Raw genomic sequence first — 51,276 nt, 5'->3', positions numbered from 1 at the left:
GTCTACGCGCCGAACGCGCTGTACTGGCTGGGCGAGAGCTACTACGCCACCCGCAATTTCCCGATGGCCGAGACCCAGTTCCGTGAACTGCTCTCGCGCTATCCGACCCACGACAAGGCCGCAGGCGGCCTGCTCAAGGTCGGCCTCTCGCAGTATGGCGAGGGCAAGGTCGACCAGGCCCAGCAGACGCTGGAGGCCGTCGTGGCGCAGTACCCCGGCTCGGACGCCGCGCGCACCGCGCAGGACCGCCTGCAGTCGATCCGCCTCGGCAGGCAGATCCGCTGATCCGCTGACCGGGCGTACAATACGTGTCCTGTAGAGCCGAGCCCACGCTCGGCTGCTTTCGTTTCCGGCTCGGCAAACCCGCCCGGATCCGGCAGCGCCGGGCCATGCCCGACGGCTCGCATTACCGGCTGGGCCACACCCGACCGGCTGCTGTTGCAGCGCCGAGCCATGCTCGGCTGCTTTCGTTACCGGATGGGTTCACCCGCCCGGTTGCTGTTGTAGAGCCGAGCCATGCTCGGCTGCTTTCGTTACCGGCCACGGTAGCTCCCCCGCCACGTGTCCCTCCAAGAAGTACCCGCCATGACCGCCGTTACCCCGTCCAGCGCCGCCGCCACGCCCAGTGAGATCGTGCAGTCGCCCCTGCCACGCCTGAAGATCACCGAGATCTTCACCTCGCTGCAGGGCGAAGCCGATACCGCCGGCTGGCCGACCGTGTTCGTGCGCCTGACTGGCTGCCCGCTGCGCTGCCAGTACTGCGACACCGCCTATGCCTTCCACGGCGGCACCTGGTGGGATATCGACGACATCGTAGCCGAGGTGCTGGCCCAGGGCGTGCGCCACGTCTGCGTGACCGGTGGCGAGCCGCTGGCACAGAAGCGTTGCCTGGTGCTGCTGCAGAAGCTGTGCGACGCCGGCATGGACGTCTCGCTGGAAACCTCCGGCGCGCTGGACGTCAGCGCTGTGGACCCGCGCGTGTCGCGCGTGGTCGACATCAAGACGCCAGGCTCGGCCGAAGCCGCCCGCAACCGCCTGGAAAACCTGCCGCTGCTGACCGCACGCGACCAGATCAAGTTCGTCATCTGCAACCGTGAGGATTACGACTGGGCCAAGGCCATGGTCGCCGAGCACGGCCTGGTGAAGCGCTGCACCGTGTTCTTCTCGCCGAGCAAGGGCGAGATCACCGCGCGGCAGCTGGCCGACTGGATCGTCGAAGACCGGCTGCCGGTGCGCTTCCAGATGCAGTTGCATAAAATCCTGTGGAACGACGAGCCGGGTCGATGAGCCGGCGCAGCGTTCCCTGATGTAGCTCCGGCGCGGGACAGCGTGCTGGCTTTCCCCTCCCAACCGGACGTTTTTCCCATGAAGAAGGCAGTCGTGCTTCTCTCCGGCGGCATGGATTCAGCCGCCGTCATCGCCATGGCCCAGGAACAGGGCTTTGCCGTGCATGCCTTGAGCGTGCGCTATGGCCAGCGCCATACCTCCGAACTGGATGCCGCCGCCCGCGTGGCCAAGGCCCAGGGCGTGGTCACGCACAAGACCGTGGACGTGGACCTGCGCAGCATCGGCGGTTCGGCACTGACCGACGACATCGACGTGCCCGAGGCCGGCGGTTCCGGCATCCCGGTTACCTACGTGCCGGCACGCAACACCATCATGCTGTCGCTGGCCCTGGGCTGGGCCGAAGTGCTCGGCGCCAACGACATCTTCTGCGGCGTCAACGCCGTGGACTATTCCGGCTACCCGGACTGTCGCCCCGAGTTCGTGGCGGCGTTCCAGGCGCTGGCCAACCTGGCCACCAAGTCGGGCGTGGAGGGTGCGGGCATCAAGGTGCACGCACCGCTGCAGTTCCTCAGCAAGGGCCAGATCGTCAGCGAAGGCGTGCGCCTGGGCGTGGACTTCGGCCTGACCGTGTCCTGCTACAACGCCGACGCCAACGGCGCCGCCTGCGGCCACTGCGACGCCTGCCGCCTGCGCGCGCAGGGCTTCGCCGAGGCCGGCGTCGCCGACCCGACGCTGTACGCCTGACCATGCGGTAGAGCCGGCCGCTGGCCGGCATTCCCGTGGGTGCGAATCGCTCTCCCGGTGGGTGCGAACCGTTGGTTCGCACTCCTTGACCTACCGGGCCTGCAACCACCCCGACGCTTCAATAAACGCCCGCACCGCCTCCGGATCGGCATAATCCAGCTCGATCATCCGCGCGATACCCGCCTTCTCGTCCGACTGCCGGCGCATGTACTCCTGCGCGATGCGATAGCCGGCGTAGTAGCCCACATCACTGACACCGAATGGATTACGGGCGCTGTTGTAGAGCCAGTTGTCCAGGTCATCGCTGTCCATCGCGGCGATGAAGCGCGCGCGGATCCCCGCCTCGTGGGTTGCACCATAGTCGTAGAAGGGCAGCGCCGGCCGACGCCCGCTGATGCGTTCGGCCACGTACTCGGCCACGCCTTCGCGCACCGCGTACTGGGCCAGGTTGCCGGTGGTCTCGCGCTGCTGGGTATGCACGTATTCGTGCAGGTTGTTCTGCGCGTTGTTCGCACCGGGGCGGCTGTCGTAGAAGATCCGCAGGCGGTCGCGCATCGGCGCGGGCAGTTCGCTCACGTCCACGCGCTCATCGCCCAGCGCCATCTCCGCGCCGATCAACACCTTGTCGCCCAGCGTGGTGCCGCCGGTACGCAGCACACCGACCGCATAGGTAATGGTGGCCGGGCGCAGGGCAGGGTAGAGCGCGTGGAACGCGGCAAGATCCCGCTCCAGCGTGGCGCTGGCCTGCTGAGCGTTCGCAGTCAACGGCCGTACCGAGGTCCAGAAGCGTGGCCATGACTGCATGGCCTCGGCGTATTCGCGGGCGGTGTAATTGCGGACCTGCATCAGTGCATGCAGTCCCGGGCTGCCCGGATCGATGTAGCGCTGCTGCACCAGGACCACCTGTTGGGCTGCATCGGGTTCGGCGCGCACCGCATCGTAGGTGGCCCAGAAGCGGGCGATGTCGTCAGTGACGACCTGGGACGGGGCGGCCAGAGCGCTGCAGGGCAACAGCAGGGCGACGAGCAGGATGAAGGGCAGACGCATCCGAAGTTCCGCGGTGGGGATCGCTGATGGGATGCGTAGAGGGGCCGGAAGGTTTAAGTGGGCTGGCCCGATCGGGTAGTGCCGGCCGCTGGCCGGCAGTCTCGACACACCGTGGTTTCGCGCGACCCAGCAAAGTAGGGTAGAATGCGGACCCCGCCGAAAGGCCGGGGCAATGCAGCGGGCCGTTAGCTCAGTCGGTAGAGCAGAAGACTTTTAATCTTTTGGTCGATGGTTCGAATCCATCACGGCCCACCAATTGTGACAACAACTTAGGCGCCTTCAGGGCGCCTTTTTTGTGGGTCCGGAAAAATTGGCGGAAAAATTAGAGCGTCCCGCGCTCCACTACGCCAGCTGACAGCTGCATCAGTGATGGATAGTAGTGAGCGCTGCAAGAATCATGCCGAACATGACTGTCGATTCAGCTTGTTAAAATTGCGTTGTGTTAGCCTGTGTCTTCTCGGAATTTGTGTGATGCACATCACGCAATCAAATTCACGAAGGCATCTTCCATGTAGGTCTAGCTTCTGCTGCGTTGATTGCCCTTCACCAAACTGAGGCAGCACGCATGTCATCTCGACCAACCTCTCGTTCGGCGCTCTTCTTCGCGTTTGCAATCGCGCTCGCCGCCCCCGGTGCTTTCGCCGGGAATGCGCTCAATGGCGACACAGTAGACGTAGACCCAGCAACGCCGCTACAGGACTGGTACGTCGCGTACGATTCCACTCTGAATGTACTTCCTGGCGCGCAAACGGGCGCGGTCCTAGTCGAAACAAACTCCGTCGCCAACTTCGACCACGCAAGTGTGAACGCAAGTCCTTCCGCAAATTTTTTACTCGGGGCCGTGGTGGTCAGGGGTTCTTCGGGAGTTCGCTTGTTTTCGAGCAGCATTGTTCATGGCGGGTACAATGGCATTTATCTTTCTCTGGGCGGCGGCACCCTAGATCCTAGCTATGCAGAGCTCTTTGATAGCTCTGTGGTTGGGAAAAACTATGGCATCCTGGCGAATAGCGGCGCGCGTATTCTTCTGTCTAACTCAACCCTCAGCACTACTGAGCCCACCTATTCGTCAGCTGGGCTGCTTGCCAGCAACTCGGCTGGGATCATCGTTTCGAATGGTTCGGTTGTTGAAGGCAGCAAAGGGATTTCATTGGGCTTAGGTGGTAGCTCGGCGGGATTGCGCGGCGATGAAGCGCTGATCATCAATGCGTCGAAAGTGGTTGGCAGGACGGAAGCCGCACTAACCGCCTCGAGCAGCGGCGGAGGGGCGCCGGGTCAAATAATGGCAGTCAACATTTTTGTTGAGAACGGCTCCGAACTGGTTGCCGGGAACGGCATTCTGCTGCACGTAACGACCAGTATCGTTGACGGCGTTGCCAAGTCTCCATTTACGACAAACTTCACCGTTACAAACAGTGCGCTTCAAGGCAATGTTTGGGCGTCTCGCGACGGGCTGAGCTTCGGCAATGTGACGCTTGGAGGCGGAGGGAGCATCACTGGCGCATTCGACAACGTGGCAAACGCAACTGTGATGGACGGAGGGCATTGGCAACTTACCGGAGCGAGCGATGTTGCCAATCTGAACCTTCAAGCGGGTGGCACCGTAACCATGGGTGACGGTTCGCAGTTCAATAGCCTTACTGCAGGCTCGTTCGTTGGCAGCGGTGGGACACTCGCGTTCAACACTGTGCTGGCCGGAGATGCATCGGCCACGGATCACCTGCATGTGCTGGGAGACTCCAGTGGCCAGGCGTACGTAAAGGTTGCGAATGTAGGGGGAGCAGGAGCCAAGACGACCAACGGAATTGAGCTGATTCAGGTTGGGGGGCAATCGGGAGCTGTATTTCAGCTGGCCGGGCGTGCGGTTGGTGGCCCGTACGATTATTTCCTCACTAAAAATGACTCCAACGGGAACTGGTATCTCCGATCACAGGTGCCGACTCCGCCAGACCCCTGCGTGGTAGATCCCAGCCTTCCGCAATGTAATCCCGACCCGAATCCGAATCCGAATCCGAATCCGAATCCGAATCCGAATCCGAATCCGAACCCGAATCCGAATCCGAATCCCAACCCCAACCCGAATCCCAACCCGAATCCGAATCCAGAACTGGAGCCGGAGCCGGAGCTGGAGCCGCTGCTCCGTCCCGAACCGGGCGCGTACTTGGCCAACCTGCAGGCGGCGCAGACAATGTTCCGCCTGGGCTACCATGATCGCAATGCAGGCCAGAATGGTGGGCGGGCTTGGGCGCGTGTCGACGGCTCGCGCAACGGCTTCGACGCGATCAGCCGTCAGCTCGACATCCGTGGCAACAGCCAAAGCCTGAGTGTGGGTGCCGATGTGTGGCGTGATGATTCGGGTAGCAGCGTGGGTTTGATGCTGTCCAGCGGAAATGCGACCAGCACCTCTGTCAATGAACTGACTGGCTACTACGCCCGTGGCAAGGTGAAAGGTGAGGCGCTGGGTGTGTATGGCACGTGGCGTCGCGCAGGTATGAGTGATCCGTACGCGGGGTTCTACTTGGACGGTTCTGTGCAGCGTGCCCAGTTCCGCAATCGTGTGGACGGAGTCGGCTTGGCTCAGGAGCGCTACGACAGTCGCGCCTGGCAAGGCGCCGTGGAGGCCGGCTATGCCTTCCGCGCCGGCGGTCCCAGCAATGGTGGGGTGTATCTGGAGCCGCAGCTGCAGATTGGCTACAACCGCTGGGACAGCGGCAGCCATACCGAAGCCAACGGTACAGTGGTGACTACCGAGGATGCTGACGGTCTCTTCGGTCGAGTCGGTGTGCGTCTATCCAGTGTGACGCGCTGGGGCAACGGCGCCGCCGAGGTGCAGCCGTACGTCACGGCCCACTGGCTGCACACCCGCGCCGAATCACAGATCCGTATGGACGGTGAAGCCGTGGATGCGCGCATCCCACGTAGCCGTGGTGAGTTCGGCGCGGGTGCTTCGTTGAAATTCGCCAACGGACTGGGCGCGTGGGGCGGTCTATTGCTGCAGAAGGCAAGCGGATTCCATCAGACGAGCGCTCAGGTTGGTATTAGCTACAGTTGGTGACCTGCATCAAGCACTCCAGAGTGCTTTTGCGCGGGGATTCTTGATCTACTTCGTAGGTCGCTAGGCAAGCACGGCTGCAACTATGCAGCCGTGCTTGGACAAGGAGATTTCATGGAATGGGCACCGGTTAGTTTTGGGTTGGAAGCCGCTCCCAATCTGTGTGCACAGCCCGCAAGCGTGGTCTGCACGGATGATTGGAAATGGGTGATCCCTGTGTTGGCCTTGATCCTGGGCTTTGCGCTGAGATGGGTGCAGGAGAACCTCTCTGAAGGAAAGAGGCAGCAATCCCAGAGGCGCCTGCGGCAGGAATTGCGGCTAGATCACGTAAGGATGCAACGAAGTGATGCGGAAAGAGCCAATCTGCTTGCTCTTCAGCAAGCTGTAGCAAAGTACTATCTAAGCGCGTCCGAAGCGCATGGCGCAATGTTGGATGCCCTTGGTATCAATGGAGTTTGGGCCCGCGTTCGTATGGATCACGCAGTGAATGGCGCCATTCAATCAAGCAAGGCTGAAATGACTGTGCTGCAGTATCGAATTCACGCAGCCAAGGTTTGCATCCGGCTAGACGATCTGATCGATGAGGTGACAGCGGCATTGAAGGCCGAATCTCTTGAAGTCGCTGAGGAGAATTGGAAGCGAGCCGACATCTCATTTGCCAATGCCCAGCGCCTCATCGGGGCCGAAATCCGGCGGCTTGAAGATGATGCTGGCCAGCAGGCTGAACTGGATAGTGAGCAGAAGTAGGTTGCTCGCATGCGAGGCTGATTGTCCCGCATCCGCGCAGTCTGGTCTGCAGAGAACAGGCAGGTCAGCGCACCGGCGGTTGGCCCTCTAGCTCATGTCTCCCGGGATTGGCCCAGGCCCCCCACATTTCGACGGTGTATGGGTCAAATTCACCACTGCCTACGAACTGCATCAACAACGAAGGCGCCCTAGCGGCGCCTTCTTCGTTTCGTAGGGAGGTTCTTCGGAAGAATTAGGTGGTTCCGCAGTCAAGCGCGTTCCTCCTGCCGGGCGGTTGGACCACGGGCAGTTCATGGTCATATCGCTGCCGCATTTGTTCCGAAACGTGGCCGCCCGCAGCCTTGTTGTCACCATCTGTGATGCCCCGGTGCTTCAAGCCGTGCAGTGCGAAGCGCTCGGCCTTGGAAATCACCCCTACGCGAACCGCCTCGGTGATGAAGCGCTGCCATGCACTGTCGAGCGCAGACTTGGTGATCGGCTCGCCGCTGCGCTCCACCAGCAAGAACCTGTCGTTGGCGCGCAGGGGAACAGGGCGCACTCGGCCCTTTCGGTTCCAGATGCGGTGGCGCCGCGCCAGCAGCTGCTCCCATGCTTCGATCATCGCTGCGTCCCACTCCGTCACGTTGTCACGCGATCCTTTGCGGCGATTGCTATGCACCCCCTCGGCCTGGCGGTGCGCGTCGGTCAGCGTGCAGACCTCGATGCCGCGCAGGCGGACGCTGTAGGCCAGGATCATCACCGGGGCCAGGTAGTCGGGAAAGCTGCCCTTGGCGTTGGAAGGGAGCGCGCCGCGTTCCCGTGCGAAAGCCAGCACTGCGCGAAACGCTTCCTGCGACGGCATGCGCGCGTCGCCCCGTTCTTTCGCCTGGCGCACGCCTTTGGCCGGGTTGGTCTTGCAGTAGCCCATGCGTACACCCCACGACAAGGTCAGCCGCAGGAAGCGGTGCAGATGATTGGCCTTGCTGGGGTACGCAGGGAGGGCGGGCTGGGTGCGATTCGCCGGGCGGCCTACAGCAAAAGTCTCCACCAGCCGTTGTACAACCGGCGTTGTGATGCGGTCGACCTGGATAGATCCCAGCGACGTTCCATCCTTGCGGACGTAGGTGGCCAACACCTCCGCGTAGCCCTCGTAGTTCCTGCGGGTGCCGGCGGCGAGTCGTTTGAAATCGCTGGATTCGTGGTAGCGGTCGAAGAGAAAGCGAAGCGTGCCGCGCCCTGCACCTGTGCGCATCTCTTCCACGATGGCGTGCAGCTCCGACAGGCGGGCGCTGGCGTGGGCGACCGTACGCTTTACGCGCCGGCCGCCCTCCGCGTGGTCTTCGTAGATGAACCAGCGGCCGTCGTGCCAGTAGATCCCTTTCGGCAATGCTCCCTGCTCGATGTGCCTAGGTATGGCCGGATTGAACTTCCTTTTTCTGCCGCGTGTCATCAGATGTTGTCCTCTTCCCGTACTTCGTGCTGGAGCGGTTCGACCAGCCCCAGCGCGGCGTTCAGCGCGTCGAGGGTGGTCCAGATCCCGCCGTGGCGGTCGTACTTGTACCGGATACCCTGCCGTTCTGCCCAGCGCCGCACGGTCGCCGCACGGGGTGGGGGGCCGTGCGGGGTGCACAGCTCCTGCAGGATGTTGAATTGCACAATGCGGCTGCTCAAAGCTCGGACGCCTCCATCCACTCGCGCCGACGTAGCCACTGCCGGCGCATTTCTTCCCGTAAGGCTTCGGCTGCAGCGGCGCCACGTTTACCCGCAATGCGGGTAATCAGTTCGTCCACCCATCTGCCGCTGTTGTAGCCCTGCCTGATCCAGTGGCGGGCCTCGCAGGCCCGCCGGTGCTGCTCTGTGGCGTCATCCACACCCGGTGCTTCTGTCGCCCAGCCCCAGCCCCAGCTGGATCACGTTGTTGGTTGGGGAAGCTGCCGGTGTCGCGCGCCCGTACAGGCGGGTCCACTCCTGCAAGGCCAGGTGTGCGCTGGGGTGCTTGTGGGTGCGGCCGCATTGGCATTCGATGTAGTGGCCGCCGCCGGCATCGGCTCTGCGGCGGTCTTCCATCAGTCGTGCCGTATGCCCGGCCCTGCAGCTGGGCATCGGCCACGGCGCCGCGATCTGCCGTTGGGTCGTGAGGTACTTCATACGGTGGCCACCTCGCCGGCATCGAAGTCGTGGGCGGCCAGTGTCGCCAAAGCAGCGTCGACCTGTTGGCTCGCAGCGGCCAGTTCCGTTGCATAGACACTGTGAGGCGAGTGCACCAGGGAGCGATGACGCTTCACCGCAGCGATCACCGCAGCCGTCAGATCCTCCCGGCCAGAAAGCGGCTGGACTGCAGGCGAGGTGCGCGCGGTCAGCACGGCCGCCAGTGCCTGCTGGGCTTGATGCAGGCCAACGACACGCTCGTAGGGGGGGAGTTCCGCTGCGTACTCGGCCTGCTGCGTCAGGTGCTTCACCCAGTGGCGGGCGTTGGCCGGTGTCGTCTCGCACCGTGCGCATCGGCATGGCTTGCTCTCAGACATTGGCCACCTCCAGCGCTGCTGCAGCGATAGCCGCGGATGCGGCGGTGCTGGCAGGCCGAGGCAGCATGTTGGCGATGGCAAGGGGCACGCCGGCATGGTCGAGGAAGTCGGCCAGGTCGTGACCGATGGCGTCCTTCTCCATCGCCCACAGTACCGGGGCTGCGGCCAGCAGAAAGCTGCTGCGGGTCCGACGCGTCCAGCGCTGCTCGATGCAGCGGGGAGCCCCCATGGCGAGAATCGCGGTCACGACAATCTCATCGGGGGCAATGGCGAACTGCAGCACTGCCTTGCTGTCGGTGGCCGTGGTGAATTCTGGCCGCGTGGTAGCCTGCGCGGCGGGTCCGGTGTCGGCCCCCTGCGAACATGCGGCGGCTGGGGGTGACTCAGTTTGCTGATACATGGCTCTTCTCCGAGCGTCGTGGTGGGAAGGCCCAGCGGTGGCGTTGGCGCGCCACCGGCCGGACCCGTTCTTACAGGGTGTCCGCCAGGTCTACGGCTGGCAGCTGGTCGGCCCGGTGGGCATTGCCCAACACATGGCGCAGATCCTCCGCGACGTACGCCGCGACTGCGGCGATGTGGTCGAGAGTGATGGGGGAAGGCTGATCGGTATCGAGCAGCGCGAGCAGGTCAATGGCCTGCTGGGCCTGCCAGAGACGGTCGATGTCGTTTTCGTGCACCACGAAGTGGATGCTGTTCACCACATCCGCCGCTGTGCGGGTGCCGTTGCGGGTGTGTGCGCTCATGACACCGCCCTCGGGCCGGTGCCTTGGCAATCTGCCCACCGGGCCTTTACCTGATCGACGGCGTTCTGGATCTCGCCCAGCGTCAACTCTGCCGGCGTCTTTCCCGCGCCGAGCAGGCGCGCAAAGAGACCCTGCCAGCAGGCGTGGTTCCATTCGGTGGTGTCGGCGATCTGGCCGAAAAAATGTGCGAGCTGGCGCGCGGCATGCGCGGGCGCTCCGTGGCTGTGTGCCATGGGTGACGTCTCCTTCGTTTGAGATGTGACCTCGCAGAGACGTTTTGAGTCGTCGCAACGAGGGTGTCGGGAGGCTCAAAACCGGAACGAAGACCGGCGGGCAGTTTTCCCCTTTCGGGTGTTGTATGGCTGCCGCCCTCCCGACGCAGAAGACGTCGGTGCGCTTGAATTTCAGGCGCAAAAAAACCGCAATGCTGACGGGCGCGGTTTCCGCTTCGTTCTCGGAGTTTTGAGTCTCCTTGCAGCGGACTTTGCCCTCGTTTTTTGCAGGTGTCAAGCATTGGGTGAATGATTCAAGGCGCGCATTTGGCGCCGACTGTCTTGTAGCCGTAGGGCTACAAAGTTCTTGACCATTTGTAGCCGGTGGGCTACAGTTGTTCCTATGGAAATGAAGCGCACCCCACAGTTCACCGCATGGATCGACGGCCTGAAGGACTTCACGGGACGCGCTCGCATCCTGGCCCGAATCCGCCGCTTGGGCGAAGGCAACCCCGGCGATCATCGGAACCTGACCGGCGGCATTTCGGAACTGCGCGTCGATGTGGGTCCGGGTTACCGGGTGTATTACACGCAGCGCGGAAACGAGCTGGTGATCCTGCTGGTAGGCGGCGATAAGGGCGCGCAACAGCGCGATATCGACAAAGCAAAGGAATTGGCCCGTTCCCTTTAAGGGGCGGGCAGGAGCAACACGAAGCGATGAAACACCCAAGTCACGGAACAACGAAGCAAACGGAGTCACACAGACATGGCAGCTAAGAAGAAGATTCAGCTGGAGACGTTCGACGTCGCCGAACACCTGCGCACCCCCAAGGAAATGGCCGCGTATCTGGACGCGTGCATTGCCGAAAGCGACGGCGACTCTGCATTCATCGCCAAGGCGCTCGGCGATATTGCCCGCGCCCAGGGCATGAGCAAGGTTGCCCGCGATGCGGGTGTGTCGCGCGAAAGCCTGTACCGCGCCCTGTCCGGCGAGCGCAGCCCGGACTTCGCCACCATCCTCAAGGTGACGCGTGCCCTCGGCGTGCAGCTGCACGCGAGCGCTGCCTGACCGATGGGCCAGGCGGAACCGGGCAAGGTTGCCTTGCACGCGTGGGAGGCTACAGACCACCTGCGAACCGAGGACGACATTCGGTTGTTCTTGGAAGCCAGCGAAGAGCAAGCGGGCGACGATCCGCAGTTCATGGCGCTGGCACGGGCCACTGTTGACCTGGCGCGCAGGCGTTGGGGATTGGCGAACGGCTAGGGTGTTCATACCTTGAACACCCAGCATTTGACCGTGGCGGCGGCGCCCATGGTGCCCTGACGGATAGCGCTGTTCACGGCTACGTTCGTGTCCAGACACTTGTGCCGGCGCGAGTCACGCAGCAGCGTGCGCAGCACCTTGAGGTCTGCCAGCTGCTGCGAATGGTGCGCTGCCTTGGCGGCGAACTCGTTGAGGTTGATGGCGATCCGCGATGCATCGCGCGAGTGGTTCACCGCCGGCATGCCGCCGTTGGTGGTTTCCAGATACTCGTAGACCTCCCAGAACTCAGTGACCAGGGCGCTATCGGCGCTCACCGCGCTCTGGCGCTCCAGTGCGGCCGCAACCAGCGCTTCGCGCGTGGCGACCACCATCTCCTCGGGGATCTCCATGACCAGGCGCAGGGCGTCGAACAGCGCCAGCATCTGCGCATGGTTCTTTGTGACGCGCTCCATGCGTAGCTCCCCGCGCTCGCGCAGCTTGCCCTCGTAGAAGCGCACGCGCTCGCCAAACTTTTCCATGACCTGGCTTTCGGCGCGGACGGCGCGGATCAGGAAGTGGCTCAGTTCCTCCACCTGCAGGGCGTTAAGGTTGTCGGCCGCGATGCGGCTCTCAGTGGTGACCTGCGGCTTGCGGAAGTGCAGCTTGACGATACGCGTCAGGATGGCCTCGCTGGCGTCCACGGCGGCGTTCTGGCTGATGACGATGGTGCCCCGGAATGGGGGCTCGTAGGTGTCGTTGCCGCCATTGCGCACGCCGCGCGTGGCGAGGGTGCCGCCGCCGTAGTAATCCTTCAATTCATCCCATTCAAACGACTTGGCGTGCGAGCGATCGGCGTCGCTACGGTCGGCCTCCAGCAGCACCACCGGCATGCCGGAAATCTGGCCCATGGCGCGGGCGCGGCCGGCCTTGGATGACTTCGCCGGGTCAAAGCCTTCGTAGTCGCTGCGGCCGAGCAGCTTCCACAGGAAGGTCAGCAGCGTGGTCTTGCCGGCGCCGGCCTCGCCCGTCGCTTCCAAGAAGGGGAACGACTTGTGCGCGCTGCGGATTTGGTTGGCGTACAGCGAGCCGAACCAGAACGTGAGCGCGATCATGCCGTGGGTGCCGAAGCACATCCACAGCCACGCCAGCCAGTCGTTGCGCTGCTTTTCGGGGTCGCGCTGAATGTCCAGTCGGATCGACTTCTGCGTGGATTTCACGCGCAGGTTCTTGAACTCGAAGTAGTCCTCGGCATTGGCGATGCTCAGTTCGCCGTCGCGCACCGCCACGTCGCCGAGGATGTAGGACTTGTGATCCTCGCTGTAGCCCACGAAGTCGATGGTCTGGACCTTGGTGATGTCATACAGCACGTCGCGGATGATGCAATCCAGCTGGTGGCCGGTGCCGGTGAACACCGCGCCCTGCGCCATGCTGATGAGGCGCTTCTTGAACTCGCTGGCGCTGGCGACCTGCGCACCGGTAAAGGTGCCCTTTACGGGCGGCGCATCGTGCGGGAAGCTGACGCGGAAGAAGTACCAGCTTTCGTCGGTCACCTCATGGCTCTGAAAGTAGAGCGCCTCTGGATAGCAGTTGGCGATTTCTTCCACGCTGCAGCAGGCGCGGCGGATCTTCTCGGCCTCGTCGGCGTCGAGTTCCTCGTCCGGGTCTTCCTTACGTTTGGCGCGCTCCTGGCACAGCTTGTCGAACTTCACGCTATCGAAGCTGAACCAGAACAGACGCGAGCGGTGTTCAAGGTGGAACTCGCGGCGCTGCGTGTGGGCATACATCAGCAGGCCCTTCTCGATGGCGGACTTCGCCAGCAGCACGTCGCCGTGATAGCGCGCCTCCGCGATGTCGGCATCCCACTGAGCCTGGCGTGCGTCGGCGTCGTTGATGGTCGACGCGCGCAGATGCAGGTCGTTCCAGTCGGTCTTTTGCCCCGGCTTCTGCGGGATCAGTGCTGCACGGCTCTTGAAGCCCAGCGTCTCGGCCCGGCGTGCATGCTTGCGCACGTAATCACGTGCGGTTGGCTCGTTGTCGTAGGCCCATACCAGCACCGGCAGCTTGCCGCCGCGCTGGTCGCGCAGGGCGCGCAGCGATTCCTCGGGGTAGCCGTTGCTGGACATACCGGATGCAGCCGCAATGCCATGCTGCAGGAGCGAGATAGCGTCGAAGATGCCCTCGGTGATCCAGACCTCACGCGCGGTCGGCAGCATGTCGGCCGCAGCGGGGGCGATCCACCAGGCGCCCGCATAGCTCTGGCCCGGCATGAAGCGCGCTTTCTGCTTGCCGAAGCGGTGAGCGCGGTCGATCAGACGCTCCCAATAGCCGCCCTTGGTCAGCGGGAAGCGTACCGTCGCGGTGCCTTCCCTGGACTTGCGGTCGAAGTAGCTCTCCTGCGTGTAGAGGCCACGGAGCGCGGTCAGATCGAAGCCGCGCGAGTACCGCAGGTAGGCGTCCGCCGCAGCGTGCGGCGCCGTCTCCGTGCGTTCGTGGCGCTTTGACCAGTCATCGAACAGATCGTCGTAGACATCCTTGACGCTGACCTCATGCCCGCACTTGGCCTGGCGCCCACAGCGCAGCACCCACGGATTCTGGAAGCTGGTGTAAAGCTCCTTCTGACCACAGGCGGGGCACTTGCCGCCGCGCATGTATTCCGTGCTGGGACGGTGCTTGAGGCCGTAGTCCCGCTCGATGCGCTGCAGAACTTGCTGGCGGATGTCTTCTTGCATGATCGGTTCAGGCCTTCGCGCTGCGGCGCTTGCTGCTTTTCTGCGGGCGGCAGGTGGGTTCGGTGATGACTTCGACCTTGCCGCCCGCCTTGCGGAACGCGGCTACCCGCGCGGCCAGCGTGGCGGCGTCTTCTGCCTTCTTGGCAGGATCGGTAGGCACGTACCCGGAAGGGCCGGGGACGAGGAAGGGCACCTGTGCGGTCGACCATGCGTCGCGCTGGCTCATGGGGTCGCCTCGCGTTGGTCGGTCTCGGCGTCGATCAGTCCCAGCCCCTCGGGCGGGTTCTTGATTTCGACCACGCCGCAGTCGTTCAACTCGATACCGCGATCAGTCACTTCCAGCAGGCGGTCATTGCCGGGCGCGCAGCGCACAAGGCCCAGCGCCATCAACTGCCACACGGGCGCCGCGGTGAATGCTTCGCCGGCCTCGGCCTGACGGCCGGTGTAGCCGCGTACGCCAACCACCAACCCGCCGTGACGGATGGTGGATTGCAGGCAAAGCTTCGCCATTGGCGAGAGCATCGCCAGTTCAAGAACAGCCATGGTTTATTACCTCAGTGGTCGGCGGGGAGCGGCAATGCGTCCAGCAGATCGGGTTGGTTGCCGCTGTGCTGCATGCGGTGAGCGCGCTGGGCGATCTCGCGGGCATATGCGGGGCTTGGGGGAAGATCAGTCGGCCGTGCATCGGGCAGGCCGCTGGGACTGGCAACGCCGGTCAGTTCGGTGTGGCCGGTGAACGCGGCAGAACAGACCGGGTTGGTGCAGTTGAACGAGTCATGCCGGAGGTGGTCATGGCTCAGATGGCTGGTGCGCTTCACCAAAGGGGAATGGCAGAAGGGGCATCGGAAGACCACCTTTCTGCGTGCGCTGTGCGAAGACATGACCGGCCCTCAGTTCGACGCGGGATCGACGGTGCCGGCCTTGATGCCCAGCACTACTGCGGCCTTGTGCGCTTCGCCACGGCGACCCTTGTTGCGACCGGACAGCACCAGCCACGTGGCGCGCTTGTCGAGATTGTGGGTGCGGGCGAACTCGGCGATGGAGATGCCCTGCCGGTCGAGTTCCTCTCGCACCTGGGGTGCGGTTTTTAGGACAGGTTTGGACATATCGGGCACCAAAGTGTGATTATTGTGTACTTGGGGCAACGATAGTGCGAAAAAGCGCACCAGTCAACATGGAGAGTTCGAAAAATGTCACTCACTGAAGATCCTAAGCTCGGCGTGGGCGCACGACTGCGTGCCGAACGTGAGCGCCTGGACCTGAGCCAAGAGGAAATGGGCTCGCGCGCCGGCAAGAATAAGAACACGCAGATGCGCTACGAGACGGGCGTCAACTCACCGACCGCCGCTTACCTGCATGAACTGGCCGCGCTGGGCGTTGATATCGGGTATGTGCTGACCGGATTCCCAACCGAACTGGACGACGAAGACGGCGAGATGCTTGCGCGCTTCCGGTCGGCATCGCCTGAAATGCGCTTTGCGGTGCGACTGATGCTGACGGCGCCGAAGGAGGCTGCTGCAAAGCACGCCGAAGCCGGTGCGGCGCCGATGGTGGGTGGTAATAATTCCGGCCAGGTCAATGCGGGCACGGTGACCCAGGGCGATGTCAGCTTCCAGATCGGTTCGCGCAACAAGGGCGGCCGGAAACGCTCGAGCTAAATATCGGGCAGCTGATACTGGCTGTTGGTCAAAATATCGACCGGGGCAAGGGCGCCTGTAGAGGCAAACGCGACAGGCGCCTACGCCGTTGCCCCGCGTTCAAGTTCAAGGGACGTCGTAAAGCCGGCGCCGCCATCAATGGTGTGCGTCGCCTTCACCACCAGCCAGTCCGTGCCGTCGATCTCGGGCTTGATGCCCGCGACATTCACCGTCTGACCGGGATAAAGATCGGCACGGCCTAGCGCCAACTTGAACGATAGTGTCGCTGTACCCCGTGCCAGCCGCTGCAACTCCGCCGTCGCATGTTGCCGCGCCTCGCTCTCGCTGGCGTAGGTAGCCTGCAGCTTCTTCTCGTTCTTGTCGGTGCCCACCAGCACGGCCTTGCGCCGCGCCGCGCCGCGATCACCCCAGTAGGCACGCACGCCGGTCACCGCATCGCGGTCGACCACGGCGTACCGGTGCGAATCCCCTGATGCGCGTGTCAGCTTCTGCACCGGCAGGCTGATGCCGTCACCGGTCGTAGTGCCATCGATGGGCTTGAAGATCAGAGTACCGGCCTTGATGGTCGCCACGGCATCGAATCGCTTGCCAAGCCGCGTGAGCAGGTTCACGTCGCTTTCGTTTGCCTGATCCAGATGCGGTAACGCCACGCTATCGAGCGCAGGCGCTATGGCTGCTTTCAGCGAGTGTTCCCCGGCCAAGGCGCGCAGCACTGCCCCGAGCGTGGTGTCATGCCAGCTGCGCTCGCGGCGCGTGCGGATCGAGTGCGTCAGATCCGCGCTGCGGGCGCGAATGGTGATGATGTCGGGCGGGCCGCTGTGTTCAGCCTCATCGACCACGAACGTGCCCTTGTTGACCATGCCGCTGTCAGCCCAGCCGAATGCCAGCGCCAATGTCACACCGCGACGCGGCAGCGCCAGGCGTCCGTCATGGTCATGCAGGCGCAGGTCAACCTGGTCGGCCTCATCGCCCCGGCTTTCGGTCAGGCTCAGATCCAGCAGGCGCGGCGCGAGCCGGTCGGTAATGTCTACACCGTCCAGTGTCGCGCGCCACTGCGGAATCGGGTAGAAGGCGCTCATGCTGCCGCTTCCTCCGTGTCATCGTCGGTACGCGCCAGCTGCAGCTGGAAATCAATGCGGCGCGGCGTGCCATCGGAAAAGAACTCTGTCCGACCTTCGTTGATCGAGAGGATGACGTAGGCGCCATAGACCGTGCCGTTGCCCTCCACCAGCGCCAGCGGGCGGCCCTCGGCGGCCAGCTCCCGCAGCACATCCAGCGTGAGCAGATCGTCGGCCAGCTCGGCGTGGATCACACCGGACAGGTCGATGGTCTCTTCGCCGGGGCCAACGTACTGCCGGGCCGCACGCGCGCCCACGCGCTCGCTGGTTGGGTGGCGCCATGACATCTGGCGTTGCAGCTGCTGGTAGGCGGCGGTGGAGAGCGAGAAAACGAACGTGCCCAGGGACATCATCATGGTGGCAGTGCTCAGTCAGTAAGGCGGGCGTTGCGCCGTGAACCCGCTTCGCGGTCGCGGCGATCCAGTTCGGCGCGGACGGCCTGCGCAATGGCCTGCGCATCGGCGCCGGCACCGGCTTGGATGGTGATGTGATAGGTGTTGCCACCGGCCTGCGTCATGCCCGCGCCGCCGGCAGACGGCGCCATGACCGGCGCGCTGCTGACAGGCACCACGGGCGTCACAGCGGCCGCCATCGCCATCCCAGCGCCGGCGCGCTTCATACGGTCGCCGAGCCCCACCACGGACTGCACAGCGCGATCTTGGCCGCCGTCGAGACCGCCGGCCAAGCCCTGCATGGTGTAGTCGCCCAGCTGTTTGAACACGCGCGAGGGGCTGTGGATGCCCAGCACGCTCTTGAACGCGGAGACGGCGCCGCTGCCGATGTTGCTGACGATATCGCCCACGGAACCGGCCATCGAGCGGATGCCGTCGATCAGGCCAGAGATCATGTCCTTGCCGGACTGCAGCATCTTGGCGGGCCAGCCCACCAGGATCTGATTGATGCCGTCCCACATGGACGACAAGCCGTTGCGGATCAGATCGCCGTCAAGGGTGAACAGGCCCACGATCAGATCCCATGCGCCCTGCAGATACTTCCACGCGCCCCCGATGGCGTTCTTGATGATGGGCAGGATGGTGGTGAACGCGTCGACCAGCCAGCCGATGGCCTTCACAGCCAGCCGCAGGTTCACAGTCAGCACGTTGCCCAGGATCTGGCCGAACCCTCGGCCGGCGTCAGTGGCGCCCTGCAGCTGCTCGCTGGTGGCCTCAAAGGGTTCGAACAGCTTCTTGACCCAATCCCAAGCCTGGCTCATGGCATTGGAGATCATGTCCCACACCGGGCCCAGTGGCTCCAGCGCGGTCATCAGTTCGTCCATGATCGGATTGACCACGTCGAGGATGCCTTCCCATACGCCGATCATGAACGCCTTGATCGGTTCCCAATACTTCCACACCAGGGCAGCGACCACGGCCACGGCGGCGCCGATGGCCAGCACCGGCAGGCTGATGCCGCCGAGCAGCGGCAGCAGCATGCGTCCCACGTTGAGTAGCATCGGGAACGCGCGGCCGGCCAGCGACGTTACGCGCGTAACCAAGCCGCCCATGCCGCCGCCAGAGGACAGCAGCGCCATGGCAGCACTGATCTGTGAGAACGACATCGCCACCACGCCAGCGGTAACCATCAACGCACCGAAGACGGTGACCAGGGCGGCGCCGACGATGGCCGCCTTGGCGAGCATCTTCACCAGCTCGGGGTTCTCCCGAATCCAGTCGATCACGGTCTTCACCACTTCGGCGGTTTGTTCGGCCAGCGCCTTGAAGTCGCTCAGCAGCGTCTCGCCGATGGCCTGGCCGGTTACGTTCACGGTGTTTTTCAGCAGCTGCAGCGCATTCTCAGACGTCGCCACGCGTGACGCGTATTCGGCCGACATCGAGCCACTGTATTGGGTGGCATCGGTGACCTTGTCAAAGTTGGTTTTCAGCAGGTCGAGGTTCGTCAGCAGCGGAGCGATCGCGCCGATGGATTCGCGCCCGAACAGCGTCGTCATCGTCGCCGCCTGCTCATGCTTGGGCAGCAGTTTCAGCTTGTCGAGCACGCTCAGGATGGCGCCGCCGGCATCCTTCTGCATGGCCTGCGCCATATCGGTGGCTTTGATGCCCAACTTGCTGAACGCAGCGACCTGCCGCGAGGTGGCGGCCTCGCCCGACGACAGCGTGAGCAGCATGTTCTTGATGCCGGTGGCCGACACCTCGGATTCGATGCCCATACCGGCAACCGTCGCGCCCAGCGCGGCCAGCGGCCCGCTGCCGAGGCCGGCGACCTCGCCGAGCGCGCCGATTCGGTTCACCACTTCGCTGATCTTCTGGACGCTGGCGGGGCCGGTGTTGCCCAGGTAGTTGATCTTGTCGGCCAGCACGACGACATCGTCCTGCCCCATGCGGAACGCAGTGCGCCAGGTCGCCATGGTTTGGCCGGCGTCCTCGGCGGTGGTGTCGAAGGCAACGCCCATCTTGGCCGCGTCCTCGGCGAACCTGACCAGCTCGGCCTTGGCGATGCCGGCCTGACCGGCAGCGGCAACGATCTTGGCAATGTCGGTCGACACCATCGGCAGCTTGGTCGAGAGGTTCTGCACCTCCCGACCCATTTCCTTGAACTGCTCGGGCGTGTCGAAGTCCACCACCTTGCGGACATCGGCCATGGCCGATTCAAAGCTCATGGCCTCAGACAGCGGCAGCGCCCCGGCCATCAGGGCACGTTGGCCGCCGAATGCCAATCCGGCACCGGTGCCGACCATGCCGATGCCGGCGCTCTGCAGCTGGGCTGCGCGCTCCTTCAGCCGATTGGCGGCGGCGAGGCGTGTCTCCTGCCGCTTGATGCTCTCGTTGGTACGGGCAATGTCCGCACGCAGGCGACGCTCATCGTTGCCAAGGTTGCGCGTGCTGATACCGGCGCGGTCCAGACCGCTGCGCAGGCGCTGCAACTCTGCCGCCTGCTGTTGCTGCTTGTCCTTCATCAGTCCGGCGACGCGGGTGGCGTCCTTGAACTGCTTGGTCAGTGCGCGGGAGGGCTGCGTGGCAGCGGCGACGGCGGCAGCCAGTCCGCGCACCTTGGCCTGCTGTGCGGCGTAGGCAGTAGCCGATTCACGCGATGCAGCTACCTGCTGGCGGAAGGCGCCCAGATCGCGTTGGGTTGCATTGAGTTTGCGCAGCGCATCGCGTGACTGCAGCAGCTGGTCGGCAAGCCCCTTGCCGCCGCGCTGGATCTTGCGGAACGGCGCGGTCGCCTTATCCATTGCGGACAGGATGACCTGCATGCGCAGGTTGTCAGCGGCCATCAGCGCAGCCCCTCGGTGCGGGCCGCCGAACAATCACGGCGGGTGGACGGGGAGAGGGCTGCGCTGGTGGGGATCATGTGTTGTTTCCACTACGTTCGACGGCTCGCTCCCGCCATTCCATCAACTCGGTCACGGTCCAGCGGTCCATCTCGCTGGGCTGGAAGTGGAAGATGACAGCCACATCGGCCATCGCATCCTCTACGCGTTCAGGGATTCCCGGTCCGCCTTCTTCATGAAAAAACCGGCGATCTCGGTGCCCAGCGTCACCAGGTCGGCCGGGTCCAGCTTGTCGATGTCTGCGGTGGTCAGGGTCGGAGTGGTGATGCGCGGCGCCAGCATGCGGATGGCAGTGGTATCCAGCTGCAACAGGTCGACCAGCTTCACGCCACGCAGGGTGCCGGCGTCGGGCTTGCGCAGCTGCAGCGTCTCGATGATCTGGTCGCCGCGCTGGATGGGCGCATCCAGTTCGAGCGTGACGTAGTCGGGGGCGCTGACCTTGCCGGTGGTGGTGTCCAGCAGGGCGTTGTCGTGGGTCTTGCGGCTCATAGTCTCTCCAGTGGGAAGCATGGCCCGGCAGTGCCGGGCCGTGGTGGGCGGATCAGATGCCGATGGCGCGGCGCTGTTCCTGCAGCAGATCGTTGCCGTCCACGATGAAAATCATCGCGACCATGTCGATCTCGATTTCAGTGCGGCCGTTGATCGACAGCTTGTAGTAGCTGGCCGAGGTTTTCACGCTGAACTCTGTGTCGTCGCCTGCCTTACCGGTGCCGGCGTCGATCTCGCTGTGGCGACCGCGCAGCACGATCTCCACCGCATCCACCTCGCCGGTGTCGTCGCGCTGGTAGGCGCCGGCAAAGCGAAGCTGCACGCCGTTGTGCGAGGTCTTGCCGTACTGACGCAGCACCTCGCGCGACAGGCCGCCGCACTTCCACTCGGCCTCGATCTTCTCCTGGCCCATGTCGATGTCGATGGGTCCGGCCATGCCACCGGCGCGGTATTCCTCCATCTTGCGGGTCAGCGTGGGCAGCTTGAACTCGGTCACCAGCCCCCGGTAGCTCTCGCCATCGTTGAACAGGTTGAGGTTTTTCAGCTTGCTGGGCATTGCCATGTTCGTGAATTCCTATGTCGTGCCGGTCAGCCGTTGATGCGGCTCGGGAAGTCGGCGAAGTAGCGGTCGGTGATGCGCTGATTCAGCTGCAGGTTCTCCAGCGGGGGCACCGGGGTGAAGTCGTAGTCGATCACCAGCTTTCCGCCCGACAGGGACGTGGGCAGGTTGGCGGCTTCGTCGTACCAGGCGTTGGCGTCGATGATGTAGCCGCCGTTCTTCAGCTCGCGGAACTTGGCATTGATGCTCTCCAAGATGTCCTTGACCTGGCTGGGGTGCAGCGGCTTGTCCATGTAGACCAGCATCGCCTCTGCGATGGTGTCGGCCAGGATGTGCGCGGTGCGCGTGGCCGTTTCGAAGGCGAACAGCGGATCGCTGCTCAGGGTGCGGTTGCCCCAGAAGCGGTAGCCGTTGACGTTGACCAGGGTGGTCACGTCCTTGGAGTTGAGCAGGCCGGCATCGGTGTTGGGGTCCTGCAGATCCCAATGCACGTCCCGGCTGATGCCGGTGACGCCGGAAACGGGCACGTTGGAGATCGACTTGTGCCAGCCCTGCTCCTGATCGATGCGTGCGCGCAGCCCAGCGGCGCGGGCGGTCGCGTAGGCCATCGCCGGGGTGCTGGTGGCGGTGTCCCAGGCGAGGAAGTCGGGCCAGATCATCATCAGCTCGCGCTCGCTGAACTGATCGCGGTAGACGATGACATCGGACACCTTGCCGGCGGCCGACGCGCTCACGTAGGCCATGGCGCGCAGCGTCTTGGCGATGGGGGCCAGCGCAGCGACTACTTCCTGCGTATCCAGTCCCGGCACGGCCAGGATGCGCGGTTTGACGCCAAGCTGCGCCTCGGCCACCAGCAGCGCCTGCAGGCCGGTGTAGGTGCCGGTGTCCTTACTGCCGATGACGTTGGTGGTGGTCTCCGGATCTGCCGCGCCCTGAGCGACACGCACGACCACGGCGACGGGATTGGATTGGTCAGCGATGCCGCGCAGGCTGGCGGCGAGCGTGCCCTTGGTGCCGGCCTTGGCGACGGCGCCGCGCACGTCGGTCAGCAGCACGGCCTTGTTGAGCGGGAATACGGATGCGTCGGCGTCCTCGGCCGTGCAGACGATGCCCAGGATGGCGGTGGCCACCGTGCGGATCGGGCGGGTGCCGCCGTTTACTTCGACGACGCGTACGCCGTGGTGGTACTGGTCCATTGCTGGCTCCTTGGGTCAGGTTTCGCGGTAGCGGAGGGGGACAGTCAGCCGGGTGAACTCGTTGGACTGCTGGCTGCGCACGCGACGGCAGGTGACATCGAGCACGAACGCGCCCGGCCGTTCGCCGCGTGACAGCGACAGCTGCTTGATCTGCAGGCGAGGTTCCCAGCGCATGAGCGCCGTGGCAGCGGCGCCGTACAGGCGCAGCTGTGTGGTGCTGTTGAATGGCTGGTCGACCAGCTCGGGCAGGAGCGATCCGAAGTCGCGGCGCTGCACCCGTGTGCCAATGGGCGTGGTCAGGATGCGAGCGATGGACTGCACCAGGTGCGCGTCATCGTCCAGCCAGCGGCCAGTGGATGCATCCATGCCCCTCATTGCACCGCGCTCCACAAGGGAGCGCGACGGCGCAGGTGGGGCAGATGGGGCGAGGTCGAAGCCATGACCTCATTCTGTGGACGGCCTTCGCCGAAGGCGCTCCCGTTGGCGTGTATCAGCTACGCAAACACCTGCGGGCTACGAGCCGGACAGATTCGGCGGTTCTACAGACGGCAGCTCAGGGACCTCTGGCAGTTTGGGCAGCTCGGGGACGGTGACGGACGGCATCTCGATGCTGCAGGAGCCGATGCGCGAAGCGGCCGAATCAATCGCAGCCTGCAGTTTGGCGATAGCCGCGGTTATCTGGGCGATCTGCAGCGGAAGCACCAGCATAGGCTTCACGTAGGGCTGAATGACAGCGCTAATCAAGCCGTTGATCCACGTCACGATCTCAGCGGGATTGATGCCCGGCGGGCTGAGCAGCGCCATCATCGGCTGTAACGCCGCCATCTGCGCGCCGATGCCGGCGAGCAGCGCGTTGGCCGACTGCATGGCTTCGTCAGTGAGCGCCTGCAGTTCGGCGCAGGACTGCACCGCGTTGATCTGGTCCGCCAGGCGCTCGAATGTCTCGGCGTTGAAGGGGAGGGAGCCTTGTGGGTTCATGGGTGCCTCAGTAGATGTTGGTGACGCTGCCGCGTTCCACGCTCACGACCTGGCCCGTGCCGGTAGTGAAGGTGCCCGTAGCGCCGGTGCCGGCGGACACGTTGCCATCCGCCATGACGCTGCCGGTGGCGTGCACCGTGGGCGAATCCAGCACCACCGCCGCGCTCGCATGCACCTCGGCCTGCTGGCAGTTCACGATGACCTGGCCCTTGCCGGCATGGACCGACAGGGTCGAGGTTGCGTGGTTGAACTCGACAACGCTCCCGTCGGGATAGGTTGTGCGGTCGACGTCCTCGCTGCTAGCCGGCTGCGGGTACGCGTCCTGTGACGTGCTGCCGATGATGACCGCCTGTGAGATGTCCCCATCGGGGCAAGCCAGCAGCACCTGCTCGCCTTTGCCTGGCGCGTGCCAGGTGCGGCCGTTCGGCCCGGCCCTGCGTTCCAGCCAGGCGATCCAGTCGGTTTGGATCTCGCCCGTCTGGACGCGGACGCGTGCTGGCGCTGTGGTGCGCACGGCAATCACCGTGCCCCAGCGGAGCATGTTGCTGACCTCGGCTGGAATGTCGCCGCGCGCCATGGCGGTCAGCCCGCCGCAGGATCGGTGGCGGACTCCGGCGGTACCGGGGCGGGTTCAATCGGCTCTGGCGTCGGCACGCTCTCCCAACCGCCCTGAGTCTCGCTGTAGCGCCACGGCCCGGTGTGGTCGCGCGGTGGTGCCAGCGCAGTCGCCGTGGCCGGCAGCGGCTCGCCCATGGCCAACTGCGGCAGGTAGAAGCCGGTTGCCTTATCCCAGATCGGGGTCTGGGTGTAGTCGGGCACCAGCTCCCACGCATCGAGCGCATCGTTCCAGCGGTTCGCCAGCGGCTCGCCCGGCTCGATAGGCTGCGGTCGCTGGATGGTCACGCTTGGCGGGGGCAGTTCCCCCAAGGCGAGTTGGTTGGGCGCGGGTACGCCCGTGTTCTTGTCCCACAGCATCACGCCCCGGAAGTCGGCGACCGTCTCCCATGCCGTGCGCTCAGCATTGATCCGCCACGCCTGATGGGCGCCGGCCTGCTCCACTGGCGGAAAATCAACCGTGTTGTTGGGAAGCGGGCAACTGCCGTCCGCTTCCGGGTAGATCCGAATTGGCAGTACGTACAGACCGGTCAACGCATCGAACGAGTGGCCATAGATTTCGTGGTCGGTTTTCAGTTGCATGGTTCTCTCTCAGAAGGCGATGCAGAACAGCATCCGGATGCCGGCGGGCAGGTTGCGGGCCGAGCCGGTGCTACCCACGGTGATGGCGTGTGAGTGATCGCCAACGCCTGCAACGTTGATGGTGTGGCTGTGGCTACCGGCACCATTCATGCCGATGTTGTGGGCGTGCGTGCCGTTGCCATCGGTTGAATAGGCATGAGAGTGGCCGCCGGCAGGGCTGGTGTTCGGCCAAGGGTTGTCGTAGTCGACATTGCCGCGTGAACCAGCATGGTTGTTGTAGTCGCCGCCCCACGGATAGGCGATGCCGGCGTCTGCGAACGGGACCAGATGCTGATGGTCACCGACCCAGTTGGTGCCGCCCGTATGGCCGTGGTGGCCCTGACCATCCGTCCAGGCGCCGTGAGCGTGATCGCCCACCGCATCGGCACCGGCAGAGTGAGCATGAGCGCCGGCTGCGCTCGCGCTCGCGCTGTGTGTGTGCGCAATCACTGAGCCGGCGCTGCTCTGGCCGACCTTGGCAGGATCGCCGGTATGGATGACGCCGCTGTCCTCATCGACCTTGGGCAGCTTGAACGTGGTTCCCTCGGCATTGCTGCCGTAGGTGGTGCCGATGGCCGCGAAGACGGTACGCGCGCCGCCGCGCGTGGGAATGTACGGCGTTGGGCCGCTGGTGGGTTCCAGTTGCGGCTGGGATATGCGCAACGTCACGTCAACGCTGCTATCCGGGTCGACTGCCATTCCGATGTAGCACTTGATGCCGGCCACGTCCTCGTGGCTCAGCTTTCGGGTGACGGAAAGGCGCTGCAGCGTGGCCGGATTGGGCTTGGTGCTGGTGCTGCTGACCAGGTACTGACCGTTCCGATCGCACTCAGCCAATACCAGTTGGCGCAGCGGCTCACGGAAGCCTGCCTCCGGGTCACCGGCGACGATCTGCAGACCAACGCTTACCGTCCAGATGCTGCCCCGTGCAGCCGCAATTGGTGTGGTCTGGAAGATCACATCAAAGAATCGAACGTGATGCGACGCTCTTGCCTGCCAGGCGCAGATCGAAGTAGGGGGTGCCGTCCTCCAGCGTTCCGACAGCAACAATTTCGCGGGTCCAGCCGCCGAACGGGCCGGGTGGGAAGGACCAGCCAGGTGGGAAGACGCCGGTGGTGCCAATTCTGCCGACCTTGGCCGCCAGAACGTCGGAGTCGGCCAGCAGGTTGTGGCGGGGCTCGCGCGACAGCCGCTGCCGGCCACGCCAGTCGCGGCGATAGATCGACGTTACCTCTGTGGCAAGGCGTGTGGGTTTGCCCAGGAACGTCGGTGCGAACACAGTGCGCGCGCCATCGCCGATCCCGACTGGCTCATCGGTCAGCCGCTTGGTGATGCGCTTATTCATGGTTGCCCACGTGCACGATGTCGAAGGCGGTGCAGTGCGCGGCTTGGTGATTGGCGATGAACAGGTCATCCACCGGTTCGATCAGGTTCACCCGCTGAACGCCCTCAACATGCAGCGAGGCATAGAGGCCCGAGCGCGGTACGTCACGGCCCAGCCGGTGCGACTCATCCACGTAGGCGCGCAGCCGGCGGTTCGCCTCTTCCAGCACAACGGCGGCATCCGGGCCGGCGTAGGTGACGATCTCCGCCTTCACGGTGTAGCGCATGATCTCGGCGGCCCGGACAGTGACGAGGTCAGTCAGCGGGCGCACGTTGCCATCCATCAGAGCAGCGGCTACGCGCTCGACCAGGCCGGACGAGGGAACGCCATCACCACTGCGCGAGAGCAGCGTCACCAGCACCTCGCCGGGGGTGGGACTCATTGCGCTCACATCAAGCACGTCTGGATCTGCCGACAACGCATGGAAGAGGTAGGCGCCCTCCGGGCCAGCGACGCTGTAGCCCTCCGGGGCGAGCTGGATGCGGCGCCGCAGTTCGACGTCGCTCTCCATCACAGCCGGGGTATTGGTCTTGGGCTCGGCAGGCGTGATCTGTTGGCGCACCACGCCGAAGAAGGCGCCGAGGTTGTCCAGATCAGCGCCGCCGGCATAGGCCAACATGTTGCCTTTGCCGCGCACGTTGAACGATTCCCGCAGGTGGACTTCGCGGTACGCGCAGACCTGCAGCAGCACGCTCATCGGGTCCGATTCCAGCAGCGCGGCGTACTCAGGCGCCAGCAGGTACAGGGTGGCTTTCAGATCGGCGTAGGACTGCTCAAAGCTGACCTGTTCGGTCAGGTCCGGGACGGGCAGCTTGGACAATTCGACAGCGGTAAAGGTGGACATGGCGACACCAGGCGCAGGGGCGTATCAAGGGTGTCATCGCCCCATGCCCGTAACCATTCCCGGCGTGTGTAGCCGCTACGCCTACGCCATTCCGGCGGTGAGGTGGTCCATGATCGCGTCGCGTACCAGGGCGAGGCTGCTGTCGGAGAAGCCCAGCAGGCGGCGCTGCTCGTAGCGCACGCGCGGGCCGCCGCGGATGACGCTATCTGTTCGGCCTTCCTGATGAACGGTTGCGATGCGGGAGACGCGGCCGACGAAGCCCACCGATACCTGCTGCGCATCAGCGCGCACGCGCAGATGCTTGGCCTGGCGCAGCTTGGCGAACATGGCCGCGCGTTTGACGCGACCCGCCTTCTGCCGGGCCGGAGAGGGCTTGCGACGGGGTGCGTAGGCACTGCCGTCAGGATTGCGCTGTGCAGCGATACGGCGCTGCTCGGCGCGTCGCAGCTGCGTACCTACGCGGCGGGCAAGGCGGACGCGCTCAGCGGGCTGCAGGCGCGCCAGCAGGGGTTCTACCCACTGCTCCAAGGCGCGCAGATCCTCAGACAAGGGGAATGCCAGGCAGGCAGGCGACCAGCGCGCCCTCAGCGTCGACCACCTGGCCGCCGGCCAGCGACGCGGCGTGATAGTCCTCGGTGGCGGGTTCGCCCACGTGGGTGAGCAGGAACGAACCATCGGGCTGCGGCGTCACCACAACGCGCTCGGTCAGCGGCAGCTTGAGCGCGACGTCGACCAGGTTGTCGGCGAGTACGTCGACATCGAAACCTATATCGTCGCGCCGGGCCGGATTGGCGAGCAGTTCCGGCTGGTGCCGGGTTAGCCACTGCAGCACCGGCAGCATCAGCGAATCGGGGCTGCCGGCGTAGTCGGTGAGGATCAGGGCCAGCGTGTATTGGTACTGGAACGACAGGCCGGGCTGGTAGCTGCTTTGCAGCTTTCCATCCTCCACGAACACCAGCAGACGCTCGGCGCTTTCCTGCAGACCGGGGACGGCCGCCAGCAGGTGCGTGCGCAGCGAGTCCGGCTTAATCACGGCCGGACGCCTGCCGCTGGCGCACCGCGTCCTGGAGGCCGATCAACTGCTCGCGGATGGCGTGGCAGGTGGTGTAGTTGTCGGTGACGGTGCTGGCGACGGTAGAGAGCGCAGTGCCGGCGGCGGGCGCATCAGGATCTCCGGCAGGTCCGGCCAGGGGGCGGTTTTCGGCGGCTGCGTCGTGCACGCGGACAAAGCCAGCAGGCACAAGGCAAGCGCGATCAGCTTCGGGCGTGACATAGACGGGAACCTCTTTGACGATGGTGGCGCCGGCTTCGCGTACGTACTGCACGCGGTCGACGTAGCGCGTGACGACTTTGGCGTCGCCGTTGAGCGCATCGCGCTCCTGTTTGGCCGCATCACGCTCGGCCTCGGCGTTGTCGCGTTGACGGCCAATGCCATCAATGCGTCGCTGCTGCGCCAGCGCGACCGCAACGCCCAGCAGCAGCACGATCACCAGCAACGCGGCCAGGATCGCCGCCAGGCGTCGGGAGATCACGCAGCCCCCAGGACTTGCAAGGCGCGATTGGTGCGGCTGATCCGGTCGGCCATGCCTTCGGGCGTGGCCTTGGACGTGACCGAGCCGAGGTTGACGCGGCGGCTGACCGCCAGCACGTCGCCGCCATCGGCGATAGTGTTCAGGCCGGCGTCCTTCCAGTACGCGGCAGCGGCTGCGGCGCCCACTTCCACATCCAGCAGCAGCTGCGGCTGCTGTTCCAGCGGCTGGCCGATCAGCTGGCCGATGTGCCGGTAGTTGCCGCGTCCGGTGATCTGCACGGGGCAGCGGCCACGATAGAGGTAGCCATCGCCGCTGGCCTCGTTGCCGTTGCCGTTGCGGCCGGCATACACGCGGTTGCCAAGCTTCTCCGGCTGGTGGACGAATGCGTCGAGCTCGGTGGCGGCGATGCGCTTGCCGAATACTTCCGGCAGGCGCTTGCGGCTGTAGCTGAGGTTCTCTTCGACCCGCGACAGGCTCAGGCTTTCGTGGCCGATCTGCGCGAGGAAGTACGCGGCACGGCGCTTGGTGGTGATGCTGAAACGCACCATGGCCGCGTTCAGCGCGGGCGCCCAACGCTGCGCACGCGGCAGCGGGCATTGCATGATCTGACTCAGTTGCTCGGCGGTGACCACTACTCGACCCTCAGAATGCGCGCCACGTTGCCTCGGGCGCGGTAGGTCACCAACAGTAGGACAAGCAACAGGCCCAGCTGCCATACGCTGACGTGTGCGGCTGCGCCAAACAATGCAACGTTGATGGCAAGGCCGCCGGTACAGGCGATCAGCAGCCACGCACAGCACGACACCCCAATGCGGTGCCGGGCATCAGGCCCAGGCCGGTAGGTAATCAGCAGCACGCAGATGGCGAGACTGCTGACCAGGGTGGCGACGACAAGCAGGTTATGCACTGGGTGGCCCTCCGCGCCGGATACGGGACAGGTCGAAGGTTCGGCCGCGCTCAATCAGGCCGAGCGTGACGGTGATGCCGCAGGCTGCGGCGGCGAAGGCGGCCATGCCGGTGGACTGCAGCGGCACCCAGCGCAGTACCTCGCCGGCGCCGTAGTATCCGGCGATCACGCTGACGATCAGGTACACAAGGCGCTTCCAGATGGGCAGATCCTTGGCCGAGACGACGAACAACGTGCCCCCGGCAAAGGCGCCAATCAGGGCATCGCCGTCGATGCCGGGCACCAGAGAGGCCAGGCCGAGGCCGGTGGCGACCATTACGGTGCCGGTGAGGGAGGTTGGTTCGGTCATTTCAGTCCCAGAGCTGGATCAGCGGTCGCTCGGTGGCGATCAAATGGGATGGGGGGAGGGCAGGCAGTGTTACCGGCGTCCCCATCGGAAGGATTGGCCCGTGCAAGGACAGGCCGGGATTCAGCGCGAACACCTGTTCGGTCATGCCCGCCGTGGCGCCCAGGTGACGCCAGCACAGCTGGTCGATGGTGTCGCCTTGCTGGGCGTGAACGCGCATCAGATCAACTCGACTGTGACGCGCCGGGTACCCAGCAGGTCGCTGATCGCGTTGCGCAGGTCGCGGCGGATCTCATCGATCGTGGGCGCCAGATCGTCTGCACGCTGGTTGCCTTGGCCCGTAGCGTCATAGGAGCGGTAGCGTTCGTGCAGTTCCACTGCCGTGGCGCAGTACACGGCGCGCAGATACAGCTGGACCAGGCGCGATGTGCCGTCGACCTCCTGTGCCGGCACATCGCCCAGGGTGGCGTAACCGGCGGCCACCTTGGCCGCCTGCCACTGTTCCAGTTCCCGCGTGACGGACATAACCGCCATGACCACCGTGGCCCGCATACGCGGCGCAGCGACATCGCCTGCGACGCGCACCGACTCTCGCAGCACGCCGACGTCGATCTCCGGCCAGAACGGCCCGGCAGTGACAGGCTGCTGTTTGGCGACAGGTGACGTGTTGGCGGTGAAGCTGCTCATGGTTGCCTCGATAGGTCGCCGGTGGTCGGGGCGTCACACCAGGGAGAGATTCTGGTGATCGGCCCCGAGCCGGCGGGGTCGCGGGGTACGCTCGGTATGAGGGTCAGTCGTTGGACTGAACGCCCTCGATCTTCTTCAACAAGCGTTCGGCGCGCTTGAGGTCTTCCTTGCCGCCGCAGCTGTCGTGCAGCTGGATGGCGGTGCGCAGGTCTTCGATGGCCTTGGCCACCGCCTCGGCGTCCAACGGAGTGGCCTCGGGATCGGTGGGCAGCAGGCTGCGAGCGCGGGCCAGCAGCAGCCTGGCGCGGACCTGATCGGGCATGTCGTGGCCGTTGGTCACTTCCACGGCCCGGTTCAGCACGCCGAAGTCGAACGCCGCGCCCGTCTTCAACGCGTTGAGCGCGGCGATGCCGATTTCCTCAGCTACGACGCAGCCGGCGGTGCGCTCGAATCGGTCGGGCATCGTCAGGCCGTGTGCCAGCACGTAGGCGGCGATGTTCAGCGCCGCGTCGTACAGGCCCGCGTCGATGTTCCACAGCATCAGCGTGGACACCACATCATCCTGACCACCAGCATCGGCAGCGAGTACGCCCTCGATGTAGGCGTTGTAGGTCGGCAGCAGCAGGGCCTTGAGCTGCCCCTTTGCCTGGCTCGACTGGATCTGTTTCAGTCGAGCGCGGTCCGTGGCCAGCTGCAGCAAGGTCTGCTGATAGATCGGCGTGCCCTCCATCAGGTTGCCGCCCGCTGCGCGCTTGGCCGCCTCCTCGGCTTCAACGCGCTGCAGGTGCCGCTTCGCGGGACTGTCGGCCATGGCCTCAGTCCTCGACCTTGATGTTCTCGACTACGGCGCCACGGCCGTAGTCCTCGACCACGTAGCAGTCATTGGACGACTCAAAGTTCGCCACGCGGTTCTTTTCCGGCTCTTCCTTGATGTAGCGGCGGCGGCCGTCGATCTGCCAGTAGAGGGACAGGTTGTCCAGCGAGGTGACCATGAGCGCATCGGCCGGCATGAAGGGAACCACGACCGGCTGCAGACCGCCGATGCGCTTGGTGCCCAGCACGAGATCCGCGGCCAGCTGCTCGGTGGGCTTGTTGTCCTGATTGATGATCGGGAAGTACTTGTCGTGGACCAGGTTGCGGCCCAGCACAACAACCAGCGCCGGGTCCTGCTGATGCCACGGGTCGATCAGGTTGGACACCACGTCCATGACCAGGGCGTCGAGATTGGCGTAGTCACGCGCGGCTTGATCGCCGCCGCCGATCACGACCTCGCCGCCAGCCTTGCCCTTGCTCAGCACGCGCTTGGGGGCATGCTCGCGGAACTTCTGCAGCCAGCCCTTGTTGACGTCCTGCAACAGCGGGTTGGTGGCGCGGCTGGTGGTAGCGGCAGCGCTGGTACCGTTGAATCCGACCATGATGCGGTCCAGTGCCTGGCGCTGGATGATCGCGTCGCGCAGCAGGGTCTGGAAGTTCTTCTGACGCGCCCACGCGTCGAGACGCGCGTACGGGATGGCGGTGTCGTAGTTGGTCTGCACGCACTCGTAGCCGGTCTTGTCGAGCGCGGTCACGTCCGCTGGCTCGCGCTTGCCGTCGCCGCTGGTATCGGTGCGGCCGGCAATGGTACCGCTCACGCCTACGCCGATCTTCTCGCCCTTGAGGTCGATAACGCCGGGCATGTTGATGGCGGACAGGAACGCGCTGCTCTCCTGAATCCGCTGCTCCATGGTCTGCTGCACGGTCGGGTCGACGGAGAACGCCAGCGACGAGTTCTCGATGCGGTTGAGTTCCGCCACGCGGCGGGTGAACTGGTTGAACTGTGTGCGGGTTTCGGTACGCATAGCGTTGCTCCGTGAGTAGGGGGCGGTGGGGATCAGCAGTCGGTGGCGTCGCCGACGTTGCCGCCGCTGCCGGAAATCGGCGGGCGCTGGTTGAACGTCTGCGGGGTGTCATCGAGCGTCTTGCGGACGCTGGCTACCTGCGCGGTGAGGTTCTGGACCTTGGTGGCCAGGCTGCGGTTCTCCTCGGCCAACTGCTCGATTCGATCTTCCTGCGCGTTGAAGGTCGCCAGCAGCTGTTCGGCAAACTTGTTTGCGTCAGGTGCAGCGTCCTCCTTCGGTTCCGGCGTCGGCTTGGGCAGCAGCCCAAGGCCCGAGAGCAGGATGGCCATCTTGCTCGGGCGCGCCGCCGGCTGCTCGACTTCATCGAACGCGATTTCCGTTTCTTCCAGCGCCGTGAAAAGGTTATCGGGTGCCTGCTTGCGAGAGGCGAGCGGATTCTTGTCCGGGTTCTGAGCGGCGAATGCCAGCATTTCCGTGCCCAGGCTAGCCGGGGTATCGGTCACAGCCAGTCCCTGCAGGTAAGCCTTCCCGGTGTCGGCGAACTTCGGCGCAATCTCGATGCTGGTGTAGAGCTTCTGCTTGTCGTTGTTGACCATGGCCACCAGGGCGTCGGTCGGCTCGATCTGAGCGAACAGGGCCAGCTTCTTTACGCCGCCCACTTCGACCTCTTCGGCCTTCACTGCCAGCACGTCACCGAATGCCTTGAACGGGCCATCGGGCATCAGGCTGCGCAGGTGCTCCACCCAGATGCGGGCGCCGTACAGCTGCGGATCGTAGGACGCGGCCATATCGGTGATGTGCTGACGCTCGATCACACGGCCGTCGGTGGTTGCGCCCTCGACGGCGACGCGGAAGAACTTGGAACGCAGCTTCTTTTTGTCGGTCTTGCCGGCCATTTCGCCCTCTACTGGTGTCAGTGCGCATCGGTTCTCGATGCGATGACCCATGGTCGAATGAGGGCGAGGCTGCATCAACGCACAGAGCGTGTACGCCGCTGTTCTACTAGGGTTTTCCGTGTCGCGCGCGCGTGCAGCCGGGCAACCTGTTCACGTGACCAGCGTAGCCGAAAAACTCCACGTCGATCCACGACGCCAAGCCAAGTTCCTGTACTGGATGGGGTGGCGCGTGTGCGATATCGCCAGCCTGATCGGCGAGAAAGAAAAGACGATCCACAGCTGGAAGGCGCGAGACGAATGGGACCGCGCCGATGCCGTGGAGCGCATTGGTGGCGCGCTGGAAGCGCGTTTGGCCATCCTGATCCACAAGGAAGGGAAGACCGGCGGCGACTTCAAAGAGATCGACCTGCTGCACCGACAGCTTGAGCGGCAGGCTCGCATCCAGCGATACCAGGGCGGCGGCAACGAAGCCGATTTGAATCCTGCGGTGGCCAACCGCAACGCCGCGCCGAAGAAGAAGGCACGTAAGAACGAGTTCAGCGATGAAGAGATCGAACGCCTGCAGTCGGCGTTCGTGGACGGCTGTTTCGACTACCAGCGAGATTGGTATAGGGCTGGCAACGAACGCACGCGGGTGATCCTGAAGTCCCGCCAGATCGGCGCCACCTACTACTTTGCGCGCGAGGCGCTGATCGATGCGCTGACCACCGGCCGCAATCAGATTTTCCTCAGTGCCTCAAAGAGCCAGGCCCATATCTTCTTGGGCTACATGCGCGGCTTTGTGCGTGAGGTGCTGGATCGCGATCTGACCGGCGATCCGATCACGCTGGCCAATGGTGCCGAGCTGTACTTCCTCGGGACGAACGCCCGCACCGCGCAGGGCTACCACGGCAATTTCTACTTCGACGAGTTCTTCTGGACCCACGGCTTTAACCAGCTGAACAAGGTCGCCAGCGGCATGGCGATGCACAAGAAGTGGCGCAAGACCTACTTCAGCACGCCATCGACCATGGCACACGAAGCCTTCGATTTCTGGACCGGCGACCGCTTCAACAAGGGGCGCCCGGTGTCCCAGCAGATCCAGATGGATGTGAGCCACGCGCGGCTGATAGGCGGGCGCCAGTGTGAGGACGCCATGTGGCGCCAGATCGTGACCGTTCTGGATGCGGCAGGCCGAGGCTGCGACCTGTTTGATATCGAGGAACTGCGCCGCGACTACAGCGCCGAGGAATTCGCCAATCTGCTGATGTGCGAATTCGTGGACGACAGCGCCAGCATCTTCCCACTAGCCATGCTGCAGCCGTGCCAGGTCGATAGTTGGGTGGAGTGGGCCGACGACTTCAAGCCGCTGGCCATTCGCCCCTACGGCGACCGCGCGGTGTGGATCGGGTATGACCCGGCCGAGACAGGAGACAGTGCGGGCATCGTCATTGTGGCGCCGCCGCAGGTGCCCGGCGGCAGGTTCCGCGTGCTGGAACGCCATCAGTTCAAGGGCATGGACTTTGCGGCGCAGGCTGCTTTCATCCAGCAGGTTACCAAACGGTACTGGGTGACCTATATCGGCATCGACGCAACCGGCATGGGCACCGGTGTGGCGCAGTTGGTGCGCCAGTTCTTCCCAGGCGTGACGATCTTCAACTACTCGCCCGAGGTGAAGACCCGTCTGGTGTTGAAGGCGTTCGATGTCATCAAGAATGAGCGTCTGGAGTACGACGCGGGCTGGACCGACCTCACACAGTCGCTGTTGGCGATCCAAAAGACCATTACCCCGAGCGGGCGCCAGGTCACCTACACCGCTGGGCGCTCGCGCACCACAGGCCACGCCGATCTGGCGTGGGCACTCATGCACGCACTGCAGAACGAGCCGCTTGAAGGCGGCGCCGCTGCGCGCGGCTCCATGGAGATTTTCTGATGACTGACTCTGACCAGGGCGCTACCGCGATCACGCCTGCCGGCGTCGAGGCGTTCACTTTCGGCGACCCCACGCCGGTGCTGGACTCGCGCGGCATCCTCGACTATCTCGAATGCTGGCGCAACGGACGCTACTTCGAGCCGCCGGTTGATCTGCATGGGTTGTCCCGCACCACTCGGGCCAATCCCTATCTGCACAGCGGGCTCACGTTCAAGCGGAACATGCTGGTAAGCACATTCCGCCCGCACAAGCTGCTCAGCCGCGAAGCGTTCGCACAGCTGGCGTTGGACTACATCACCTTCGGCATGGCATACGTTGAGCGCCGCCGTGCTGTGTCAGGCGTCAATCACTCCCTGGCGGTGCCGCTGGCCAAGTACATGCGCCGAGGCGTGGAGCCCGGCGAGTTCTTCCAGATCCGCGCCGGTCAGATCGAACATGAGTTTGCTCGCGGCGATGTGTTCCAGCTGCGCGAGGCTGATGTTGACCAGGAGATTTACGGGCTACCGGAATGGATGCCGGCGGTTCAGTCGGCGCTTCTGAACGAATCGGCGACGCTGTTCCGCCGGAAGTACTACAACAACGGCTCGCACGCCGGTTTCATCCTTTACCTGACCGACTCGCTGGCCGAGAAGGACGATGTGGACGGTATCCGAAACGCGTTGCGCGAATCCCGTGGGCCGGGCAATTTCCGCAACCTGTTCCTGCATTCGCCGGGCGGAAGCAAGGACGGGTTGAAGCTGATCCCCGTGAGCGAGGTAGCGGCGAAGGATGAGTTCACTGGCATCAAGAGCGTGACCCGCGACGACATGCTGGCCTCACTTCGTACGCCGCCGCAGCTGCTGGGCATCGTGCCGCAGAACAGCGGCGGGTTTGGTTCCATCCGCGAGGCGGCGACTGTTTGGACCGCGATGGAACTGTCACCACTACAGACGCGGCTGGCTGCGCTCAACGAGTGGCTGGGCGATGAGGTTATCCGCTTCAATCCCTTCGAACTGGCGCCCGCCGCATGACGATGACGCGACTGAACCTGCGTTGCGGCGCGTGCGCGCGCCTGCTGGCTAAGGCCATGGGCGAGCACGATCTGCAGATCAAATGCCCCCGCTGCGGGGAGATGAATCACCTGAAGGCCCTGAGCCTCTCCATGGATCGCCGCGAGCGACACCACGAAGAAGGCTCTACCCATGAAGAACGAACTGATCCACGGCGATGCGCTGACCGTCCTGCCGACCCTGCCGGCGGCGAGCTTCGACGCCCTCATCACTGATCCGCCGTATGCCAGCGGCGGCCTACATGCCTCTGCCCGTCAGCGCAGCCCCAACGAGAAGTACATGCAGAGTGGTGGTCAGCAGTTGCACGCTGACTTCCCCAGCGACGAACGCGACCAGCGCTCGCACCTGGCATGGATGCAGCTGTGGCTGGCGCAGTGCAATCGCGTCTTGCGGGATGGCGCACCGGTGCTGCTATTCACCGATTGGCGGCAGCTACCGCTGACCACCGACGCTCTGCAGTGCGCCGGCTTCACCTGGCGCGGTGTTGCGGTGTGGGATAAGACGGGCGGCGTGCGGCCGCAACGCGGCCGATTCTCCAACCAGGCGGAGTACGTCGTGTGGGGTAGCAAGGGCGGGATGCCGCTGGGCCGGGCGGCGCCAACGCTGCCGGGTGTCTTCCGCGAGGCAGTGCGCAAGTCGGACAAGCACCACATGACCGGCAAACCGACCGACCTTATGCGTCAGCTGGTGCGGATCTGCGAGGAGGGCGGGCGCATCCTCGACCCTTTCGCCGGCTCGGGCACGACGCTGGTGGCCGCGGATCTTGAGGGCTACAACTGGACCGGCATCGAGATGACCGGGCATTGCTTTGACGTGGCGCGGTCCCGACTACCGAATCCCTAACCTGCTACGCAGTGCAATTGTGGAAAGCCGCCTACGGGCGGCTTTTCTGTTTAAGCAGGAGTCTCGGCTCGCTGTAGAGGGCGGCTGTCCACCAACTCCTGGTACAGCCTGTGCATCGTATCGATGTGCTGCTCAAAGTGACCCGGCGGGAACCACGCGATTTCGCCGATGGATTCGGCCGAACGCACCATTGCGTGTTGAGCGGCTTGCAGGATCAGGAACGCTATCCCGTCGTCCAGCGGGGCGCGAAATATCATTCCTGGCGTGTCCCGCTGGTGACGCAGCGACAGAGCGGTGAGGTCATTGTGGACGAAGCTGCACAGCATCGAGTAGAGGCCGATGAACTCGGGCAGCCCGGTGGCAGTGAATTTCTCCACCTCATAGAGCTTGTCCTTCTTGAACTCTTCATGCAGCGGGCTGTAACGCGCGAGGCACTCGACCAGATTGGCTCCGATCATCTTGCGGTTCGCAGCGGTGAGCTGGTGGGATTCAAGCATCCGCTCGTAGAACCGCTTTGCGCCGTTGGCCTCTTCATATTGCATGCGCCGTACGTGGTTATCTCTCAGCCCAAGCATGAACAGGTCGGCGGTGGCCTCGATCATCGCGCGGACATGCACAGCCCCGTGGGTCAGGAGATTGGCCCGCGCCAGGCAGACCGTGGCGTCGAACTGCTCCGCGATTGTGAGGAACAGCGCGCATTGAGGCCGACCCGGTGGATCGAGCGGTGGCCGCATCTCGGCTATCAAGGCTGTGACTGCATCTACCTGACGGACTGAGAGGGCGAGGGCGTGCTGCGCAAGGCTCATGCGGTTGTCCATCTGGGCCGGAGGCGAAGTGTTGCACGAAATGCATACGGTATCCGCCGATCACGTACGGACGGCGGCGACTACCCCTTGGCGCGCGCACTCGTCTCCCCGCCACGCCTGCGCACTTCATGGGGTGCTTTTTCTGCATGCCCTGCACAACCGGCCAAGCCCCGCCCGCTATGGCTGCACGGGGCGTTTATAGCCTTCGGTCGGCCCTGCGGAACCCTGCGCGGAACGGCCCTTTGTAGGCGCTCCCAGGGCGCCTGACGGCGTGGCTCAACGTCTGGCCGTTTCTCGATGTGCCCATCGGAACCGGGTAATCGGGTAACCCAAGCGGCGGCGAACGCCGATGGCCCTACTGCCGCAAGGCTTTTCGGGGTTACCTCAGGGGGTAATTCTGGGTAATTTCTAAAGCCAGGAAAGGTTATGTGATTGATTTGAAAGGACTATTTTGGGCCCGTTGGTTACCCTCTCGAAAGGTAACGTGGTTACTCAAAGGTTACCCTATTATTACCTTATGAAAAGTATTCTATCTATCTGAAATATAAGGAATTTGCGAGCAGTTCCCGAGGGTGGTTACCTGAATTACCCTTTTGCCGTGGGCACATCGAAAATTGCCTTATAAAGGGGGGGAGGGTCTACCCACACCCCCATGCTGCCGCTCTGCCGCCGCTTGTGCCCGGCGCATGCCGCCCCGGCGTCAGGCGACCTGCAGCAGCAGCTGCTGGGTGTTGTTGCGAGGGGTGTTCACTGCCCTGCTGACGCGATAGGCCTCCATTGCCGGCGTCTCGCTGGCTAGCAGCATCGCCATGGCATCGTCCGCGCTGGCGGCCATCCACTCATCGATCTGGCCGGCCTGCAACCAGACGGGCATGCGGTCGTGGATGTCTGCCGACACGCCGCTGCTGTCGCCGGTGATGATGGTGAAGGTGCCCAGGTTCCCCTCGGGCAGCAGGGGGCTGGCGTCCTCCCACAGGCCGGCGGCCAGCAGCGTCCCGGTTGCGTGGATGAACCACGGGTCTTTCTTGCCGTCCTCGGGGCTCACTGACCACTCGTAGTAGCCGGCCATGGGGATCACGCATCGGCGCTTCTTGAACGCCGACCGGAAGGCTGGCTTGGTGGCCACCGTCTCGATCCGGGCATTGATGGTCGAGCCCTGCAGGCCCTTGGCCTTCGCCCAGAACGGCAGCAGACCCCAGGCCAGCCGGGTGACCTGCCGACCTTCGCCACGGTCCAGGATGATCGAGGCGCGCTGCGTCGGCGCCAGGTTGTAGCTGGGCTGGATCTCAGCCAGGCCGGGGGCAAGGTCAGCCAGGCCGGGCTGGCCAAAGTCGACAACGGGGAGCTGGACGAATCGGCCACACATGGCCGAAGCGTAGTCCGCCCGGCCGTGCCCGGCGTGTGATCCCGAACGGTTCAGCCGGTGAACGATCCCTTGTCGCAGCCTTTGCGACCGCCGGCCGTATTCTTCCGGCCATGCAGTCCTCCCATGGCTTCCGCACCGCCCTGATCCCCTCTGGCTGGGTCCAGACGGACGAGCGGTGGGCGCTTTGGTACAACGGCCGGGAGACGGCCAGCGTTACCCCTGACGGTCGCCCCGGAGTGCGCCTGTGGATGGAAGGCCGGAAGATGTGGCACGTGAAGGAAGTACGCGCGGCCAACGTCCGGCAGGCGAAGCGCTACGCCGAGCGCTGGTGCGCCGCCAGGCTCTACCCCGACCTGCCTCTGTGTGAGGCCGTTGCCCGTCTGACCGACAGCACCCCGATCCAGCCGCCGCCACCGATGCCTGGGCTGCCGCCGACCCGCGAGCAGCAGCAACAGGCCCGCCGCTTGGCCGAGGCGGGGACGAGGGAGCTGGAGCGAGTTAAGGCAGCGCTTGATCCAATCCGTCCGCCGGCGGCGACGAAGCCAAGGGCGAGGGACCCGCAAAAGGCGCGAGTGACCGCAGCGCTGCGGGATCTACGGCGCGGGGTCTGATGCACCCTAGCCAGCGTGTAGACCAGGATTGAGGCGCGATCCGACGCTCGATGACCGGAAAAATGCCTCACGCTCACTATGCATGGCAGGCGTTTCACGACGCGGCGCCGGAAAAATTGAAGGCGCCATATCGTTGATTTCAAAGCGTAAACGTGATGCCTTTTAATCTTTTGGTCGAAGGTTCGAATCCTTCACGGCCCACCATTGCAGTGATGATCAAGGCGCCCATGGGGCGCCTTTTTTATTGCCCCTCGAAAGCACGTCTGCAATGCGCGGAAGTGCCGCAGCAACGACACGGTGCTGCAGGTGCCATAGGCTCCCGGGTACCTACCCGCTGGCAGCGTGCGCCATCAGGTCGGCAGTCGCGGGAAAGAGGCGCTTTGCGCGCGCTCCCATCACTGCTGGCGCCATGTCGTCTGCGTCAATCTTTGCGCCTAAATGGTAATGTTTAGGTAACTTTTGGTAATGAATGCGTGGCCCAAGCCGGCCGTTGCCGGCCGGTCAGGGCCGCCGTCAGCCGTAATGCGCGCGCAACAGCCCGGCGTCGTGGAAGGAAATACCCTCCCGGATGCACTCCTCCGCGCGCTCCATGTCCTTGTGCAACTGGATCAGTGCGTCGTCGGCAAGCTGCTCGATGTTGACCACACCGCAACAGGCCTGGTCGATCACATGCTGCATGGGCTCGCCCCAGCGCCGGCGTACGTTGCGGATCATGCGGCAATGCCACTCGCGCATGATCGCGTCCATGCGCCTCTCCCCGCGAACCACATGTGCGTCTCCCGCCACCACCCGCAGTGCAGGGGCCGGGGTGCGCTCGCCGCGCAGTTCCTGGGTCCTAGCGGCCAACCGCTGTGCGAGCTCCTCGAGTCGCGTGTGAGTCATCCTTTGCCTCCCTGATCCGTCTTGCCAGAAGCTTCGTCAGGTCGAGCACATTGTCCGGCGCAGAGGGCTGACCGAACTCGTCCACGACCATGAATGCGGTCTCCAGCAGCACGGGATCGTAGATCCATTCCGGTGGATCGCCGACCAGCTCCAGGTAGTGCGAAAGCACCTTGACCGCAGCGCTCATTTTCGCGAAATCCAGTCCCGTAGATTGAGACTGAAGCGACACGTCCCCGTCCTGATCGACGCGATCCAGCGTTCCATGCGGAAGCTGCATCACTGATTCAAGGTCGCGCGCAAGACGATGGCCGATGCTCTTCGGGTTGCTCTCGGAAATCCACTGGCTGACCTGGGGCTGCGCCCAGCGGGTGCCACCGAACAGGCGGGCCCATTCGGCCGGGCCGCCGGCGGCGGCCACGCGTAGGCGCATGTTGAGGGTGCGAGCGGTACTGGCGTCCATCTGTAGATGGTGCGCTGCATTACCAATCCAGCAAATGACCAAAACGGTATTGACTACTCATTACCTTGACGGTAATGTGTGGGCCATGAACCTCATCGACTACGCCATCTCCCAAGGGGGCTACGGCACCCCCAGCTGCCCCGTCATGCGCCGCCTGGCCCACCAGACCGGTTGCGCGCTGCGGACCCTCTACATGATCGCCCGCGGCCACAAGCTGCCCGGCGCGCGACTGTGCCGGCGCATCGAGCTGGCCACGGCAGGCGCCGTGCGCCGCGAAACCCTGCGCCCGGATGTGTTCGGTCCGGCCCCGTCGTCCCTCAAAGGAGAAGCCCCCCATGCAGCTTGATACGTTCGGTGAGTATGTCCGCAGCCGCCTGGAGCACTGGGGCGGCGAATATGCGCTGCATCGCGACTGCGAATACCTCGGCTTCCAGTCGCGCAACCTGCTGGCGGTGCTGATCGAGCATCGTGGTGACATGCCGGGGCGGGCCCAGGGCTACAAGCCTCTGGAAACCGATCAGCTGGCGCAGCAGATCGAAGACATCATCACGGCGGTCGCGCGTGACAACGTGGCGATGGCCTGTGCGCTGCGCGGCTACTACTGCGGCCGTGGCCGACGCAAGGTCGAACGATTCGAAACGGCGAATCTGCTGCTGGCCAACAGCGGGCAGCGACCGGTATCCAACCGGCATTACCTCAACCTGGTCGAACTTGGCTTCCAGCGCGTGCGCGGCTGGATGGAGGGTATCGCCCAGGCCGCATGAGCGGCGGATCCGATCTTTCGCCCGCCTCCCGACCGGAACAACCCTCGTGCCGAGCCGGCAGCGGGGCGGGCATCTCTTCGGGCCATGTCGATGCGACGCGGCCTGCATTCCTTCCAGGACCCATCATGAAAGAAGAAATCATCAGTACGGCCGGCGCGGCGGCCATCAAGTCGGCGCCGCCGGTCACCGTCGCCGGTGCGCTTGCAGCCGGCATCACCCTGGACCGCCTGGTCGTGGTCCTCACCATCATCTACCTGGCGGCGCAGATTGCCTATCTGGGTTGGCGCTGGCTGCGCGAATGGCGCCGCAGGGAGCGCGAATGAGCCGGCCCAGCAGTACATTGCCGGTGCGCAGCCTGGTCGCCGCGCTTGCGCTGAGTGCTGCGGGCCTGATCGCCATCGTTGACCGCGAGGGATACACCGACGCCGCAGTGGTACCGACGCGCAATGACCGTCCAACCTATGGCTTCGGCTCGACCGTTCGCGAGGATGGCACTCCGGTGAGAATGGGCGACCGCACCACGCCGGTACGTGCGCTGCATACCGTGCAGGCCCATCTGGCCAGGGAGGAAGGGCAGTTCCGCGCGTCGCTGCCCGGCGTGGCGCTCAGCCAGGGCGAGTACGACGTCTATGTCGACTTCCTCTACCAGTACGGCATCGGCAACTGGCGCACGTCGTCGATGCGCCGGCATCTGCTGCAGGGTGAGTATCGCCAGGCCTGCGATGCGTTGCTGCTGTGGAAGCGGGCAGGGGGCTACGACTGTTCGGCCCGCATCGATGGTCGGCCCAACACCGTGTGCTGGGGGGTGTGGGAGCGCCAGCAGCAGCGCCATGCACGTTGCCTGTCGGAGCAGTGACCCATGCCGCGCATGCTGATGATGGTGGCGTCGCTGCTGCTGTGGTCGCTGCTGATGTTCGTGGCCGGCTGGCGTTGGCGCGGTGATCGCAGTGATCTGGCGATGGCGCGGGCCGATGCGGCACGTCACGCCGGCGCGGTGCAGTCCGAGCAACGGTTGCGCCGGGATCAGGAAGAACGGAGCGAGGCGATGGCCTCACTGGGGGAACAACATGAACATGATCGTGAGCGCGCGGCGGCGGTGGATGCCGACGTGGTGGCTGCCCTGCGTGCTGGCACTCTCCGCCTGCGCGACGACCTTGCCGCGTGCCACACCGGCCGTCTGTCCGAAGCCGCCGCCCGCACCGGCGAACGTGATGCGGGCGCCCAGTTACGAGCAGAGGTTGCGGCAGCGCTTGTTCGAATCGGACGCGATGCCGACGACCAGCTCCGCGCGTGCCAGGCCGTGATCGAGCTGGATCGCCGTTGAGGACACCGGTGCAGTTATGCTGGCCGTTCTCTCGAAAATGGAAGTTCGCATGCGCGTCGTTGTTTTGTCCGCCTTGGTCCTGCTGGCCACCGCCGGGCCATGTATTGCTGCTGTACCCGCCGCGCAGGCGACGTCGCCGGACCCGGTCACGGCGGCGGCACCGTTGGTGATCGGCGAGACCTTCACCATCGAGTCGAAGGCGATGGGCGAAACCCGCCGTATCAATGTCTATCGACCGCAGCCCTGGGGCCTGGATCCGAAGGCGCCGCTGCCGGTGCTGTATATGGCCGATGGCGGTATCGGCGAGGACTTCCTGCATGTGGCAGGGCTGGTGCAGGTGCTGACCGGCAACGGCAGCATGCGTCCGTTCCTGCTGGTCGGCATCGAGAACACCGAGCGCCGCCGCGACATGACCGGCCCCAGCAGCGACCCGCAGGACCAGAAGATCGCGCCGCGCATCGGTGGCTCGGCGGCCTACCGCAGCTTCCTGCGCGATGAACTGATGCCGCAGGTACGCCAGCGCTACCCGACCACCGACGAGCGCGCGCTGATCGGTGAGTCGCTGGCTGGCCTGTTCGTGGTCGAGACGTTGCTGCAGGAGCCGACGCTGTTCAACAGCTATATCGCGCTGGACCCCAGCCTGTGGTGGAGCCGTGGCGCGATGCTGGCCGGGGCGGCCAAGCAGCTACCGGCGGTGACGCGTGCACAGCCGCACGTGTTCCTGGCCAGCAGCGGGCAGCCGGAACTGGCCGCCTCCACGGCACGACTGGCTGCGCTGCTGCAGCAGGCTTCGCCGTCGCCGCTGGTGAAGTACCTGCCGCTGCCGGAGGAAACCCACGCGACGATCTACCACCCGGCCGCATTGCAGGCGCTGCGCACCCTTTTTCCGGCGCCGCCGCCGGCCTCGCCCTGACCGCGCGTGGCGCGGCGCCGCGCGACGTGTGAGGATGCGGTAGCGACGCCACCCGGGTGCGTCGCCCGCAACGGGAGAGTGTGGATGCAGCGTGTGCGTGGATGGAGTGTGGCGGCCTGCCTGGCCGTGAGTGGTTGTGCGATGTCGGTGGCGCCACCAGCAACCCAGAAGGAAGCGAAGGAAAGCGCGGCCACCGCCGCGCCGGGCGTGGTGCTGCCGGATACCGAGGCGCTGCGCGTGCACGATCCGGTCGGCCGCGATTACCCGATCTGGGTGGCGTTGCCGGCCGACTACGCCGCACATCCGGAAAAGCACTATCCGGTGCTGTACGTGACCGATGCGCTGTACAGCTTCCCGCTGGTGCGCAGCGTGCGCAACATGGTCGGGCAGAAGGGCGTCAACATCGAGGATTTCATCCTGGTCGGGCTGCCGCCGCAGGAAGGCCTGACGTCCAAGCAGAGCCGCTCGCGGGATTACACGCCCAGCGACCCAGCGCGTACCGATCCGCGTGACTACAGCGATGACGTCAGTTACGGCGGTGCCGCACATTACCGCGACTTCCTCGCTGAGCGCGTGCTGCCGATGATCGATGCGCGCTACCGCACCGATCCGGCACGGCGTGCCTATGCCGGTCATTCCTATGGCGGCCTGTTCGGTGCCTACGTGCTGACCACGCGTCCGGACATGTTCCGTACCTACATCCTGTCCAGCCCGTCGCTGTGGTTCGACAACCACCTTGTGCCGCGCCTGCAGGCCGAGGCCAAGGCGCCCACGCAGTCGACCACGGTGATGCTGTCGATCGGCAGCTTTGAAACGGTCAAGCCGGAGCCGCGCTATTTCACCCGCAACGACATGCTGCGGCACAACGCCGAGTTCGCCGAGCAGCTGCGCGGCAGTGGCCGCTCGCTGACGGTGGACAACATGGTGATCGACGACGAGGACCACTTCACGGTGTACCCGGACATGATCACCCGCGCGCTGTTGAAGGTGTTCCCGGGCACGGGGCCGTACAGCAGCGGTTGATCGCAGGTTCAATCCACGCCATGCGTGGATGATTGCCTCAGGCCGCGCTGGCCTGCGGCGGCGGCATCAACGTGGCATCCGCTGCATGGCGGAAGCACAGGCGGATGGCATCGAGCAGTTCGCTCATGCTGTACGGTTTGGGCAGAAAGTGGATGCCGGCGCGCAGCTGCGGCAGCACGCGGTGCTGGTCCATGCCAGAGGTGACCAGGATCGGCAGCTGCGGCAGGTGCTCGCGCACGCGGTTGGCGGTTTCGATGCCGCTGATGCCGCCCAGGCAGACGTCGGTGAACAGCAGGTCGAACGGTTCACCGGCGTTGAGCAGGCCCAGCGCGGCCTCGGCGCTGCTGACAGCGGTGACCTGGCAGGCCTGGCTTTCCAGGGCGAGGCGACTGAGTTCCTGGGTTTCCTCGGCGTCCTCGATCAGCAGGACGCGTGGTTCCACAAAGCGCTTGGACAGCAACATGACGCGGCAACTCCGGACAACAGGGGGAGCAAAAGGCGCGCAAGTATGCGCAAGCCGGTAGTGAGCCCGGCGTGCACGGCAGGCTAAGTGGGCGTTACAGGCGTGTCTGGCGCCGACGTCGCACGTGCCAGGCCAGTACCGCGACCGCCAGCAGCGCGGTGCCGATGCGCAGGCTGGTGGCCTGCCAACCCAGTGCGACGGCGTCGTCGAGGCTGAACACGTTCCAGGCGAGGTTCATCGAAACATGCAGGACCAGGCCGCACCACAGGGTGTCGCCGTCGAAGTGGTCGAGCCAGGCGAAGATGAAGCCGCCCAGCGCGATCACCGCGCCAATGAACAGTGCGATGCCGCCGCCGTCGAACCCGCCGAAGCCGAGCCAATGCACCATGCCGAACAGCAGTGCCTGCGGCAGCGCGAGCAGCGGCCACGGACCGCGCACGATCTTCACCAGCAGCACGAAGCCCAGGCCACGGAACAGCACTTCCTCAGCCAGCGGGAACAGCACGGCCAGCATCGTGGCATCCAGCGCGGTCAGCGCCGTGTTCGGAGTACCGAGCAGCGCCAGTCCCAGCCAGCAGGGCAGGCTGGCCAGCAGCACCCACAACGGTCCGGCCCAGCCGTTGCCGCACAGCCCGAGGCTGGCCAACAGACCCATGCCACGGGGCCGCAGCAGCACGGCCAGCAGCAGTGCCACCAGCACGGCCAGTGCGTTGTCCAGCAGGCTGCCGCCGTAGGGCATGGGCAGGGCAGGAATCGGAGTCCCTGCGGCTGCGGCGATGTCGCGCAGGTTCAGGCCCAGGGCGACGCCGGACAGCACCAGCACCAGGCGCGCCGCAGTGGGCAGGCGGGACAGCACAGTCATGTACGTACTTCCTGCGGGGTGAGGCCGCAGTGTGCTGCGCGGCATGCAGGCGGGCACGCGCCGGAAGTCCCTGTGCCTTCGGTCATGCGTTGCCGCACAGTCATCACCACGCAGGTACAGTCGAGGCCAGACCGACAGGAGCGACGCCGATGCTGTGCCCCGTGTGCAAGACCCAGACCCTGCAGATGGCCGAACGCCACGGCATCGAGATTGACTACTGCCCGGGCTGCCGAGGCGTATGGCTGGATCGTGGCGAGCTGGACAAGATCATCGAACGTGCAGGTACGGCCGTGCCGCCGCCAGCGCCCGTGCAGGCTCAGCCAGCATCCGCGCCGCCACCGGTGATGCACCGTGATACCCGCCACCTCGGCCAGCGCTACGAGGACAACCGTGGCCACGGTTACAAGAAAAAGAAGAAGGACAGCTTCCTGTCGGAGCTGTTCGATTTCTAATTTGTAGCGTCGAGCATGGCTCGACGCTGCATGGATCGCATGATCACGCCCGGCGCAGGATGAACTCGCGGTCGTGGGTGTCGCCGACGATGAAGTCGTACTCGCCAGCCTTTTCGCAGCCATAGCGTGCATAGAAGCGCTGCGCACCGAAGTTCTCCTCCCACACGCCCACCCACAGGGTGCGGCGCTGCGGCTGGTCCAGCCAGGTCATGAACGCGTCCATCAGGCGCGCGCCGTGGCCGCCGTTCTGGTGCGCGGCCAGGATGTAGAACCGCTTCAGCTCGATATCGCCTTCGCGTGCATCCGCATGCGGCAGGGTGTTGGCACCGGCCGCCAGATAGCCGACCACGGTTTCATCGTCCATCAGCAGCCAGATGGCACTGCGTGGGTCGGACAGTTCGATGCGCTGCGGTTCGCGGCTGTAGTGCGCCTGCAGGAAATCATGCAGCTCCTGCGCCGGGTACGAGTCGCCCCAGGTTTCGTTGTAGGTGGTGATGGCGATCGCCGACAGGGCGTCGACATCGGCAAGGGTGGCGCGGCGGATCTGCAACGACATGGCGGGGCCTGCAATGGAGCGTGGCGCAGTGTAGCCGGCCCCGGCGACTGCCGGGGCTGGCCATTGCTCACGAACCGCTGCTCAGAACCACATGCGCACGCCGGCCACCCAGCGTGTGTCGCGCGCGTGGTCACCGGCGTAGTCGGCGGTGTCGCCAAACGTGCGTTCGTGGCTGATGCCGATGTACGGCGCGAAGCGGCGGCTGAACTCATAGCGCAGGCGCAGACCGGCCTCCACCTTGTTTAGTCCGCGACCAATGCCGTACTCCGGTTCATCCCTGGCCGCGACGGTGGCTTCCAGCAGCGGTTGCAGGATCAAACGGTTGGTCAGCAGCACGTCATACTCAACCTCGGCCTTGGCCAGCACCTGGCCACCGGAGCCCATGTACAACGTGGCCGAGCTTTCGAACTTGTACGGCGCCAGGCCCTGGATGCCGACCGCTGCCCAGGTGCGCGAGTCGGCCGGGCGGAAGTCCTGGCGCACGCCGACCAGCACGTCCCACCACGGCGACACGCTGCGGCCGTACAGCGCTTCCAGTGACGACGATTCGGTGCGGCCACGACTGCGTTCGCCATCGGTGCGCAGCCACAGGCGGTTGATGTTGCCGCCGATCCAACCGGTCGCCTCCCAGGCCTGGCCGTTGCTGCTCTTGCCATCCCAGTGTTCGAGGCGGTCGATCAGCAGCAGGCTGTTGATCTCCGGCGCATGCTCCATCGCACCGTGGGCGATGGGCGGGAAGGCAGCGGCACGGTCGGCATCGGTCGGTACCGGGATGGGTTCGCGCGGTTCGGTGGGCGCGGGCGTGCCGTGACCCATCGCCGCATGATCCATCCTGGAAGGGTCCATTGTGGTGTTGTCCATCGCCGCCGGTTGCATCGCGCCATGGTCCATCTTCGAGTGATCCATGGCTGAGTGGTCCATCGCGCCCGGATCCATCTTCGAATGATCGACCGGTGCGACCGGCGTCTTCGCGGTCTTCGCCGGCGGATCCATCGCGGTCATGTCATGACCTTCGTGCGACTGCGCGAACACCGGCAGCGCGGCGGCCAGGCCCAGCGCCAGCAGGCTGGCGGAAAGCAGTGAGCGGCTCATTCTTCGATCCTCACTTCGCGCATCATGCCCGCTTCCATGTGGTACAGCAGATGGCAGTGGTAGGCCCAGCGGCCGAGCGCATCGGCGCGCACGCGGTAGCTGCGGCGGGTGCCGGGTGGCATGTCGATGGTGTGCTTGCGCAGCTGGAACTCGCCCTGCGCGTTTTCCAGATCGCTCCACACGCCGTGCAGGTGGATCGGGTGCTGCATCATGGTGTCGTTGACCAGCACGATGCGCATGCGTTCGCCGTAGTTCAGCCGCAGCGGTTCGGCGCTGGCGAACGGAATGCCATCGAACGACCAGGAGAACTTCTCCATGTGGCCGGTCAGGTGCAGCTCGATCTCGCGGCTGGGTTCGCGGCCATCGGGATCCTCGAACAGGCTGCGCATCGCACCGTAGGTCAACACCTGGCGGCCGTTGTCGCGCAGGCCGATGCCGGGGTCGTCCAGCTTCGGTTCGGTGGCCGAACTCTGCATGTCCACCAGCGGGTTGTTGCGCTCGCTGGCCGGGTGCTTCGGCGCCTTGCTGGCGTCGCCGCCGGCGGACGCGCCGTGGCCCATGCTGGCGCCGCAGCCACCTTCCATTCCCTTCATCGCGGCCATGTCGTGGCCGCCGTGGCCACCGCCGCCCATGTCGTGCCCCGACATGCCGTGGCCCATGTCGGCCATGGTCAGCAGCACGCGGGGGTCGCGCTCGGGAATCGGCGCCTGCAGGCCATGACGTACGGCCAGTGTGCCGGCGGCGTAGCCGGTGCGGCCCATGTCCTGGCAGAAGATCGTGTAGGCATCCTGGCCGCTCGGTTCCACCAGCACGTCGTAGGTCTCGGCCGGGGCGATGCGGAACTCATCGATGCTCACCGGATGGATGTACTGGCCATCGGCGGCGACCACGGTCATCTTCAAACCAGGAATGCGCACGTCGAAGTAGGTCATCGACCCACCGTTGATGAAGCGCAGCAGCACCTTCTCGCCACTGCGGAACAGCCCGGTCCAGTTGCCCGCCGGGGCAGTGCCGTTCATCAGGTAGGTATAGGTGTTGGCGTTGACGTCGGACAGGTCGGTCGGCGTCATCCGCATCCGTCCCCACATGCCGCGGTCGGACAGCGCCGCCGACCAGCCGTCGCGCTTCACGTCGCGCAGGAAGTCCGGCAGCGTGCGCATGTAGTAGTTGTCGTACGCCGCCAGCTTCTTCATGCGGCGGAACAGCGCGCCCGGGTCCATGTCGGTCCAGTCGGACAGCATGATCACGTGCTCGCGGTCGTGCCGGTACGGCGCCGGCTCGGCGGGATCGATGATCAGCGCGCCGTACAGGCCGGCCTGCTCCTGGAACATCGAGTGGCTGTGGTACCAGTAGGTACCCGACTGCTTCAGCTCGAAGTGGTAGTGGTAGGTCTCACCGGGGCCGATGCCGTTGAAGCTCAGGCCCGGCACACCGTCCATGTTGGCCGGCAGCAGGATGCCGTGCCAGTGGATCGAGGTCGGGTGGCGTTCCAGCGTGTTGCGCACGAACAGGTCCACGGTCTGGCCCTCGCGCCAGCGCAGGATCGGTGCCGGCAGCGATCCATTGACGGTGATCGCCGGGCGGGTGCGGCCGGTGAAGTTGGCCAGCGATTCGCCGATGGCCAGTTCGATGCGGGTGTCGCTGAGCACGGCGGGGGCGCCGGCCAGGCGTGGGGCGGCCGTGGCGGCGGCGAGCGCGCGCTGCGGCACACCGACAGCGGCGATGCCGGCAACCACGCCGCCGGCGGCCAGGCCCTGTACGAACAGGCGGCGCGACGGCATGGGCACAGCGCCCGGACCGGGGGGAATGCGGGTATTCATGGTGGTGACTCCAGACACGTAAAGACGCCGGCAGGCGGCCGGCTACGGTGCGCAGGGCGCACGGTGCGTGTGGAATCAGCCGATGGGAGGACGAGAGATCGGCGGCAGCGGCGGCGCCGGACGGCCAGTGGCCGGCATCGGCTGCGGTGCCAGTGACAGTGCCGGGCCGGCCATGACCGGCAGCGGCAGCACCACCAGCAGCGGGTGCTGGGCGCAGCTGCGCACGCAGTCCTTGATCTGGCAGTGGGCGTCGTGGGGCGGGGCCTTGGCCTGTGGGGCCGGGTCGGCCTGCATGCCGGCGTGGTGGTGGCAATCAGGGGTGCCGCCATCAACAGCAGCGGCTGCGGCGTGGGCCATCCGGCCCATTTCCTCGTGACCGCTGGCCATGGCCGCGTTCAGCCCGTTGAGCAACAGGCTGAGCATGAGCACGACACGGAGCAGGGTCGAGGCCAGGGACATGGCGCTAATCTAGCTGCAAGTGGGCGCGGATGCACTTCCGGCTGAATGGCCGGTTCAAGATTGGAGCAGCACCAGTGTAGAGCCGAGCCCATGCTCGGCTGCTTCTGCGGCAACGGCAGCCGAGCGTCGCCCCGGCTCTGCAGGAAGCCCGGCGTCAACCTTCTTCGCGCACGATCTCGACCAGGCGCGGGCCGTAGCGGCTCAGCTTGGTGCCACCGATGCCGCCGACCCGGGCCAGCGCATCCAGGCTGGTCGGGCGCTGTTCGGCAATGTTGCGCAGGGTGCTGTCGTGGAAGATCACGAACGCCGGCACGTTCTGTTCGCGGGCCAGTTCGGCACGCAGGCCGCGCAGGG

At 65.0% G+C, this 51,276-nt stretch carries 70 protein-coding genes and 1 tRNA gene (2 of these 71 only partly in view); 22 read left to right on the top strand and 49 right to left on the bottom strand.

From position 1 onward, the window contains the following. The 3 genes from ybgF to queC form a co-directional block, all read left to right on the top strand. A protein-coding gene (gene ybgF, locus DFO63_RS07240; RefSeq protein ID WP_101765957.1) for a tol-pal system protein YbgF crosses the window boundary here: on the top strand, positions 1–285 show its 3' portion. It extends 534 nt beyond the left edge of the window; the window shows 285 of its 819 coding nt (coding positions 535–819); its start codon lies beyond the left edge, outside the window; it ends in the stop codon at positions 283–285. A gap of 300 nt (positions 286–585) precedes the next feature. Beyond that, the gene (queE, locus tag DFO63_RS07235) at positions 586–1,287 is read left to right on the top strand and encodes a 7-carboxy-7-deazaguanine synthase QueE (protein ID WP_014038217.1); all 702 of its coding nucleotides are present in this window, start codon (positions 586–588) and stop codon (positions 1,285–1,287) included. Between the two features lie 78 nt (positions 1,288–1,365). After that, positions 1,366–2,031: a 7-cyano-7-deazaguanine synthase QueC gene (queC, locus tag DFO63_RS07230; RefSeq protein WP_119006692.1), complete on the top strand. Its 666-nt coding sequence runs from the start codon at positions 1,366–1,368 to the stop codon at positions 2,029–2,031. 90 nt (positions 2,032–2,121) lie between these two features. On the opposite strand, the gene DFO63_RS07225 is transcribed toward queC, so the two are convergent. Then, a complete protein-coding gene (locus tag DFO63_RS07225) occupies positions 2,122–3,078 on the bottom strand; it encodes a DUF2268 domain-containing putative Zn-dependent protease (protein ID WP_119006691.1) in 957 nt (318 codons plus the stop codon). Between the two features lie 179 nt (positions 3,079–3,257). Between DFO63_RS07225 and DFO63_RS07220 the strand changes: the two genes are divergently transcribed. From DFO63_RS07220 to DFO63_RS21955, 3 genes are all read left to right on the top strand, one after another. Continuing rightward, positions 3,258–3,333 (top strand) — tRNA-Lys (locus tag DFO63_RS07220). A 310-nt stretch (positions 3,334–3,643) separates the two neighbouring features. Continuing rightward, a complete protein-coding gene (locus DFO63_RS21960; protein ID WP_147416404.1) occupies positions 3,644–6,130 on the top strand; it encodes an autotransporter outer membrane beta-barrel domain-containing protein in 2,487 nt (828 codons plus the stop codon). 111 nt (positions 6,131–6,241) lie between these two features. Further along, on the top strand, positions 6,242–6,874 hold the full coding sequence (locus DFO63_RS21955) for a hypothetical protein (RefSeq protein WP_147416402.1): 633 nt from the start codon (positions 6,242–6,244) through the stop codon (positions 6,872–6,874). Between the two features lie 232 nt (positions 6,875–7,106). Here DFO63_RS21955 and DFO63_RS07205 read toward each other — a convergent pair whose 3' ends face one another. From DFO63_RS07205 to DFO63_RS07170, 7 genes are all read right to left on the bottom strand, one after another. Next, positions 7,107–8,303: an integrase gene (locus DFO63_RS07205; RefSeq protein WP_119006688.1), complete on the bottom strand. Its 1,197-nt coding sequence runs from the start codon at positions 8,301–8,303 to the stop codon at positions 7,107–7,109. Then, positions 8,303–8,524 carry a hypothetical protein gene (locus DFO63_RS07200; RefSeq protein ID WP_032975126.1) on the bottom strand — a complete coding sequence of 74 codons (222 nt, stop codon included), beginning with the start codon at positions 8,522–8,524 and terminating at the stop codon, positions 8,303–8,305. The genes DFO63_RS07205 and DFO63_RS07200 overlap by 1 nt, the downstream gene beginning before the upstream one ends. After that, positions 8,521–8,724, bottom strand: coding sequence for a hypothetical protein (locus DFO63_RS22320; RefSeq protein ID WP_119006687.1), 204 nt, complete (start codon positions 8,722–8,724; stop codon positions 8,521–8,523). The genes DFO63_RS07200 and DFO63_RS22320 overlap by 4 nt, the downstream gene beginning before the upstream one ends. Before the next feature lie 273 nt (positions 8,725–8,997). After that, positions 8,998–9,378: a hypothetical protein gene (locus tag DFO63_RS07185; protein ID WP_119006685.1), complete on the bottom strand. Its 381-nt coding sequence runs from the start codon at positions 9,376–9,378 to the stop codon at positions 8,998–9,000. Continuing rightward, positions 9,371–9,778 (bottom strand): hypothetical protein, encoded by a 408-nt coding sequence (locus DFO63_RS07180; RefSeq protein WP_119006684.1) that lies wholly within the window; start codon positions 9,776–9,778, stop codon positions 9,371–9,373. Before DFO63_RS07180 ends, DFO63_RS07185 begins: the two co-directional genes overlap by 8 nt. Positions 9,779–9,848: 70 nt before the next feature. Continuing rightward, positions 9,849–10,121 carry a hypothetical protein gene (locus tag DFO63_RS07175; protein ID WP_119006683.1) on the bottom strand — a complete coding sequence of 91 codons (273 nt, stop codon included), beginning with the start codon at positions 10,119–10,121 and terminating at the stop codon, positions 9,849–9,851. Beyond that, the gene (locus DFO63_RS07170; protein ID WP_119006682.1) at positions 10,118–10,354 is read right to left on the bottom strand and encodes a hypothetical protein; all 237 of its coding nucleotides are present in this window, start codon (positions 10,352–10,354) and stop codon (positions 10,118–10,120) included. The genes DFO63_RS07175 and DFO63_RS07170 overlap by 4 nt, the downstream gene beginning before the upstream one ends. A gap of 382 nt (positions 10,355–10,736) precedes the next feature. Here DFO63_RS07170 and DFO63_RS07165 point away from each other — a divergent pair, with 382 nt between their 5' ends. Next, a complete protein-coding gene (locus tag DFO63_RS07165; protein ID WP_119006681.1) occupies positions 10,737–11,024 on the top strand; it encodes a type II toxin-antitoxin system RelE/ParE family toxin in 288 nt (95 codons plus the stop codon). A 75-nt stretch (positions 11,025–11,099) separates the two neighbouring features. Then, the gene (locus DFO63_RS07160) at positions 11,100–11,402 is read left to right on the top strand and encodes an addiction module antidote protein (RefSeq protein ID WP_119006680.1); all 303 of its coding nucleotides are present in this window, start codon (positions 11,100–11,102) and stop codon (positions 11,400–11,402) included. A gap of 200 nt (positions 11,403–11,602) precedes the next feature. On the opposite strand, the gene DFO63_RS07150 is transcribed toward DFO63_RS07160, so the two are convergent. The 5 genes from DFO63_RS07150 to DFO63_RS07130 are packed head-to-tail and all read right to left on the bottom strand — an operon-like array spanning position 11,603 to position 15,411. After that, positions 11,603–14,305 carry a toprim domain-containing protein gene (locus DFO63_RS07150; RefSeq protein ID WP_119006678.1) on the bottom strand — a complete coding sequence of 901 codons (2,703 nt, stop codon included), beginning with the start codon at positions 14,303–14,305 and terminating at the stop codon, positions 11,603–11,605. 7 nt (positions 14,306–14,312) lie between these two features. Then, on the bottom strand, positions 14,313–14,531 hold the full coding sequence (locus DFO63_RS07145; protein ID WP_119006677.1) for a hypothetical protein: 219 nt from the start codon (positions 14,529–14,531) through the stop codon (positions 14,313–14,315). Further along, on the bottom strand, positions 14,528–14,848 hold the full coding sequence (locus DFO63_RS07140; RefSeq protein WP_147416400.1) for a hypothetical protein: 321 nt from the start codon (positions 14,846–14,848) through the stop codon (positions 14,528–14,530). The genes DFO63_RS07145 and DFO63_RS07140 overlap by 4 nt, the downstream gene beginning before the upstream one ends. A gap of 11 nt (positions 14,849–14,859) precedes the next feature. Then, positions 14,860–15,186 (bottom strand): ogr/Delta-like zinc finger family protein, encoded by a 327-nt coding sequence (locus tag DFO63_RS07135; protein ID WP_032975113.1) that lies wholly within the window; start codon positions 15,184–15,186, stop codon positions 14,860–14,862. Positions 15,187–15,195: 9 nt separating this feature from the next. Beyond that, positions 15,196–15,411 carry a DNA-binding protein gene (locus DFO63_RS07130; protein ID WP_032975112.1) on the bottom strand — a complete coding sequence of 72 codons (216 nt, stop codon included), beginning with the start codon at positions 15,409–15,411 and terminating at the stop codon, positions 15,196–15,198. Between the two features lie 84 nt (positions 15,412–15,495). Between DFO63_RS07130 and DFO63_RS07125 the strand changes: the two genes are divergently transcribed. Next, positions 15,496–15,963, top strand: coding sequence for a helix-turn-helix domain-containing protein (locus tag DFO63_RS07125; protein ID WP_081794531.1), 468 nt, complete (start codon positions 15,496–15,498; stop codon positions 15,961–15,963). Positions 15,964–16,043: 80 nt separating this feature from the next. On the opposite strand, the gene DFO63_RS07120 is transcribed toward DFO63_RS07125, so the two are convergent. The 25 genes from DFO63_RS07120 to DFO63_RS07000 form a co-directional block, all read right to left on the bottom strand. Continuing rightward, entirely contained in the window at positions 16,044–17,042 is a 999-nt protein-coding gene (locus DFO63_RS07120; RefSeq protein WP_032975111.1) for a phage late control D family protein, read from the bottom strand. Continuing rightward, positions 17,039–17,437: a phage tail protein gene (locus DFO63_RS07115; RefSeq protein ID WP_032975110.1), complete on the bottom strand. Its 399-nt coding sequence runs from the start codon at positions 17,435–17,437 to the stop codon at positions 17,039–17,041. Before DFO63_RS07115 ends, DFO63_RS07120 begins: the two co-directional genes overlap by 4 nt. 11 nt (positions 17,438–17,448) lie before the next feature. After that, positions 17,449–20,319, bottom strand: coding sequence for a phage tail tape measure protein (locus DFO63_RS07110; protein WP_182474415.1), 2,871 nt, complete (start codon positions 20,317–20,319; stop codon positions 17,449–17,451). Between the two features lie 70 nt (positions 20,320–20,389). Next, positions 20,390–20,506, bottom strand: coding sequence for a GpE family phage tail protein (locus DFO63_RS07105; RefSeq protein ID WP_081794530.1), 117 nt, complete (start codon positions 20,504–20,506; stop codon positions 20,390–20,392). An 8-nt stretch (positions 20,507–20,514) separates the two neighbouring features. After that, the gene (locus tag DFO63_RS07100) at positions 20,515–20,862 is read right to left on the bottom strand and encodes a phage tail assembly protein (RefSeq protein WP_051584888.1); all 348 of its coding nucleotides are present in this window, start codon (positions 20,860–20,862) and stop codon (positions 20,515–20,517) included. A gap of 52 nt (positions 20,863–20,914) precedes the next feature. Next, on the bottom strand, positions 20,915–21,424 hold the full coding sequence (locus DFO63_RS07095; RefSeq protein ID WP_119006674.1) for a phage major tail tube protein: 510 nt from the start codon (positions 21,422–21,424) through the stop codon (positions 20,915–20,917). Between the two features lie 26 nt (positions 21,425–21,450). Then, positions 21,451–22,617 (bottom strand): phage tail sheath protein, encoded by a 1,167-nt coding sequence (locus DFO63_RS07090; protein WP_119006673.1) that lies wholly within the window; start codon positions 22,615–22,617, stop codon positions 21,451–21,453. 15 nt (positions 22,618–22,632) lie between these two features. Beyond that, positions 22,633–22,992, bottom strand: coding sequence for a GPW/gp25 family protein (locus DFO63_RS07085; RefSeq protein WP_032975107.1), 360 nt, complete (start codon positions 22,990–22,992; stop codon positions 22,633–22,635). 138 nt (positions 22,993–23,130) lie between these two features. Next, entirely contained in the window at positions 23,131–23,595 is a 465-nt protein-coding gene (locus tag DFO63_RS07080; RefSeq protein ID WP_032975106.1) for a hypothetical protein, read from the bottom strand. A 7-nt stretch (positions 23,596–23,602) separates the two neighbouring features. Further along, a complete protein-coding gene (locus tag DFO63_RS07075; RefSeq protein WP_119006672.1) occupies positions 23,603–24,172 on the bottom strand; it encodes a phage baseplate assembly protein V in 570 nt (189 codons plus the stop codon). Positions 24,173–24,177: 5 nt separating this feature from the next. Next, entirely contained in the window at positions 24,178–24,792 is a 615-nt protein-coding gene (locus DFO63_RS07070; protein ID WP_119006671.1) for a hypothetical protein, read from the bottom strand. Between the two features lie 9 nt (positions 24,793–24,801). Continuing rightward, a complete protein-coding gene (locus DFO63_RS07065; RefSeq protein ID WP_119006670.1) occupies positions 24,802–25,791 on the bottom strand; it encodes a hypothetical protein in 990 nt (329 codons plus the stop codon). Position 25,792: 1 nt separating this feature from the next. Then, positions 25,793–26,176: a hypothetical protein gene (locus DFO63_RS07060; protein WP_119006669.1), complete on the bottom strand. Its 384-nt coding sequence runs from the start codon at positions 26,174–26,176 to the stop codon at positions 25,793–25,795. Beyond that, positions 26,169–27,059 (bottom strand): baseplate J/gp47 family protein, encoded by an 891-nt coding sequence (locus tag DFO63_RS07055; protein ID WP_119006668.1) that lies wholly within the window; start codon positions 27,057–27,059, stop codon positions 26,169–26,171. The genes DFO63_RS07060 and DFO63_RS07055 overlap by 8 nt, the downstream gene beginning before the upstream one ends. A gap of 81 nt (positions 27,060–27,140) precedes the next feature. Beyond that, complete coding sequence (locus DFO63_RS07050) at positions 27,141–27,608, bottom strand: phage virion morphogenesis protein (RefSeq protein ID WP_119006667.1); 468 nt, start codon at positions 27,606–27,608, stop codon at positions 27,141–27,143. Continuing rightward, entirely contained in the window at positions 27,601–28,092 is a 492-nt protein-coding gene (locus tag DFO63_RS07045) for a phage tail protein (RefSeq protein ID WP_119006666.1), read from the bottom strand. The genes DFO63_RS07050 and DFO63_RS07045 overlap by 8 nt, the downstream gene beginning before the upstream one ends. Further along, complete coding sequence (locus DFO63_RS07040; protein ID WP_119006997.1) at positions 28,085–28,567, bottom strand: hypothetical protein; 483 nt, start codon at positions 28,565–28,567, stop codon at positions 28,085–28,087. Before DFO63_RS07040 ends, DFO63_RS07045 begins: the two co-directional genes overlap by 8 nt. 20 nt (positions 28,568–28,587) lie before the next feature. Next, positions 28,588–29,223 (bottom strand): glycoside hydrolase family 19 protein, encoded by a 636-nt coding sequence (locus tag DFO63_RS07035; RefSeq protein WP_182474393.1) that lies wholly within the window; start codon positions 29,221–29,223, stop codon positions 28,588–28,590. Then, positions 29,223–29,498 carry a phage holin family protein gene (locus DFO63_RS07030; RefSeq protein ID WP_032975099.1) on the bottom strand — a complete coding sequence of 92 codons (276 nt, stop codon included), beginning with the start codon at positions 29,496–29,498 and terminating at the stop codon, positions 29,223–29,225. The genes DFO63_RS07035 and DFO63_RS07030 overlap by 1 nt, the downstream gene beginning before the upstream one ends. After that, a complete protein-coding gene (locus DFO63_RS07025; protein ID WP_032975098.1) occupies positions 29,491–29,847 on the bottom strand; it encodes a putative holin in 357 nt (118 codons plus the stop codon). Before DFO63_RS07025 ends, DFO63_RS07030 begins: the two co-directional genes overlap by 8 nt. A 1-nt stretch (position 29,848) precedes the next feature. Beyond that, positions 29,849–30,064, bottom strand: coding sequence for a tail protein X (locus tag DFO63_RS07020; protein ID WP_032975097.1), 216 nt, complete (start codon positions 30,062–30,064; stop codon positions 29,849–29,851). Continuing rightward, entirely contained in the window at positions 30,064–30,531 is a 468-nt protein-coding gene (locus tag DFO63_RS07015; RefSeq protein WP_119006664.1) for a head completion/stabilization protein, read from the bottom strand. The genes DFO63_RS07020 and DFO63_RS07015 overlap by 1 nt, the downstream gene beginning before the upstream one ends. 103 nt (positions 30,532–30,634) lie before the next feature. Further along, positions 30,635–31,342, bottom strand: a complete 708-nt coding sequence (gpM, locus tag DFO63_RS07010) for a phage terminase small subunit (RefSeq protein ID WP_119006663.1) — start codon at positions 31,340–31,342, stop codon at positions 30,635–30,637. Between the two features lie 4 nt (positions 31,343–31,346). Next, complete coding sequence (locus tag DFO63_RS07005) at positions 31,347–32,369, bottom strand: phage major capsid protein, P2 family (RefSeq protein WP_119006662.1); 1,023 nt, start codon at positions 32,367–32,369, stop codon at positions 31,347–31,349. Between the two features lie 32 nt (positions 32,370–32,401). Beyond that, on the bottom strand, positions 32,402–33,265 hold the full coding sequence (locus tag DFO63_RS07000; RefSeq protein WP_119006661.1) for a GPO family capsid scaffolding protein: 864 nt from the start codon (positions 33,263–33,265) through the stop codon (positions 32,402–32,404). Positions 33,266–33,419: 154 nt separating this feature from the next. Between DFO63_RS07000 and DFO63_RS06995 the strand changes: the two genes are divergently transcribed. Genes DFO63_RS06995 through DFO63_RS06980 form a run of 4 tightly spaced genes read left to right on the top strand, consistent with a single transcriptional unit; the run spans position 33,420 to position 37,069 of the window. Next, entirely contained in the window at positions 33,420–35,177 is a 1,758-nt protein-coding gene (locus tag DFO63_RS06995; protein ID WP_182474392.1) for a terminase ATPase subunit family protein, read from the top strand. Further along, the gene (locus DFO63_RS06990; protein ID WP_119006659.1) at positions 35,177–36,187 is read left to right on the top strand and encodes a phage portal protein; all 1,011 of its coding nucleotides are present in this window, start codon (positions 35,177–35,179) and stop codon (positions 36,185–36,187) included. The genes DFO63_RS06995 and DFO63_RS06990 overlap by 1 nt, the downstream gene beginning before the upstream one ends. Next, a complete protein-coding gene (locus tag DFO63_RS06985; protein ID WP_310648411.1) occupies positions 36,184–36,441 on the top strand; it encodes a Com family DNA-binding transcriptional regulator in 258 nt (85 codons plus the stop codon). The genes DFO63_RS06990 and DFO63_RS06985 overlap by 4 nt, the downstream gene beginning before the upstream one ends. Next, complete coding sequence (locus DFO63_RS06980; protein ID WP_119006658.1) at positions 36,359–37,069, top strand: site-specific DNA-methyltransferase; 711 nt, start codon at positions 36,359–36,361, stop codon at positions 37,067–37,069. The genes DFO63_RS06985 and DFO63_RS06980 overlap by 83 nt, the downstream gene beginning before the upstream one ends. 50 nt (positions 37,070–37,119) lie before the next feature. Here the strand turns inward: DFO63_RS06980 and DFO63_RS06975 are convergent, their stop codons facing one another. After that, positions 37,120–37,875 carry a DUF5677 domain-containing protein gene (locus tag DFO63_RS06975; RefSeq protein ID WP_119006657.1) on the bottom strand — a complete coding sequence of 252 codons (756 nt, stop codon included), beginning with the start codon at positions 37,873–37,875 and terminating at the stop codon, positions 37,120–37,122. Positions 37,876–38,575: 700 nt separating this feature from the next. Further along, positions 38,576–39,241: an SOS response-associated peptidase gene (locus tag DFO63_RS06970; RefSeq protein WP_119006656.1), complete on the bottom strand. Its 666-nt coding sequence runs from the start codon at positions 39,239–39,241 to the stop codon at positions 38,576–38,578. Between the two features lie 110 nt (positions 39,242–39,351). Between DFO63_RS06970 and DFO63_RS22315 the strand changes: the two genes are divergently transcribed. Next, entirely contained in the window at positions 39,352–39,852 is a 501-nt protein-coding gene (locus DFO63_RS22315) for a hypothetical protein (RefSeq protein ID WP_119006655.1), read from the top strand. A gap of 513 nt (positions 39,853–40,365) precedes the next feature. Here the strand turns inward: DFO63_RS22315 and DFO63_RS06960 are convergent. Both DFO63_RS06960 and DFO63_RS06955 read right to left on the bottom strand, forming a co-directional pair. Next, on the bottom strand, positions 40,366–40,599 hold the full coding sequence (locus DFO63_RS06960) for a hypothetical protein (protein WP_032958956.1): 234 nt from the start codon (positions 40,597–40,599) through the stop codon (positions 40,366–40,368). An 88-nt stretch (positions 40,600–40,687) separates the two neighbouring features. Next, positions 40,688–41,194 carry a hypothetical protein gene (locus DFO63_RS06955; protein ID WP_014038213.1) on the bottom strand — a complete coding sequence of 169 codons (507 nt, stop codon included), beginning with the start codon at positions 41,192–41,194 and terminating at the stop codon, positions 40,688–40,690. An 85-nt stretch (positions 41,195–41,279) separates the two neighbouring features. On the opposite strand from DFO63_RS06955, the gene DFO63_RS06950 reads away from it, so the two are divergent. The 7 genes from DFO63_RS06950 (at position 41,280) to DFO63_RS06920 (ending at position 45,218) form a co-directional block, all read left to right on the top strand. Then, entirely contained in the window at positions 41,280–41,540 is a 261-nt protein-coding gene (locus DFO63_RS06950) for a YdaS family helix-turn-helix protein (RefSeq protein ID WP_049443441.1), read from the top strand. Further along, on the top strand, positions 41,530–41,958 hold the full coding sequence (locus DFO63_RS06945) for a hypothetical protein (protein WP_014038211.1): 429 nt from the start codon (positions 41,530–41,532) through the stop codon (positions 41,956–41,958). The genes DFO63_RS06950 and DFO63_RS06945 overlap by 11 nt, the downstream gene beginning before the upstream one ends. Positions 41,959–42,083: 125 nt before the next feature. Next, positions 42,084–42,281, top strand: a complete 198-nt coding sequence (locus tag DFO63_RS06940; RefSeq protein ID WP_014038210.1) for a hypothetical protein — start codon at positions 42,084–42,086, stop codon at positions 42,279–42,281. Then, entirely contained in the window at positions 42,278–42,814 is a 537-nt protein-coding gene (locus tag DFO63_RS06935) for a glycoside hydrolase family protein (protein WP_119006654.1), read from the top strand. Before DFO63_RS06940 ends, DFO63_RS06935 begins: the two co-directional genes overlap by 4 nt. A gap of 3 nt (positions 42,815–42,817) precedes the next feature. Beyond that, positions 42,818–43,282 carry a hypothetical protein gene (locus DFO63_RS06930; protein WP_049443439.1) on the top strand — a complete coding sequence of 155 codons (465 nt, stop codon included), beginning with the start codon at positions 42,818–42,820 and terminating at the stop codon, positions 43,280–43,282. 49 nt (positions 43,283–43,331) lie between these two features. After that, positions 43,332–44,195, top strand: coding sequence for an alpha/beta hydrolase-fold protein (locus DFO63_RS06925; RefSeq protein WP_119006653.1), 864 nt, complete (start codon positions 43,332–43,334; stop codon positions 44,193–44,195). Positions 44,196–44,279: 84 nt separating this feature from the next. After that, on the top strand, positions 44,280–45,218 hold the full coding sequence (locus DFO63_RS06920; RefSeq protein ID WP_119006652.1) for an alpha/beta hydrolase-fold protein: 939 nt from the start codon (positions 44,280–44,282) through the stop codon (positions 45,216–45,218). A 37-nt stretch (positions 45,219–45,255) separates the two neighbouring features. Here DFO63_RS06920 and DFO63_RS06915 read toward each other — a convergent pair whose 3' ends face one another. Both DFO63_RS06915 and DFO63_RS06910 read right to left on the bottom strand, forming a co-directional pair. Then, on the bottom strand, positions 45,256–45,681 hold the full coding sequence (locus tag DFO63_RS06915) for a response regulator (RefSeq protein ID WP_006385818.1): 426 nt from the start codon (positions 45,679–45,681) through the stop codon (positions 45,256–45,258). Between the two features lie 94 nt (positions 45,682–45,775). After that, complete coding sequence (locus DFO63_RS06910) at positions 45,776–46,543, bottom strand: CPBP family glutamic-type intramembrane protease (RefSeq protein ID WP_119006651.1); 768 nt, start codon at positions 46,541–46,543, stop codon at positions 45,776–45,778. A gap of 149 nt (positions 46,544–46,692) precedes the next feature. Here DFO63_RS06910 and DFO63_RS06905 point away from each other — a divergent pair, with 149 nt between their 5' ends. Continuing rightward, positions 46,693–46,995: a zf-TFIIB domain-containing protein gene (locus DFO63_RS06905; protein ID WP_119006650.1), complete on the top strand. Its 303-nt coding sequence runs from the start codon at positions 46,693–46,695 to the stop codon at positions 46,993–46,995. Positions 46,996–47,038: 43 nt separating this feature from the next. Here DFO63_RS06905 and DFO63_RS06900 read toward each other — a convergent pair whose 3' ends face one another. From DFO63_RS06900 to recQ, 5 genes are all read right to left on the bottom strand, one after another. Beyond that, positions 47,039–47,551, bottom strand: coding sequence for a GNAT family N-acetyltransferase (locus DFO63_RS06900; RefSeq protein ID WP_101765950.1), 513 nt, complete (start codon positions 47,549–47,551; stop codon positions 47,039–47,041). A gap of 81 nt (positions 47,552–47,632) precedes the next feature. After that, positions 47,633–48,643 carry a copper resistance protein B gene (locus DFO63_RS06895; RefSeq protein ID WP_119006649.1) on the bottom strand — a complete coding sequence of 337 codons (1,011 nt, stop codon included), beginning with the start codon at positions 48,641–48,643 and terminating at the stop codon, positions 47,633–47,635. Then, positions 48,640–50,463 (bottom strand): copper resistance system multicopper oxidase, encoded by a 1,824-nt coding sequence (locus DFO63_RS06890; RefSeq protein WP_119006648.1) that lies wholly within the window; start codon positions 50,461–50,463, stop codon positions 48,640–48,642. The genes DFO63_RS06895 and DFO63_RS06890 overlap by 4 nt, the downstream gene beginning before the upstream one ends. 75 nt (positions 50,464–50,538) lie before the next feature. Further along, the gene (locus DFO63_RS06885) at positions 50,539–50,922 is read right to left on the bottom strand and encodes a CopL family metal-binding regulatory protein (protein ID WP_049442964.1); all 384 of its coding nucleotides are present in this window, start codon (positions 50,920–50,922) and stop codon (positions 50,539–50,541) included. Between the two features lie 154 nt (positions 50,923–51,076). Next, positions 51,077–51,276, bottom strand: partial view of a DNA helicase RecQ gene (gene recQ, locus DFO63_RS06880; protein WP_119006647.1) — the final stretch only. Its footprint extends 1,606 nt past the window's final position; the window shows 200 of its 1,806 coding nt (coding positions 1,607–1,806); its start codon lies beyond the right edge, outside the window; the stop codon is at positions 51,077–51,079.

Origin of the sequence: Stenotrophomonas sp. AG209 (genome assembly GCF_003550055.1) — a bacterium.
GTDB lineage: Bacteria > Pseudomonadota > Gammaproteobacteria > Xanthomonadales > Xanthomonadaceae > Stenotrophomonas.
This window is presented reverse-complemented; position numbering and strand designations above follow the sequence as displayed.

What these genes read in the sequence shown, in the direction of transcription:
- DFO63_RS07000 (WP_119006661.1), bottom strand. Translation starts at nt 33,265, where the DNA reads ATGGCCGGCAAGACCGACAAAAAGAAGCTGCGTTCCAAGTTCTTCCGC.
- DFO63_RS06935 (WP_119006654.1), top strand. Translation starts at nt 42,278, where the DNA reads ATGAGCCGGCCCAGCAGTACATTGCCGGTGCGCAGCCTGGTCGCCGCG.
- DFO63_RS07095 (WP_119006674.1), bottom strand. Translation starts at nt 21,424, where the DNA reads ATGGCAATGCCCAGCAAGCTGAAAAACCTCAACCTGTTCAACGATGGC.
- DFO63_RS06885 (WP_049442964.1), bottom strand. Translation starts at nt 50,922, where the DNA reads ATGTCCCTGGCCTCGACCCTGCTCCGTGTCGTGCTCATGCTCAGCCTG.
- DFO63_RS06930 (WP_049443439.1), top strand. Translation starts at nt 42,818, where the DNA reads ATGCCGCGCATGCTGATGATGGTGGCGTCGCTGCTGCTGTGGTCGCTG.
- DFO63_RS07120 (WP_032975111.1), bottom strand. Translation starts at nt 17,042, where the DNA reads ATGAGCGCCTTCTACCCGATTCCGCAGTGGCGCGCGACACTGGACGGT.
- DFO63_RS07070 (WP_119006671.1), bottom strand. Translation starts at nt 24,792, where the DNA reads ATGCAACTGAAAACCGACCACGAAATCTATGGCCACTCGTTCGATGCG.
- DFO63_RS06970 (WP_119006656.1), bottom strand. Translation starts at nt 39,241, where the DNA reads ATGTGTGGCCGATTCGTCCAGCTCCCCGTTGTCGACTTTGGCCAGCCC.
- DFO63_RS21955 (WP_147416402.1), top strand. Translation starts at nt 6,242, where the DNA reads ATGGAATGGGCACCGGTTAGTTTTGGGTTGGAAGCCGCTCCCAATCTG.
- DFO63_RS06910 (WP_119006651.1), bottom strand. Translation starts at nt 46,543, where the DNA reads ATGACTGTGCTGTCCCGCCTGCCCACTGCGGCGCGCCTGGTGCTGGTG.
- DFO63_RS07005 (WP_119006662.1), bottom strand. Translation starts at nt 32,369, where the DNA reads ATGCGTACCGAAACCCGCACACAGTTCAACCAGTTCACCCGCCGCGTG.
- DFO63_RS06940 (WP_014038210.1), top strand. Translation starts at nt 42,084, where the DNA reads ATGAAAGAAGAAATCATCAGTACGGCCGGCGCGGCGGCCATCAAGTCG.
- DFO63_RS07170 (WP_119006682.1), bottom strand. Translation starts at nt 10,354, where the DNA reads ATGGCACACAGCCACGGAGCGCCCGCGCATGCCGCGCGCCAGCTCGCA.
- DFO63_RS07100 (WP_051584888.1), bottom strand. Translation starts at nt 20,862, where the DNA reads ATGAGCCGCAAGACCCACGACAACGCCCTGCTGGACACCACCACCGGC.
- DFO63_RS07090 (WP_119006673.1), bottom strand. Translation starts at nt 22,617, where the DNA reads ATGGACCAGTACCACCACGGCGTACGCGTCGTCGAAGTAAACGGCGGC.
- DFO63_RS07205 (WP_119006688.1), bottom strand. Translation starts at nt 8,303, where the DNA reads ATGACACGCGGCAGAAAAAGGAAGTTCAATCCGGCCATACCTAGGCAC.
- DFO63_RS07135 (WP_032975113.1), bottom strand. Translation starts at nt 15,186, where the DNA reads ATGTCTTCGCACAGCGCACGCAGAAAGGTGGTCTTCCGATGCCCCTTC.
- DFO63_RS07150 (WP_119006678.1), bottom strand. Translation starts at nt 14,305, where the DNA reads ATGCAAGAAGACATCCGCCAGCAAGTTCTGCAGCGCATCGAGCGGGAC.
- DFO63_RS06975 (WP_119006657.1), bottom strand. Translation starts at nt 37,875, where the DNA reads ATGAGCCTTGCGCAGCACGCCCTCGCCCTCTCAGTCCGTCAGGTAGAT.
- DFO63_RS06915 (WP_006385818.1), bottom strand. Translation starts at nt 45,681, where the DNA reads ATGTTGCTGTCCAAGCGCTTTGTGGAACCACGCGTCCTGCTGATCGAG.
- DFO63_RS07165 (WP_119006681.1), top strand. Translation starts at nt 10,737, where the DNA reads ATGGAAATGAAGCGCACCCCACAGTTCACCGCATGGATCGACGGCCTG.
- DFO63_RS07055 (WP_119006668.1), bottom strand. Translation starts at nt 27,059, where the DNA reads ATGTCCACCTTTACCGCTGTCGAATTGTCCAAGCTGCCCGTCCCGGAC.
- DFO63_RS06895 (WP_119006649.1), bottom strand. Translation starts at nt 48,643, where the DNA reads ATGAGCCGCTCACTGCTTTCCGCCAGCCTGCTGGCGCTGGGCCTGGCC.
- DFO63_RS07175 (WP_119006683.1), bottom strand. Translation starts at nt 10,121, where the DNA reads ATGAGCGCACACACCCGCAACGGCACCCGCACAGCGGCGGATGTGGTG.
- DFO63_RS06950 (WP_049443441.1), top strand. Translation starts at nt 41,280, where the DNA reads ATGAACCTCATCGACTACGCCATCTCCCAAGGGGGCTACGGCACCCCC.
- DFO63_RS06945 (WP_014038211.1), top strand. Translation starts at nt 41,530, where the DNA reads ATGCAGCTTGATACGTTCGGTGAGTATGTCCGCAGCCGCCTGGAGCAC.
- DFO63_RS07080 (WP_032975106.1), bottom strand. Translation starts at nt 23,595, where the DNA reads ATGAACCCACAAGGCTCCCTCCCCTTCAACGCCGAGACATTCGAGCGC.
- DFO63_RS06920 (WP_119006652.1), top strand. Translation starts at nt 44,280, where the DNA reads ATGCAGCGTGTGCGTGGATGGAGTGTGGCGGCCTGCCTGGCCGTGAGT.
- DFO63_RS07180 (WP_119006684.1), bottom strand. Translation starts at nt 9,778, where the DNA reads ATGTATCAGCAAACTGAGTCACCCCCAGCCGCCGCATGTTCGCAGGGG.
- DFO63_RS07145 (WP_119006677.1), bottom strand. Translation starts at nt 14,531, where the DNA reads ATGAGCCAGCGCGACGCATGGTCGACCGCACAGGTGCCCTTCCTCGTC.
- DFO63_RS06890 (WP_119006648.1), bottom strand. Translation starts at nt 50,463, where the DNA reads ATGAATACCCGCATTCCCCCCGGTCCGGGCGCTGTGCCCATGCCGTCG.
- DFO63_RS21960 (WP_147416404.1), top strand. Translation starts at nt 3,644, where the DNA reads ATGTCATCTCGACCAACCTCTCGTTCGGCGCTCTTCTTCGCGTTTGCA.
- DFO63_RS06900 (WP_101765950.1), bottom strand. Translation starts at nt 47,551, where the DNA reads ATGTCGTTGCAGATCCGCCGCGCCACCCTTGCCGATGTCGACGCCCTG.
- DFO63_RS07185 (WP_119006685.1), bottom strand. Translation starts at nt 9,378, where the DNA reads ATGTCTGAGAGCAAGCCATGCCGATGCGCACGGTGCGAGACGACACCG.
- queE (WP_014038217.1), top strand. Translation starts at nt 586, where the DNA reads ATGACCGCCGTTACCCCGTCCAGCGCCGCCGCCACGCCCAGTGAGATC.
- DFO63_RS07105 (WP_081794530.1), bottom strand. Translation starts at nt 20,506, where the DNA reads ATGGCCGATGTGGCTGTCATCTTCCACTTCCAGCCCAGCGAGATGGAC.
- DFO63_RS07025 (WP_032975098.1), bottom strand. Translation starts at nt 29,847, where the DNA reads ATGACCGAACCAACCTCCCTCACCGGCACCGTAATGGTCGCCACCGGC.
- gpM (WP_119006663.1), bottom strand. Translation starts at nt 31,342, where the DNA reads ATGGCCGACAGTCCCGCGAAGCGGCACCTGCAGCGCGTTGAAGCCGAG.
- DFO63_RS06955 (WP_014038213.1), bottom strand. Translation starts at nt 41,194, where the DNA reads ATGGACGCCAGTACCGCTCGCACCCTCAACATGCGCCTACGCGTGGCC.
- DFO63_RS06925 (WP_119006653.1), top strand. Translation starts at nt 43,332, where the DNA reads ATGCGCGTCGTTGTTTTGTCCGCCTTGGTCCTGCTGGCCACCGCCGGG.
- DFO63_RS07115 (WP_032975110.1), bottom strand. Translation starts at nt 17,437, where the DNA reads ATGATGATGTCCCTGGGCACGTTCGTTTTCTCGCTCTCCACCGCCGCC.
- DFO63_RS07015 (WP_119006664.1), bottom strand. Translation starts at nt 30,531, where the DNA reads ATGAGCAGCTTCACCGCCAACACGTCACCTGTCGCCAAACAGCAGCCT.
- DFO63_RS06905 (WP_119006650.1), top strand. Translation starts at nt 46,693, where the DNA reads ATGCTGTGCCCCGTGTGCAAGACCCAGACCCTGCAGATGGCCGAACGC.
- DFO63_RS06980 (WP_119006658.1), top strand. Translation starts at nt 36,359, where the DNA reads ATGAAGAACGAACTGATCCACGGCGATGCGCTGACCGTCCTGCCGACC.
- DFO63_RS06990 (WP_119006659.1), top strand. Translation starts at nt 35,177, where the DNA reads ATGACTGACTCTGACCAGGGCGCTACCGCGATCACGCCTGCCGGCGTC.
- DFO63_RS07130 (WP_032975112.1), bottom strand. Translation starts at nt 15,411, where the DNA reads ATGTCCAAACCTGTCCTAAAAACCGCACCCCAGGTGCGAGAGGAACTC.
- DFO63_RS06960 (WP_032958956.1), bottom strand. Translation starts at nt 40,599, where the DNA reads ATGGACGCGATCATGCGCGAGTGGCATTGCCGCATGATCCGCAACGTA.
- DFO63_RS07085 (WP_032975107.1), bottom strand. Translation starts at nt 22,992, where the DNA reads ATGAGGGGCATGGATGCATCCACTGGCCGCTGGCTGGACGATGACGCG.
- DFO63_RS07020 (WP_032975097.1), bottom strand. Translation starts at nt 30,064, where the DNA reads ATGCGCGTTCACGCCCAGCAAGGCGACACCATCGACCAGCTGTGCTGG.
- DFO63_RS07075 (WP_119006672.1), bottom strand. Translation starts at nt 24,172, where the DNA reads ATGGCGCGCGGCGACATTCCAGCCGAGGTCAGCAACATGCTCCGCTGG.
- DFO63_RS07060 (WP_119006669.1), bottom strand. Translation starts at nt 26,176, where the DNA reads ATGAATAAGCGCATCACCAAGCGGCTGACCGATGAGCCAGTCGGGATC.
- queC (WP_119006692.1), top strand. Translation starts at nt 1,366, where the DNA reads ATGAAGAAGGCAGTCGTGCTTCTCTCCGGCGGCATGGATTCAGCCGCC.
- DFO63_RS07225 (WP_119006691.1), bottom strand. Translation starts at nt 3,078, where the DNA reads ATGCGTCTGCCCTTCATCCTGCTCGTCGCCCTGCTGTTGCCCTGCAGC.
- DFO63_RS07160 (WP_119006680.1), top strand. Translation starts at nt 11,100, where the DNA reads ATGGCAGCTAAGAAGAAGATTCAGCTGGAGACGTTCGACGTCGCCGAA.
- DFO63_RS07140 (WP_147416400.1), bottom strand. Translation starts at nt 14,848, where the DNA reads ATGGCTGTTCTTGAACTGGCGATGCTCTCGCCAATGGCGAAGCTTTGC.
- DFO63_RS06985 (WP_310648411.1), top strand. Translation starts at nt 36,184, where the DNA reads ATGACGATGACGCGACTGAACCTGCGTTGCGGCGCGTGCGCGCGCCTG.
- DFO63_RS07125 (WP_081794531.1), top strand. Translation starts at nt 15,496, where the DNA reads ATGTCACTCACTGAAGATCCTAAGCTCGGCGTGGGCGCACGACTGCGT.
- DFO63_RS22315 (WP_119006655.1), top strand. Translation starts at nt 39,352, where the DNA reads ATGCAGTCCTCCCATGGCTTCCGCACCGCCCTGATCCCCTCTGGCTGG.